At 38.1% G+C, this 57,671-nt stretch carries 51 protein-coding genes (2 of these 51 only partly in view); 33 read left to right on the top strand and 18 right to left on the bottom strand.

The window, feature by feature from the left end; genetic code table 11:
• A protein-coding gene (gene prfA / locus ABLC00_RS11825; protein WP_002049300.1) for a peptide chain release factor 1 crosses the window boundary here: on the top strand, nt 1-415 show its end. It extends 674 nt beyond the left edge of the window; 415 of the gene's 1,089 nt are visible here — the last part of the coding sequence; its start codon lies off the left edge, out of view; the stop codon is at nt 413-415.
• Nucleotides 415-1,230: a peptide chain release factor N(5)-glutamine methyltransferase gene (gene prmC, locus ABLC00_RS11820; protein WP_004886473.1), complete on the top strand. Its 816-nt coding sequence runs from the start codon at nt 415-417 to the stop codon at nt 1,228-1,230. Before prfA ends, prmC begins: the two co-directional genes overlap by 1 nt.
• A 2-nt stretch (nt 1,231-1,232) precedes the next feature.
• On the opposite strand, the gene ABLC00_RS11815 is transcribed toward prmC, so the two are convergent.
• The 3 genes from ABLC00_RS11815 to ABLC00_RS11805 form a co-directional block, all read right to left on the bottom strand.
• Nucleotides 1,233-2,072 carry an ABC transporter permease gene (locus tag ABLC00_RS11815; protein WP_033846030.1) on the bottom strand — a complete coding sequence of 280 codons (840 nt, stop codon included), beginning with the start codon at nt 2,070-2,072 and terminating at the stop codon, nt 1,233-1,235.
• Between the two features lie 3 nt (nt 2,073-2,075).
• On the bottom strand, nt 2,076-3,050 hold the full coding sequence (locus ABLC00_RS11810) for an aliphatic sulfonate ABC transporter substrate-binding protein (protein ID WP_049082645.1): 975 nt from the start codon (nt 3,048-3,050) through the stop codon (nt 2,076-2,078).
• A gap of 242 nt (nt 3,051-3,292) precedes the next feature.
• Nucleotides 3,293-4,318, bottom strand: coding sequence for an AraC family transcriptional regulator (locus tag ABLC00_RS11805; protein WP_002049325.1), 1,026 nt, complete (start codon nt 4,316-4,318; stop codon nt 3,293-3,295).
• 166 nt (nt 4,319-4,484) lie between these two features.
• Between ABLC00_RS11805 and ABLC00_RS11800 the strand changes: the two genes are divergently transcribed.
• From ABLC00_RS11800 to ABLC00_RS11790, 3 genes are all read left to right on the top strand, one after another.
• Nucleotides 4,485-5,255, top strand: coding sequence for a 3-hydroxyacyl-CoA dehydrogenase (locus ABLC00_RS11800; RefSeq protein ID WP_348941046.1), 771 nt, complete (start codon nt 4,485-4,487; stop codon nt 5,253-5,255).
• 18 nt (nt 5,256-5,273) lie between these two features.
• Nucleotides 5,274-6,410: an acyl-CoA dehydrogenase family protein gene (locus ABLC00_RS11795; RefSeq protein WP_004886485.1), complete on the top strand. Its 1,137-nt coding sequence runs from the start codon at nt 5,274-5,276 to the stop codon at nt 6,408-6,410.
• Between the two features lie 220 nt (nt 6,411-6,630).
• A complete protein-coding gene (locus ABLC00_RS11790; protein WP_348941048.1) occupies nt 6,631-8,274 on the top strand; it encodes an AMP-binding protein in 1,644 nt (547 codons plus the stop codon).
• A 44-nt stretch (nt 8,275-8,318) separates the two neighbouring features.
• Here ABLC00_RS11790 and ABLC00_RS11785 read toward each other — a convergent pair whose 3' ends face one another.
• Nucleotides 8,319-8,897: a flavin reductase family protein gene (locus tag ABLC00_RS11785; protein ID WP_004886491.1), complete on the bottom strand. Its 579-nt coding sequence runs from the start codon at nt 8,895-8,897 to the stop codon at nt 8,319-8,321.
• Between the two features lie 169 nt (nt 8,898-9,066).
• Here ABLC00_RS11785 and ABLC00_RS11780 point away from each other — a divergent pair, with 169 nt between their 5' ends.
• The 9 genes from ABLC00_RS11780 to ABLC00_RS11740 all read left to right on the top strand — a co-directional run bounded on the left by ABLC00_RS11780 (nt 9,067) and on the right by ABLC00_RS11740 (nt 20,046).
• Nucleotides 9,067-9,843 carry a HesA/MoeB/ThiF family protein gene (locus tag ABLC00_RS11780; protein ID WP_004886494.1) on the top strand — a complete coding sequence of 259 codons (777 nt, stop codon included), beginning with the start codon at nt 9,067-9,069 and terminating at the stop codon, nt 9,841-9,843.
• A gap of 58 nt (nt 9,844-9,901) precedes the next feature.
• Nucleotides 9,902-11,200: an AarF/ABC1/UbiB kinase family protein gene (locus ABLC00_RS11775; protein ID WP_033846027.1), complete on the top strand. Its 1,299-nt coding sequence runs from the start codon at nt 9,902-9,904 to the stop codon at nt 11,198-11,200.
• A 15-nt stretch (nt 11,201-11,215) separates the two neighbouring features.
• Entirely contained in the window at nt 11,216-11,596 is a 381-nt protein-coding gene (folB, locus tag ABLC00_RS11770; protein ID WP_004886499.1) for a dihydroneopterin aldolase, read from the top strand.
• Nucleotides 11,553-11,990, top strand: coding sequence for a 2-amino-4-hydroxy-6-hydroxymethyldihydropteridine diphosphokinase (locus tag ABLC00_RS11765; protein ID WP_004886502.1), 438 nt, complete (start codon nt 11,553-11,555; stop codon nt 11,988-11,990). The genes folB and ABLC00_RS11765 overlap by 44 nt, the downstream gene beginning before the upstream one ends.
• Nucleotides 11,991-12,248: 258 nt before the next feature.
• The gene (gene kdpA / locus ABLC00_RS11760) at nt 12,249-13,958 is read left to right on the top strand and encodes a potassium-transporting ATPase subunit KdpA (protein ID WP_004886505.1); all 1,710 of its coding nucleotides are present in this window, start codon (nt 12,249-12,251) and stop codon (nt 13,956-13,958) included.
• An 8-nt stretch (nt 13,959-13,966) separates the two neighbouring features.
• On the top strand, nt 13,967-16,006 hold the full coding sequence (gene kdpB, locus ABLC00_RS11755) for a potassium-transporting ATPase subunit KdpB (protein WP_006580564.1): 2,040 nt from the start codon (nt 13,967-13,969) through the stop codon (nt 16,004-16,006).
• A gap of 13 nt (nt 16,007-16,019) precedes the next feature.
• A complete protein-coding gene (gene kdpC / locus ABLC00_RS11750; RefSeq protein ID WP_004886514.1) occupies nt 16,020-16,625 on the top strand; it encodes a potassium-transporting ATPase subunit KdpC in 606 nt (201 codons plus the stop codon).
• Between the two features lie 38 nt (nt 16,626-16,663).
• The gene (locus ABLC00_RS11745; protein ID WP_033846024.1) at nt 16,664-19,318 is read left to right on the top strand and encodes a sensor histidine kinase KdpD; all 2,655 of its coding nucleotides are present in this window, start codon (nt 16,664-16,666) and stop codon (nt 19,316-19,318) included.
• Between the two features lie 11 nt (nt 19,319-19,329).
• Nucleotides 19,330-20,046: a response regulator gene (locus ABLC00_RS11740; protein ID WP_004886519.1), complete on the top strand. Its 717-nt coding sequence runs from the start codon at nt 19,330-19,332 to the stop codon at nt 20,044-20,046.
• A 76-nt stretch (nt 20,047-20,122) separates the two neighbouring features.
• Here the strand turns inward: ABLC00_RS11740 and ABLC00_RS11735 are convergent, their stop codons facing one another.
• Nucleotides 20,123-21,547, bottom strand: coding sequence for a glutamine synthetase family protein (locus tag ABLC00_RS11735; RefSeq protein ID WP_004886522.1), 1,425 nt, complete (start codon nt 21,545-21,547; stop codon nt 20,123-20,125).
• 397 nt (nt 21,548-21,944) lie between these two features.
• Between ABLC00_RS11735 and ABLC00_RS11730 the strand changes: the two genes are divergently transcribed.
• Nucleotides 21,945-22,493, top strand: a complete 549-nt coding sequence (locus ABLC00_RS11730) for a DUF2799 domain-containing protein (RefSeq protein ID WP_004886525.1) — start codon at nt 21,945-21,947, stop codon at nt 22,491-22,493.
• Between the two features lie 45 nt (nt 22,494-22,538).
• On the opposite strand, the gene coq7 is transcribed toward ABLC00_RS11730, so the two are convergent.
• Nucleotides 22,539-23,174, bottom strand: coding sequence for a 2-polyprenyl-3-methyl-6-methoxy-1,4-benzoquinone monooxygenase (gene coq7 / locus ABLC00_RS11725; RefSeq protein ID WP_004708107.1), 636 nt, complete (start codon nt 23,172-23,174; stop codon nt 22,539-22,541).
• A gap of 3 nt (nt 23,175-23,177) precedes the next feature.
• On the bottom strand, nt 23,178-24,500 hold the full coding sequence (locus ABLC00_RS11720) for an MFS transporter (protein WP_004886529.1): 1,323 nt from the start codon (nt 24,498-24,500) through the stop codon (nt 23,178-23,180).
• A 165-nt stretch (nt 24,501-24,665) separates the two neighbouring features.
• On the opposite strand from ABLC00_RS11720, the gene ABLC00_RS11715 reads away from it, so the two are divergent.
• The 7 genes from ABLC00_RS11715 (at nt 24,666) to ABLC00_RS11685 (ending at nt 38,595) form a co-directional block, all read left to right on the top strand.
• Complete coding sequence (locus ABLC00_RS11715; protein ID WP_004886534.1) at nt 24,666-27,392, top strand: autotransporter assembly complex family protein; 2,727 nt, start codon at nt 24,666-24,668, stop codon at nt 27,390-27,392.
• Between the two features lie 26 nt (nt 27,393-27,418).
• Entirely contained in the window at nt 27,419-31,924 is a 4,506-nt protein-coding gene (locus ABLC00_RS11710) for a translocation/assembly module TamB domain-containing protein (protein ID WP_033846023.1), read from the top strand.
• Nucleotides 31,925-32,180: 256 nt separating this feature from the next.
• Complete coding sequence (locus ABLC00_RS11705) at nt 32,181-33,416, top strand: lactonase family protein (protein ID WP_002049019.1); 1,236 nt, start codon at nt 32,181-32,183, stop codon at nt 33,414-33,416.
• A gap of 133 nt (nt 33,417-33,549) precedes the next feature.
• Entirely contained in the window at nt 33,550-33,912 is a 363-nt protein-coding gene (locus ABLC00_RS11700; RefSeq protein ID WP_002048992.1) for a hypothetical protein, read from the top strand.
• 257 nt (nt 33,913-34,169) lie between these two features.
• Nucleotides 34,170-36,809 (top strand): bifunctional aconitate hydratase 2/2-methylisocitrate dehydratase, encoded by a 2,640-nt coding sequence (locus ABLC00_RS11695; RefSeq protein ID WP_002049011.1) that lies wholly within the window; start codon nt 34,170-34,172, stop codon nt 36,807-36,809.
• Nucleotides 36,810-37,038: 229 nt separating this feature from the next.
• Nucleotides 37,039-37,473, top strand: a complete 435-nt coding sequence (locus tag ABLC00_RS11690; protein ID WP_002049000.1) for a hypothetical protein — start codon at nt 37,039-37,041, stop codon at nt 37,471-37,473.
• Between the two features lie 138 nt (nt 37,474-37,611).
• Complete coding sequence (locus ABLC00_RS11685; protein WP_033846022.1) at nt 37,612-38,595, top strand: ion transporter; 984 nt, start codon at nt 37,612-37,614, stop codon at nt 38,593-38,595.
• Between the two features lie 28 nt (nt 38,596-38,623).
• Here ABLC00_RS11685 and ABLC00_RS11680 read toward each other — a convergent pair whose 3' ends face one another.
• Nucleotides 38,624-39,823: an MFS transporter gene (locus ABLC00_RS11680; RefSeq protein WP_033846021.1), complete on the bottom strand. Its 1,200-nt coding sequence runs from the start codon at nt 39,821-39,823 to the stop codon at nt 38,624-38,626.
• A gap of 230 nt (nt 39,824-40,053) precedes the next feature.
• Here ABLC00_RS11680 and ABLC00_RS11675 point away from each other — a divergent pair, with 230 nt between their 5' ends.
• On the top strand, nt 40,054-40,482 hold the full coding sequence (locus ABLC00_RS11675) for a hypothetical protein (protein ID WP_004708124.1): 429 nt from the start codon (nt 40,054-40,056) through the stop codon (nt 40,480-40,482).
• A 271-nt stretch (nt 40,483-40,753) separates the two neighbouring features.
• The gene (locus ABLC00_RS11670) at nt 40,754-41,674 is read left to right on the top strand and encodes a LysR family transcriptional regulator (protein WP_002048985.1); all 921 of its coding nucleotides are present in this window, start codon (nt 40,754-40,756) and stop codon (nt 41,672-41,674) included.
• Between the two features lie 62 nt (nt 41,675-41,736).
• Here the strand turns inward: ABLC00_RS11670 and ABLC00_RS11665 are convergent, their stop codons facing one another.
• Nucleotides 41,737-42,189: a DUF441 domain-containing protein gene (locus ABLC00_RS11665; RefSeq protein ID WP_002049035.1), complete on the bottom strand. Its 453-nt coding sequence runs from the start codon at nt 42,187-42,189 to the stop codon at nt 41,737-41,739.
• A gap of 256 nt (nt 42,190-42,445) precedes the next feature.
• On the opposite strand from ABLC00_RS11665, the gene ABLC00_RS11660 reads away from it, so the two are divergent.
• Complete coding sequence (locus ABLC00_RS11660; RefSeq protein ID WP_002049030.1) at nt 42,446-42,664, top strand: hypothetical protein; 219 nt, start codon at nt 42,446-42,448, stop codon at nt 42,662-42,664.
• A gap of 102 nt (nt 42,665-42,766) precedes the next feature.
• Nucleotides 42,767-43,471 carry a pseudouridine synthase gene (locus ABLC00_RS11655; protein ID WP_033846020.1) on the top strand — a complete coding sequence of 235 codons (705 nt, stop codon included), beginning with the start codon at nt 42,767-42,769 and terminating at the stop codon, nt 43,469-43,471.
• Here ABLC00_RS11655 and ABLC00_RS11650 read toward each other — a convergent pair.
• The 3 genes from ABLC00_RS11650 to ABLC00_RS11640 form a co-directional block, all read right to left on the bottom strand.
• On the bottom strand, nt 43,464-43,907 hold the full coding sequence (locus tag ABLC00_RS11650) for a GNAT family N-acetyltransferase (RefSeq protein WP_002049009.1): 444 nt from the start codon (nt 43,905-43,907) through the stop codon (nt 43,464-43,466). The two genes, ABLC00_RS11655 and ABLC00_RS11650, sit on opposite strands and share 8 nt — an antisense overlap.
• A 97-nt stretch (nt 43,908-44,004) precedes the next feature.
• The gene (locus ABLC00_RS11645) at nt 44,005-44,313 is read right to left on the bottom strand and encodes a type II toxin-antitoxin system RelB/DinJ family antitoxin (protein WP_002049033.1); all 309 of its coding nucleotides are present in this window, start codon (nt 44,311-44,313) and stop codon (nt 44,005-44,007) included.
• Between the two features lie 111 nt (nt 44,314-44,424).
• Entirely contained in the window at nt 44,425-45,333 is a 909-nt protein-coding gene (locus ABLC00_RS11640) for a pseudouridine synthase (RefSeq protein WP_033846019.1), read from the bottom strand.
• Nucleotides 45,334-45,452: 119 nt separating this feature from the next.
• On the opposite strand from ABLC00_RS11640, the gene tsaE reads away from it, so the two are divergent.
• From tsaE to ABLC00_RS11615, 5 genes are all read left to right on the top strand, one after another.
• The gene (gene tsaE, locus ABLC00_RS11635) at nt 45,453-45,926 is read left to right on the top strand and encodes a tRNA (adenosine(37)-N6)-threonylcarbamoyltransferase complex ATPase subunit type 1 TsaE (RefSeq protein ID WP_002049012.1); all 474 of its coding nucleotides are present in this window, start codon (nt 45,453-45,455) and stop codon (nt 45,924-45,926) included.
• Complete coding sequence (gene mutL, locus ABLC00_RS11630; RefSeq protein ID WP_004886549.1) at nt 45,919-47,874, top strand: DNA mismatch repair endonuclease MutL; 1,956 nt, start codon at nt 45,919-45,921, stop codon at nt 47,872-47,874. Before tsaE ends, mutL begins: the two co-directional genes overlap by 8 nt.
• Nucleotides 47,875-47,880: 6 nt before the next feature.
• Nucleotides 47,881-48,825 carry a tRNA (adenosine(37)-N6)-dimethylallyltransferase MiaA gene (gene miaA / locus ABLC00_RS11625; RefSeq protein WP_004886550.1) on the top strand — a complete coding sequence of 315 codons (945 nt, stop codon included), beginning with the start codon at nt 47,881-47,883 and terminating at the stop codon, nt 48,823-48,825.
• A 93-nt stretch (nt 48,826-48,918) separates the two neighbouring features.
• Nucleotides 48,919-49,425, top strand: a complete 507-nt coding sequence (hfq, locus tag ABLC00_RS11620) for an RNA chaperone Hfq (RefSeq protein WP_000033651.1) — start codon at nt 48,919-48,921, stop codon at nt 49,423-49,425.
• A 129-nt stretch (nt 49,426-49,554) separates the two neighbouring features.
• Nucleotides 49,555-50,412, top strand: coding sequence for a DMT family transporter (locus tag ABLC00_RS11615; protein WP_004886552.1), 858 nt, complete (start codon nt 49,555-49,557; stop codon nt 50,410-50,412).
• Between the two features lie 36 nt (nt 50,413-50,448).
• Here ABLC00_RS11615 and nfsB read toward each other — a convergent pair whose 3' ends face one another.
• Nucleotides 50,449-51,102 (bottom strand): oxygen-insensitive NAD(P)H nitroreductase, encoded by a 654-nt coding sequence (gene nfsB / locus ABLC00_RS11610; RefSeq protein ID WP_002048986.1) that lies wholly within the window; start codon nt 51,100-51,102, stop codon nt 50,449-50,451.
• A 138-nt stretch (nt 51,103-51,240) separates the two neighbouring features.
• On the opposite strand from nfsB, the gene ABLC00_RS11605 reads away from it, so the two are divergent.
• Nucleotides 51,241-51,471 carry a hypothetical protein gene (locus ABLC00_RS11605; protein ID WP_002048982.1) on the top strand — a complete coding sequence of 77 codons (231 nt, stop codon included), beginning with the start codon at nt 51,241-51,243 and terminating at the stop codon, nt 51,469-51,471.
• Nucleotides 51,472-51,478: 7 nt separating this feature from the next.
• On the opposite strand, the gene ABLC00_RS11600 is transcribed toward ABLC00_RS11605, so the two are convergent.
• Together ABLC00_RS11600 and ABLC00_RS11595 are read right to left on the bottom strand one after the other, a co-directional pair.
• On the bottom strand, nt 51,479-52,198 hold the full coding sequence (locus ABLC00_RS11600; RefSeq protein WP_004886553.1) for a UDP-2,3-diacylglucosamine diphosphatase: 720 nt from the start codon (nt 52,196-52,198) through the stop codon (nt 51,479-51,481).
• A gap of 15 nt (nt 52,199-52,213) precedes the next feature.
• The gene (locus ABLC00_RS11595; RefSeq protein ID WP_002049022.1) at nt 52,214-52,723 is read right to left on the bottom strand and encodes a peptidylprolyl isomerase; all 510 of its coding nucleotides are present in this window, start codon (nt 52,721-52,723) and stop codon (nt 52,214-52,216) included.
• A gap of 167 nt (nt 52,724-52,890) precedes the next feature.
• Here ABLC00_RS11595 and ABLC00_RS11590 point away from each other — a divergent pair, with 167 nt between their 5' ends.
• Nucleotides 52,891-54,618 (top strand): glutamine--tRNA ligase/YqeY domain fusion protein, encoded by a 1,728-nt coding sequence (locus tag ABLC00_RS11590; RefSeq protein ID WP_004886556.1) that lies wholly within the window; start codon nt 52,891-52,893, stop codon nt 54,616-54,618.
• A 546-nt stretch (nt 54,619-55,164) separates the two neighbouring features.
• Here ABLC00_RS11590 and ABLC00_RS11585 read toward each other — a convergent pair.
• The 3 genes from ABLC00_RS11585 to ABLC00_RS11575 form a co-directional block, all read right to left on the bottom strand.
• The gene (locus ABLC00_RS11585; RefSeq protein ID WP_002048996.1) at nt 55,165-55,887 is read right to left on the bottom strand and encodes a glutamine amidotransferase; all 723 of its coding nucleotides are present in this window, start codon (nt 55,885-55,887) and stop codon (nt 55,165-55,167) included.
• 164 nt (nt 55,888-56,051) lie between these two features.
• Nucleotides 56,052-56,867 carry an ethanolamine ammonia-lyase subunit EutC gene (eutC, locus tag ABLC00_RS11580; RefSeq protein WP_002049027.1) on the bottom strand — a complete coding sequence of 272 codons (816 nt, stop codon included), beginning with the start codon at nt 56,865-56,867 and terminating at the stop codon, nt 56,052-56,054.
• Between the two features lie 10 nt (nt 56,868-56,877).
• Nucleotides 56,878-57,671: the 3' portion of an ethanolamine ammonia-lyase subunit EutB gene (locus tag ABLC00_RS11575; protein WP_004886560.1), read on the bottom strand. Its footprint extends 592 nt past the window's final position; only the last 794 of its 1,386 coding nucleotides appear in the window; its start codon lies off the right edge, out of view; it ends in the stop codon at nt 56,878-56,880.

Below are 57,671 nucleotides of genomic sequence, written 5' to 3'. Positions count from 1 at the left end.
TACTTACCGTGCGTCAGGTGCGGGTGGTCAGCACATTAACAAAACCGATTCGGCAGTACGTATTACTCACATTCCAACGGGTACAGTCGTTGAGTGTCAAGAAGAACGTTCACAGCATAAGAACAAAGCTAAAGCGATGGCATTGTTAGTATCACGTTTAGAAAATGCTAAACGTGCAGCGGCTGATGCAGCGACTTCTGAAATGCGCCGTGATTTGGTCGGTTCTGGTGACCGTTCTGAACGTATCCGTACTTATAACTACCCACAAGGGCGTATGACGGATCACCGTATTAACCTAACTTTATATAAGTTAGATGCCATTATGGAAGGTGATTTAACTGAATTGCTCGATAGCTTACATCGTGAATATCAGGCAGATCAGCTTGCGATGCTTGCACAGGAAAATGGCGGCTAATGAATATTGCTCAAGCGCTTGCAATTCGTGGTGAGCCTGACAGTTATGAACGACAAGAAAATGCTTGGTTGCTTGAGCATTTTCTAAAAATCAATTCACTCGAATTAAAGTTCAGACTTGAGCAAGAGTTAACGGCTCAGCAAGAGCAAGACTACTTGGCTGGTCTTGAGCGTATTCAAAATGGTGAACCTTTAGCCTATGTGACAGGTTCACAGCCATTTTGGACGCTTGATTTAAAAGTAACGTCAGATACTTTAGTACCACGACCTGATACTGAGGTTTTAGTTGAAACTGTTTTAAATCTAAATTTGCCAAACAAAGCAAACATTGTTGATTTGGGAACGGGAACAGGTGCAATTGCACTTGCGTTAGCGAGTGAACGTCCAGACTGGTTCGTCACAGCAACTGATATTTACGCACCTACTTTAAACATTGCAAAAGAAAATGCACAAACACACGGCTTATATCATGTGAAATTTGCTTGTGGTGCTTGGTTTGAAGCATTAGAGCCACAACAATTTGATTTAATTGTTTCTAATCCGCCCTACATTGACCCAGAAGACGAACACATGCAAGCTTTGGCAACAGAACCACGCCGTGCATTGGTTGCAGACCATCAGGGATTGGCTGATATTGAAATTATTATTGCTCAAGGGAAAAACTGGTTAAAACCTCAAGGGTGGATTGTACTTGAACATGGTTATGATCAGGGGCAAGCTGTTCGAGGCATTTTCACAGAGCATGGTTTTAGTGAGATAAAAACCATTCAAGATTATGGCCAAAATGATCGAGTCACTTTGGCACGCTGGATTTAAAGTTATTTTTGTAGCGTATCACGCCAACGTAATAACCAGTTTTCTATAAGTTTCATTAAGCTATCGGTTATTTTACCCAATAGTGCCAATAAAATAATTGCAATGATAACGATATCAGGCCGAGACGTTTCTCGGCCATCACTGAGTAAATAACCAATCCCTTGAGTGGCTGCAATCAGTTCAGCTGCAATCATAAACATCCACGATAAGCTTAAGCTGTTACGTAAACCCGTTAAAATGCCCGGAGATGCTGCTGGTAAAATAATAGATAAAACACGTTGAAAAGCATTGAGCCGATAAACTTTTCCAACTTCAATGAGCTTTTTATCTACATTATGAATTGCTGCAACGGTATTGGTATAGGTTGGAAAAAATGCTCCAATTGCAATAAGCGTAATTTTCGAACCTTCGTCAATTCCTAACCAAAGCAATAACAATGGAATCCAAGCAAGACTTGGGATCGATTTAATTGCTGAAAAAGTTGGTTCTAAATATGCTTCTGCCTCTTTACTTAATCCAACCCAAATCGCAAAAATTAAACCTAAACCACTTCCTATAATAAAGCCGAATAGAACACGCCATGTACTAATATAAATATGGGCAAATAGGTCGCTATGAGCTAAATCTAAAAAAGATTGCCATAAACTCGAAGGTGCAGGGAGCAGATAAGTATTGATATAGCCATTTCTGACTAAAAACTCACAACCCACTAAAAAAATGAGTGGAATGAGTAGCGCTTTAAACCACCGTGTAAATTTGTTGTTTAGATGCTTTTTCTGAGATTTTAAAGCCTGCTGAGCTATTAAATGATTTAGCTCAGCTTTGTTACGTGAATCACTCATATACTATTTCACGACTTTTTGAGCAAAACGTGGATCTAATAACTGATCAACCACTTGATTGACATTGGTGCTTTTTCTGACCAAGTCTTCTTCAGTCAAAATTTTCCCAGAACGTTTTAGTGCTTGTGCTTGAGTTGCTGATGGGATGCTTTGATCAAAGTTGGTCCGGCTCAGTTGTAGTTTAGCCACAGGTAGAGGGAGTTTGGATTCTTGTGCTAAAAGTGCTGCTACTTTATCTGGATTGGCTTTTGCCCATTTTCTAGCTTGTTCGTAGGCTTTAATCACAGCTTCTACCGCTTCAGGACTTTGCTTTGCAAAGTCTTCTTTAACGCTCAATACACTATAACTATTAAAAGCTACATTACGATAAAGTAATTTCGCGCCCGATTGAATTTGAGCTGAAGCCATTAATGGATCAAGTCCAGCCCAAGCATCTACTTGACCATGCTCTAATGCAGTTTTACCGTCTGGGTGTTGTAAATGAACCAATTGTACATCGCGTTTACTTAAGCCTACGGTTTCTAATGCTTGTAGTGTAAATAAGAAAGGATCTGTTCCTTTAGTAGCTGCAATTTTCTTACCTTTTAAATCTTTTAGGCTTTTAATTGGTGAGTTTTTTGCGATAACAAGGGCGGTCCATTCCGGTTGGCTTTGTACATAAACAGTTTTAATTGGACTACCATTCGCTCGGCTTAATACCGCAGCCAATCCAGCAGTAGAAGCAAAATCGATACTATTACTGTTGAGATATTCTAATGAACGATTACTACCTTGACTAAAAACCCATTTAATTTGGGTATTGGGTAGTGCTTTTTCGAGAAGTTTTTGATCTTTTACCACCAAACTGGTCGGTGCGTAGTAAGCGTAATCAAGTTTAAGTGTAGTCGGAATTGCTGCAAAAGTAGATGAAGCAAATACGAACCCCAATGTTGATGCTAATAAAGTCTTTGGTAGAGAAAATTTTGATTTTAAAGACATGATAAAAATAGAACCGAAATAAAATAATGGATCATCCTTTCACGTGTTGAGTGGTCTATAAACTTAGTTCTTTTGATTTGTAAATCAGTTTGAAAGATAAAAGTTTGAATAAAATTATAAATCTCTGTTTTTATGAATATTATTAAGCTTTGAATGATGCATTTATCTAAAATATTGAATTTAAAATACATAAATATCATAAGTTTAAGTCTAGAACTCAAGCTTCGTTAAGTCCATTTTTATTACTTGTGTGTGGTTAAATTATCTCGATAAGCACCGGGGCTAACACCTGTCCATTTTTTAAAAGCACGGTGAAAAGCACTTGGGTCGTGGAAATTTAGGTCTTCACTAATGTCTTGTATTGAATCATTACTTTTGCTTAAGCGTTCAATCGCAATATCACAACGAATTTCATTTTTAATTTGTTGATAACTCACCCCTTCATGTTTGAGGCGACGTTGAACAGTAGCTTCAGAAATATTGAGTTGCTGTGCCACATCTTTGAGTTCGGGCCATTGAGCAGGGTGAAGCTTTAATAAATGACGACGAATAAGAACGCTCAAGGCATTTTCATTTTTAAAGCGAACTAAAAGATTTTGCGGAGTTTGTTCTAAAAAATCATAAAGCGCTTTTTTATCTTTTTTAATTTTAATATCTAAATAGTGGGCATCAAATTCAATCTGATTTGTCTCGGCATTAAATTGTATATCTTCACAAAAGCGTACCAAATAATCTTGAATATCGTTCGGTTTTGGACAACGTACCGTAATACGGTTTAAGCCAATTCGTTGATCTACCAGCCAACACATAAGCCCATGTACTAACATTAAAAAGGTTGCGTAAGTAAACATACGTTTAGGTTGTTCACGATCACGAATGACCAAATAAGCTTTTTCTTGTTCTCGAATTAACTCTCCACGAATATCATCAAGCACAAAATTAAAAAAATTCAAAATATCGTAGAGAGCCTTTTCTAAAGTTTCAGCCGTACTGACGAGTTTTGTAAGTAATTTATAGCTGCCACGGCGCATAGGGTGGCTATCCATACCAAAAAACTCGTCGTTCATGGCATTGGCAAGTTCTATCCATAATTGTGCATACGTTGCTACTGGAACACGCGCTTTGGATGTCATGAGTAATTCAGTAGGAATACCAGCTTTATTCAAAATAATTTGAGTATTTAGCCCTTTGGCATAAGCCGCACTTAATGCTTCATGTACCAGTGCAATCGAAATTGTTCCTTTACTTAAAGAAGATTGGACAACCATGTCAAAGACTCATTTTTTTACGTATTTCAAGTGAAATATTTCATATTCAAAATTTGGATTGATCAAAAGCTGCAAGCATTTTGAGGTTTTTTGAAATTGTATCGGAAAAAAACAACTTTTACTCTCACTACTAAGGTTAAAGAACATTTCTATAGGACGTTACATAATGAAAATTCAAGGAAAACATTTTGTGATTACAGGTGGCGGCTCTGGTTTAGGCGCTGCAACTGCTGAGTATTTGGTAAAGCAAGGTGCCTCAGTCAAGTTGGTTGACATGAATGTAGAAGCAGGTGAGCAGCAGGCGAAACAATTAGGACCAGAAGCTGACTTTGTAAAACTTGATGTAACCGATGAAGTTGCTGCTGAACAGTTCTTTAAAGATGTATTGGTTAAACATGGTCATTTGCATGGTTTGGTGAACTGTGCAGGTATTGGCCCTTCTGCAAAAGTAGTTGGCCGTGAGGGTGTTCATGACTTGGGATTATTTGCAAAGACTTTAAATATTAATGTCACAGGTACATTTAACATGCTGCGTTTTGCAGCAGATGCAATGAGTAAAAACATGGTTGGAGAAGGTGAAGAGGACCGTGGTGTCATTGTTAACACTGCTTCTGTTGCGGCATTTGATGGTCAAATTGGACAAGCAGCTTATTCTGCATCAAAAGGCGCTATTGTGGCGATGACTTTGCCGATTGCTCGCGAGCTTGCGCGACATGCCATTCGTATTATGACCATTGCACCGGGAATTATGGAAACTCCAATGCTTAAGGGTATGCCACAAAATGTACAAGATGCTTTGGGGCAAATGGTTCCGTATCCATCTCGTTTAGGAAAACCAGAAGAGTTTGCTCGTTTGGTTGCCCATATTGCCGAAAACTCATATTTAAATGGTGAAGTCATTCGTTTAGATGGTGCAATTCGTATGGCAGCAAAATAATAAAATAAGGATGTTGAAATGATTCTAAATGCTGAACAAAGCATGGTTCAGGAGATGATGCGTAACTATGCGCAAAATCAGTTAAAACCAACTGCTGCACATCGTGATAAGACCCATGAATTTCCGGCTCAGGAATTAAAAGACTTAGGTGCGCTAGGCGCAATGGGGATGACTGTGCCCGATGAATGGGGCGGTGCTGGAATGGATTATGTATCTTTGGTGCTTGCAATTGAAGAAATTGCTGCAGGCGATGGTGCCATTTCGACAATCGTAAGTGTTCAAAATTCATTGGTTTGCGGTATTACACTGGCATACGGTTCAGAGCAGCAAAAACAAACCTATTTGCCAAAATTTGCCTCTGGTGAATGGCTAGGATGCTTTTGTTTAACTGAACCACATGTCGGTTCCGATGCGAGCGCGATTTTATGTAAAGCTGAGCGAGATGGCGACTATTGGGTGCTCAATGGTGTAAAGCAATTTATTACCAGTGGTAAAAATGCTCAAGTGGCTTTGGTGTTTGCGGTTACAGATAAACAGGCTGGCAAAAAAGGCATTTCGTGTTTTCTTGTACCTACGAATACACAAGGTTACTTGGTCACTCGTATTGAAGACAAAATGGGTCAACATGCTTCGGACACCGCAACCATTACGCTTGAAGACTGCCGGATTCCTTTAGAAAATTTGGTGGGACAAGAAGGTGAAGGTTATAAAATTGCGCTATCTAATTTAGCGGCTGGTCGTATTGGTATTGCGGCTCAATCTGTTGGTATGGCAAGAGCTGCTTTTGATGCTGCTGTCCAATACGCAAATGAACGTAAGGCCTTCGGTGTAGAGCTGGTTCAGCATCAGGCGGTTGGTTTTCGTTTAGCCGATATGGCAACCCAAATTGAAGCGGCACATCAGCTAGTTTTACACGCGGCAACTTTAAAAGATGCGGGGCTACCTTGTTTAAAAGAAGCCTCAATGGCGAAACTCTTTGCATCAACTATGGCTGAGCGAGTATGTTCGGATGCAATCCAGATCCATGGCGGTTATGGCTACGTCAGTGATTTCCCTGTGGAGAGAATTTATCGTGATGTTCGTGTAAGCCAGATTTATGAAGGTGCTTCAGATATTCAACGTTTGGTGATTGCTCGTGAAGTGGCTCAAGTTTAGATCATAACGCATTGAGTTTTTAAACTTAAAACTGCAAGAAGCCGCACATGATGTGCGGCTTCTTGCAATTGAAATGATGCATTTTTGCTATTAGTTTTATTTGAAATAGATGGAAAAGTTGAAGAAATATTCTTCGAGCTTTAGCTAAAACAATAACAGTCAGGACAGATTTTGTGGTCTTACACAAAATCAATCATCCAACGGAATGAAGGTGAGCATCATGAAAACTTTGGCAGAAGCTTATCAGCAATTTGATCTTGCAAAACTCATTGAAGAGCAACTTGTTGGGCATCCCCAAGCAATAAATGCTTATGTTGAGTGCTGTGAGCCTTATGTAGGAAAAAATAAAACAGCGCTTATTTGGGAAGGAAAAAACGGACAGACAGAGCACTATACGTTCGAACAACTTGCTGAGCTTTCTGGAAAACTTGCTAACTTCTTTAAAGCACAAGGAATTCAAGCTGGAGATTGTATTGCAGGACTTCTACCAAGAACGCCTGAGTTATTAATTACAATTTTGGCAACGTGGCGCATAGGCGCTATTTATCAGCCTTTATTTACTGCCTTTGAAGCAAAATCGATTGATCACCGTATTACGACTGCTCAAACTAAATTGATTGTGACCAATGATGAACAGCGCCCTAAACTGAATACCTTGAATGTTCCGGTTATTGTCACTGTTCATCAGACTGGTCCTTTGTCTGAGTATGACTTCGATTTTTGGCAATCTTTACAGCGCTATTCTGAGCAATGTGAGCCAGTAAATCGTAGCTTTGAAGATGACTTTTTAATGATGTTTACCTCAGGCACAACTGGACTTGCTAAGTCTGTACCCGTTCCACTAAAAGCAATTTTGGCATTTAAAGGTTATATGACTCATGCTGTCGATTTGCGTGAAGAGGATATGTTCTGGAATTTGGCAGATCCGGGCTGGGCGTATGGTTTGTATTATGGCATTACAGGCCCTTTAAGCTTGGGGCATAGCATTATTATGGATGAGCGTTCGTTTAATGTAGATCAGGCAATTAAGCTAATTAAAAAGTATAAAGTAAGTAATTTAACCGGTTCGCCAACAGCATTTCGTATGTTTTTTGGATTTAAGGAAAAATTTGATCCTTCAATTAAACAACATTTACGCGTAGTCAGCAGTGCAGGTGAGCCATTAACTCCTGAGGTTGTGAACTGGTTTAAGCAAGATTTAGAGGTTAATATTTTTGATCAATATGGCCAAACTGAGCTAGGGATGGTGATTGCGAACCATCATGCGCTTGAGCACCCATTAAAAGTAGGTTCAGCTGGTTTTGCAATTCCTGGGCATCGTTTTGCGGTGTTAGACCAAAATTATCAAGAATTACCAACAGGTGGTGTTGGTATTTTGGCGATGGACTCGGAGCAATCGCCATTAATGTGGTTTAAAGGTTATGGTGGCAATAATCGCAAAGCCTTTGTTGGTAAGTATTATTTAACTGGTGACACGGTCACTTTAAATGAACATGGCGGTATTGATTTTGTTGGGCGTGCTGACGATGTCATTACAACATCGGGCTATAGAGTTGGACCATTCGATGTTGAAAGTACTTTATTAGATTGTGAGGCGGTATTAGAGTCAGCAGTAATTGGTAAGCCAGATCTGGAACGAACCGAAATAGTCAAAGCTTTTGTGGTACTTAAGCCTGCTTATCAAGCGTGTGAAACATTAAAAGATAAGTTACAGCAATATGTTCGTAACCGTTTATCTCGTCATGCTTATCCAAAAGAGATTGAGTTTGTGGATAGCCTACCTAAAACCACGAGCGGAAAAATTCAAAGAGGATTATTGAAGCAGCAAGAAATTGCAAAAATGCAGCAAGCTTATGCGAGTTAATGGAATAAAGGGAAATATTTAAATATTTCCCTTTATTTTTTATATTAGAGGTCGGCTTTCACTTCTTCACCAATTAAATAAAACGTTCCACCAGCAATATAGTGCAGGCTACGAAGTTCTTTTGGTGCATCCTGAAAATGCCAGTGCCCATCTCTAAAAACGCGACTATCTACCCACGCACCTACAACAGAGCCAATAAATAAATCATGAGCTGACTGATTATGCGGTTCAGGAATAAGTTTACAAACCAGCCATGCGATACAACCTGATACAAGCGGACTGGTCAGATCTTTTTGATAAAATAGTTCAACTCCGCAGTGCTCAAGTTTTTGTGGGTCATCCAACTTACTAATGGTACCAAGTTGTTTGGTCATATTGAGCTGTGCATAGCAAGGAACTTGTAGTGTGAAATAACCACTTTGCTCGACAAGCTGTCGGGTTTTAGTGCTTTTATCTAAAACTACAGACACTTTGGCAGGTTTAAACTCTAATGCACATGCCCATGCGGCAGCCATTACATTGCGGTCGTCACCATGTTGTGCAGAAACCAGCACAGTTGGACCATGATTTAATAAACGATAAGCTTTTTCTAACTCTACTGGTGCAATATATGATTGGGACATATTTAGCCTAAGTAATACAGAAAATGGATTGTTCTATTGTTGCAGAAAGCGTGTGAGAAGTAATGTAATGGGGAGTTAACTGAATAAAAAAGTTGTTTCCATTTTATAGCTTTCCTAATGACGAACTTAGTCATAAAATCACTTGGCTTCTAAGTGAAAGGATTAACGTGTGACCGAGCTTCAAGATATCGATTTTGTAGAGTTAAGTGATGAAGAAATGCATCTCTATAGCCGTCAGATTTTACTTGATGGATGGGATATTGAAGCTCAGGAAAAACTCAAACTTGCCAATGTGCTGATTGTGGGTGCTGGTGGCATAGGCTGTAGCAGTGCAGAACTACTTGCACGAGCAGGAGTTGGAAAAATTACACTCATTGATGTAGATACCATTGAGATAAGTAATTTACAACGACAAATTGCGTTTGGTCATGAAGATATTGGTCATTATAAAGCTGAAGTTCTAGCAAAACGGTTACAGAAAATTAACCCTTATATCTGTGTTGAATACTTTAATGAACGTTTAGACGAACATAACATTGATAGACTTGTTGAACACCAAGACGTCGTTTTAGATGGTTGTGATAACTTTACAACTCGCTATTTAGTGAATAGTGCTTGTAAAAAGCATCAGGTCGCATTAATTAGTGCTTCTGCAATTGGCTTTCAGGCGCAAATGTTTATGGTTGAAGGTGATTCAGCTTGTTATGAATGTTTATTTCCAAAAGAACAGCATGACAATGAAGGCCTTCGCTGTGCAGAGTCAGGAGTGCTTGCAACGACTCCTGTAATGATAGCGTCATTACAAGCACATCACACTTTACTTTATTTAGGGCTTAATCGCACTCCTCTGAAACAGAAACTGTTACTTTGGGACGGATTAAATATGTCACAACGTATTGTTAATTTTGATAAAGATATAAATTGTCCACTTTGTCAGGCAAGCTAATCAGCAAATAAAGCAAAATTTGCTAAACTTGAGACGAATATTCTGGTTCTAAAGAAATATGAAAAAAAATATTTTATTTGATGGATTGCGCTCAGTTGCCCGTATCGGTGAAACCGCAGTAGTTGCGGCTAAAGCTGGTATTAAGTACGCAACTGATAAGCCAAGTAATGCCAAACTCATGCGTGAGACTTTTGAGTCGCTTGGCTCAACATATATTAAGCTTGGTCAGTTTATCGCGAGTACACCATCGCTATTTCCGCGTGAATATGTAGAAGAATTTCAAGGTTGTTTGGATCAGACTCCAACTCTGCCATTTAGCTATATTCAAGGCGTACTTGCCTCTGAATTTGAAGGGCGTGATTTAAGCGAGATTTTTAGTTATATCGATGAAAAACCTTTAGCTTCTGCTTCAATTGCTCAGGTTCACGCAGCTAAACTAACGACAGGTGAAGATGTCGTTATCAAAGTACAAAAACCTGGCGTAGAAACTATTTTATACACTGACTTAAATGTGGTGCATTGGGCTGCAAAGCTGCTTGAACGTGCAGTCCCTAAAATCAAGTTTGCTGCTCTTTCTGACATTGTTGATGAAATTAAAACTCGTATGGTGCGTGAAGTCGATTTCATTGAAGAAGCCCAGAACTTAGATGACTTTGTGGAATATTTAAATATTTCACAAAACCAAGCTGCGACAGCCCCTAAAGTTTATCATCAGTTTTCTACACGCCGTGTTTTGACCATGCAGCGTTTATATGGTGTGTCTTTGACAGATTTTAGTGTCGTGAAACAATATGCTAAAGATCCGTCACAAGTACTCATTACTGCCATGAATACATGGTTTGGTAGTCTTATGCTCTGTAAGAGTTTCCACGCTGACTTACATGCTGGAAATCTAATGTTGCTTGAAGATGGCCGAATTGGTTTTATCGATTTCGGTATTGTGGGTCAGTTAAAACCAGAAGTCTGGACAGCATGTATCGCGTTTATGGATGCTTTGCAAAAGACTGATTATCAGGCTATGGCTGAAAATATGCTCAAAATGGGTATGACCCATAACAAGGTCGATGTTCAGGTTTTAGCTCAAGATTTAGAGCGTTTGTTTAATGGCGTATTAATGGCCGATCCACAGCAGATTCTGTCTACTAATCCTGCCGATTTAAACGACATTATGATGGATATGGTGAGTGTAGGTGAGCGCCACGGTATTAAATTCCCTCGAGATTTTGCCTTATTATTTAAGCAAATGCTTTATTTCGATCGTTTTATGCGCGTACTCGCACCATATACTGATATTTATGCAGACCAACGTTTGAAAATGGTTCAAAATATGGAACCTGCTTCGTTGTTAAAGCACTAAGGTCAGTTTAAATTTATGGATGCCATTATTATTGAAGGCTTGAAGGTTGATACAGTGATTGGCTGTTTCAACTGGGAAAGACAAATCATTCAACCTTTAATGTTGGATTTAACCATCCATAATGATTTGAGCCGAGCTGCAGCGTCTGACAAGCTTGAGGATACACTCAACTATGCGCAGATTTGTGAGTTATCGGCTCAAACCATTCAACAAGCTAAACCTGAATTAATCGAGCACGCAGCTCATCTGGTTTTGCAATGTTTATTTGAAACCTTTCCAACAATTGAAAAAATTACCATAACCATCCGTAAGCCAGCCATCATTGCAGAAGCAAACGCTGTAGGAATTCGTCTTGAACGCACCCGAAACAATTTTTGCGCTCGCCCTAGCGAGTAATTTAGACGCAGATCAGCACTTTACTTTTGCGTATACGCAATTAGCAACTTTGGGGAAAGTGCAGTTTTCATCTGTTTATCAAATTCCATGCCGAGATGGTATTGGAGATGATTACTGGAATTCAGCATGTCTGTTAAGAAGTACTTTATCGTCTGAACAAATTGAATCTTTTTTAAAGAAACTTGAGTCAGATTCTGGACGTGTTCGACCATCGCATCATATTTCTTTAGATGTAGATTTGATTGCATGGGGAAATGATCTGGATAATATGCAATTTAATTCTAAAAAATTGCCGTTAGCACTCGATGTAAAAATTCCTTTATATGAACTTTGGCATTGTGAGACCTTAAAGGCTGATAGAACACTTTATCCAGTCGTTAATTTTAAAGTTTAATGCCTTTCAAACTAAATTTTACGCAAACTTTACGCGGGTTTTGACTTCTTCAATAGAGAATTTACGAGCATTTTACCGATACTGAAATCCACTAAATTAGTGTTACTTCAGGACAATAAAGATGCTTATAAATTCTCAAATGCGCATCTTGCATCAGTCTGGCATAGTCTTATGCGGACTAAAAACAAATGATATCTGCTCATCTCTCCTTATTTCCAATTTGGCAAATCAAGCCAAGGGGTATAGAGGAGAATAGCCATGTTAGAACTTATTCTTGTTTTATTTATTGCTATTTTTCTAGCATGGTGCCTCAGTAAATATCTATCCAAAGTGATGGCAAATCAGCCGATGGTGGGCGATGGATTATTTCGTTGGATTGAAAATCCTGTCTATCGCTTGTTAGGTATATCTCCGCAACAACAAATGAACTGGAAACAATATTCTTTAGCATTTGTTGTTAGCTGTATTTTTTTAGCTGTAGCCGTTTTTGCTATTTTTATGACGCAAGCATGGCTGCCATTAAACCCAAATCATGCACCAAATATGAGCTGGGATTTAGCATTACACACGGTTATTTCATTTTTAACCAACACCAACCAACAGCATTATTCTGGTCAAGCTCAATTATCTTATTTGTCGCAAATGACAGGTATTGTAGGTTTGCAAGTCATCACACCAATGATGGGACTAGCTTTAGTTGTTGCGACCTTAAGAGCTTTCTTTTATCAACGTCCTAGCCATATTGCGGCCGATGTTGCCGAACAGCCAGATCAAATTTTAATTGGTAACTATTGGGCAGATGTAATACGCCCTACAGTCCGGTTCTTGCTTCCACTCTGTTTTGTTTGGTCATTGTTGCTTAACAGCCAAGGCGTGCCAGCAACTTTTCAGGGTGGACCGGAAGTACAGCTTATTGATAAAGCGAATACAGTACAAACCCAAAAAATTCCATTAGGTCCAGTTGCACCGATGGTTGCTGTTAAGCAATTGGGTAGTAACGGTGGCGGCTGGTATGGTCCAAATAGTTCTGTGCCTTTAGAAAATCCAACGCCACTATCTAATTTATTAGAAATGATAGCGATTTTACTCATTCCAATTACAGTCGTTTTTATGGTGGGACATTTTACTCGACGCAAAAAATTTGCCTATTTTGTGTTTGGTAGCATGCTTTTAATGTCGGTTATTTCAGGTGCAGCAGCTGTCTGGTCTGAAAGTATGTCATCGACCGCATCTCAAATTGCAGTAATGGAAGGTAAAGAGCAACGATTTGGACCAGCAGCATCAGCAGTTTGGGCTGCGCTGACCACACAAGTGAATAATGGTTCGGTCAATATGATGCACGATTCTTCTGCGCCACTTACTGGGCTGGTTGAACTCATTAATATGTTGATTAATGCCATTTGGGGTGGTGTGGGCTGTGGTCTGCAACAGTTTATGATTTATCTGTTACTCGCTGTATTTATTGCAGGCTTAATGACAGGCCGTACACCTGAATTGTTTGGGCGCAAAATTGAAGCAGCAGAGATCAAGTTACTTGCGATTATTATCTTAATTCAGCCTCTTATTATTCTGGCTTTTACAGCCTTGAGTCTTAGTATTCCGGGATTATCAGGTATCACAAACCCTGGACCACACGGTATTAGCCAAGTGTTCTATGAATATGTTTCTGCGTTTGCTAATAACGGTTCAGGTTTTGAAGGCCTTGGAGACAACACCGTATGGTGGAATGTCACTTGTAGTCTTGCTCTTCTTTTAGGACGCTTCCCGACATTAATTTTGCCATTAATGATTGCGACACGTTTAGCAGCAAAAAGAAAAGCACCCGAAACAACAGGTAGCCTTCAGGTTGAAACGCCAACCTTTGCCTTAACGCTGATTACGATTGTTGTATTGCTTACCTTATTACAATTTATGCCAGTTCTTGTCCTTGGGCCAATTGCCGATCAACTGTTGTTGGTTAAAGGCTAAGGAGGCGAGTGAAAATGAATACACAAACTCATGTAAATAGCCATAAAACAACTGTGGCAGTACCAAGTTTTGAAGTTTGGAAAAATGCTTTTATAAAATTGCTACCCCAGCATGCAATTAAAAATCCAGTCATGGCAATTGTATGGCTTGGAACAGTAATCACTGCTCTAAGTACCTTAATGGGATATGCCACACTGGTATTCGGTTTGGTCGTCACAGCAATTTTGTTCATTACGATTTTATTTGCTAACTATGCTGAAGCAGTTGCAGAGGCTAGAGGTCGTGGACAGGCATCTTCATTACGTGCTGCGAGAGAAAACTTGACTGCTCGAAGACTCAATTCTTTGACAGACCGTCAAACCACTCAGGTTGCAGCGACCGAACTTCATTTAAATGATTATATTGAAGTTCATGCAGGTGAGCTTGTTCCAGCCGACGGTGAAATTGTAGAAGGCTTTGCGACCATTAATGAATCGGCTGTTACAGGTGAGTCTGCACCTGTGCTACGTGAAGCTGGAACTGACCGTTCAGGTGTTATTGGTGGGACTAAAGTTCTTACAGATCGTATTGTTGTGCAAGTGACTGCTGAATCTGGTCAAAGCTTCTTAGACCGTATGATTGCTTTGGTTGAAGGTTCAAATCGTCAAAAAACACCAAATGAGATTGCACTTGGCTTCTTATTAATGGTGATGACAATTACCTTCTTAATTGTTGTGATTAGCTTGCCGTTTATTGCTCATTATTTGCATATTAAACTTGATCCAGTCGTGCTCGTTGCGCTGTTGGTCTGCTTAATTCCAACAACCATTGGTGGCTTGTTACCTGCGATTGGTATTGCGGGTATGAACCGCGCGCTCAAAGCCAATGTTTTGGCGAAATCAGGTAAAGCAGTAGAAGTTGCGGGTGATATTGATGTGCTTTTACTCGATAAAACAGGAACCATTACTTATGGTGACCGTCAAGCGACTTCTTTTTATCCTTTAACTTCTGTAAGTGAGTTGGAGTTGAGAGCTGCTGCTTGGGTAAGTTCACTTGCCGACCCAACACCAGAAGGAAAATCGATTGTTAAGTTAGCAAAAGAACAAGGTTTAAAACAGCAAGAACCTGAGCAAGCCGAATTTATCTCTTTTAGTGCATCGACTCGAATTTCTGGTGTGAATTTACCGAATGGTGAGCAAATTCGTAAAGGTGCTTTAGATGCAATCTTGAAATTTGTAGATGAAGATTATTCTCAAGATCTAGAGTTAAAAGCACGTGTTGAACAAGTTGCTAAAAAAGGGGCAACACCGTTGGTTGTTGCAAATCAACATCATGTATTGGGTGTGATTGAACTCTCTGATGTAATTAAACACGGTATTAAAGAACGTTTTGCTCGTTTAAGAGAAATGGGTATTAAAACTGTAATGGTCACAGGTGATAACCCATTAACCGCTGCTGCGATTGCTGCTGAAGCGGGTGTAGATGACTATATTGCCGAAGCAAAACCAGAAGATAAACTCGCTTGTATTCGCACCGAACAACAACAAGGTCGTTTAGTTGCGATGGTTGGTGATGGAACCAACGATGCCCCAGCACTAGCACAAGCCGATATTGGCTTAGCCATGAACTCGGGTACACAAGCTGCAAAAGAAGCCGGCAACATGGTTGATTTAGACTCAGATCCAACCAAACTTCTTGCTGTGGTTGAGATTGGGAAACAGCAACTGATTACCCGCGGTGCTTTGACAACATTTTCGTTAGCAAATGACGTCTCTAAATACTTTGCCATTTTGCCTGCATTGTTCGCTGCTGCGATTCCACAAATGCAAGTATTGAATGTGATGCATTTGGCGAGTCCAAATAGCGCGATTTTATCTGCATTAATTTTTAACGCGATTATTATCCCGCTATTAATTCCAATCGCACTCCGAGGCGTGAAATTTAAACCTTCAACTGCAACTCAGTTACTACGTCGAAATATGTTGATTTATGGGGTGGGCGGTGTGGTTCTACCATTCATTGCCATTAAAGCGATTGATGTTGTGATTGTTCAATTATTTGGTTTGTAATCTGGAGTTTGAAATGAAAACTTATGCACAAAATTCAGAAGCAAATTTGGGTCAGACCTTAAGAGCATCTTTCGGACTTCTAATTTTTACTCTTGTCAGTTGTGGCGCTGTTTATAGTGCGATCGCTACAGGCGCGGGACAGGTTTTATTTCACAATCAAGCGAATGGTAGTTTGATTGAAATAAACCATAAAGTTCTAGGGTCAAAATTAGTCGCTCAGCCATTTGTTGGAGAAACTTATTTTCATCCACGTCCTTCAGCGGTTGCTTATGACCCAATGTCTATGGGGGCCACAAACTTAGCGCTTACTAATCCAGAGCTGCAAAAACAAATTGATGCACAGATTCTTGCGGTGAAAAAACAAGACCATACAGGTAATAACCCTATTCCAAGTGATTTAGTGACTAAATCGGGTAGTGGTATCGATCCGCATATTAGTCCTGAATCTGCTCAAATACAGGTTGCCAGAGTAGCTCAAGCGCGTCATTTAGACCCTAAAGTTGTAGAAGAGTTACTTCAAAAGCATATTGAACCAGTTCAGTTTGGTGTACTAGGGCAAGCTCGTGTTAATGTATTAGAGCTAAATATCGCTTTAGATCAATTACAATCTACACATTAACTTGAAAATAAAATTGTTAGTTTACCGGATGATATCAAGTGCAAAGCAATCGCGAAAATCAGGCTGAGGCCTTATTAAATCATGTAAATAGATATCAAGCCGGTCGACTAACAGTCTTTCTCGGTGCAGCGCCTGGTGTCGGCAAAACCTATGCTATGCTTGCCCGCGCTAAAGAGTTATTTCAACAAGGTACAGATGTTGTTGTTGGTATTGTTGAAACCCACGGAAGAATAGAAACTCTAAAAATTTTGGAAGGCTTGCCTCAAATTGCTAGAAAGGAAATGCAATATCAGGGGCATACTTTAGAAGAAATGGATTTGGATGCTATTTTACTCAGGCATCCGGAAATTGTTTTAGTTGATGAGTTGGCTCATCGCAATATACCCAATAGTCGCCATGAACGACGGTGGCAAGATGTCAATGAATTACTAGATGCGGGTATTGATGTATTTACCACCATGAATATTCAGCATTTAGAAAGCTTAAATGATGTGGTACATCAGATTACGGGCATTCGAGTAAATGAAACTGTGCCAGATCGGGTGTTTGACCGTATTCGAGATATTCGTTTAATTGATTTACCTGTTAGTGAACTCATTGAAAGGCTCCATCAAGGAAAAGTCTATGTGCCAGAGCAAGCGAATCTGGCATTACAAGGCTTTTTTAGCATTTCAAATTTAACTGCATTACGTGAACTGGCAATGCAATGCGTTGCTGAGCATGTCGATTTAGATTTAAAACAGAGTTATACCTCTAAAGGCTTGAAGTCTATCTCGCTACAAAATGAATTAATGATTGCGATAGATGGGCAAGGCTCTTCTGAATATTTAGTACGGGCAGGTTGTCGATTAGCTGAACGCAATGGAGCAACATGGACTGTAGTGAATGTTGCTAAAAGTTTGGATTCTGGGCAGAGTTCAGCAAATTCATATAAAAAAGAATATATTGAAATTGACCGTGCATTTGAATTGGCTCGACAACTTGGTGGTCGAACCGAAGTTTTATATGGGCCACGAGTTGCTTCGGTGTTAATGGATGCTGCGCTTGATCGAGGTATTTCCAATGTGGTCATTGGCAAAAGTATTTCACCGTGGTGGTTAAAGTTATTTAAGAAAAATTTAGCTCAGCAATTATTAAATCAAGAAAACTCGATTGCTTTGACGATTTTACACCCAGAACAGGGCACTAAAAAGACAGCTCAACTTGAGAAGCCATCATTTTTATCATTAAAAGAAAGTGTTTTTGTTTTAGCGGTAACATGCGCAAGTATTTTTATAGCTCACTTTGCCGAAGTTCTATTGGGTATTGAAGACTTCTCTGTCATTTTTATTATTTCAGTTTTAATTGTAGCAACTAAAACCCGAATGCTCGCTGCAGTAGTCGCCGCTCTTATTTGTTTCTTAGCCTATAACTTTTTCTTTATAGCACCACGTTTTACATTTCAAATTTCAGCACACCAAGGTGTGGTTACCGTTGTTGCTTTTTTTGCAGCAGCTTTAATTGCTGGGCGTTTGGCTTCTCAATTACGTCAGCAGGTTTTATCTTTAAAAGCTGCCAATGCCTACACCACAGTAATGCAAGACTTGGCACGTAAGCTTTCTAGTGCAGTAAACCTTGAAGAAGTCATGCAAACCGGTCGTATGACTTTAGAAACCCAGCTGCAAACTAAAGTGTGGATTTCTATCCAAGATAGAGTTATTTCATCTGACATAGAACTAAATGATAAAGAAAAAGTAGCTGCAGAATGGTGTTTGAAACACCAACAGCCGTGTGGACGTTTTACCGATACCCTTAGTCAATCAAACTGGTGGTTTTTACCACTTTTAGAGCAGAAAAATAGCCTAGGTATAGTGGGAATTTACTTTAAAGATGAAGTGGTTTCTCTAAATTTTGAGCAGAAAAAACTAACTGAAAGTGTAATTGAGTATATTGCACAGGCAGCACTTCGAACCCAATTGGTCAATGAACTTGAACAAGCAAAAGTTACCAGTGAAACAGAGCGCTTACGTTCAGCTTTATTATCTTCGGTATCGCATGATTTACGTTCACCACTTGCTTCTATTATTGGAGCCGCAGATACGCTTGCCAATTTTAAAGCTGATATGTCAGAACAAGACCAGCAAGATTTACTTGAAACAATTCATTTAGAAGGTGAGCGTCTAGACCGTTATATTCAAAACTTGCTTGATATGACACGCTTAGGCCACGAAGGCTTAACTTTAAAAAGAGACTGGATTGGGGTAGATGAATTAATTGGTTCGGCAACCCGCCGTTTAAAACGCTATAAACCAGATACGCAAGTGGTCGTTCAGTTACCTGAGCAACAAATTAGTTTATATGTTCACCCTGCACTGGTAGAGCAAGCTATTTTTAATGTTTTAGAAAATGCCGCAAACTTTTCACCTCCAGATGAACCAGTCATGATTCGTGCTCAACTTTCATCAGAAGATGAAGTAAAAATTGAAATTGAAGATAGAGGTGCGGGAATTCCTGAAGATGAAAGACATCGTATTTTTGATATGTTTTATACGATGGAGCGTGGAGACCGTGGAAAATTTGGTACAGGTTTAGGGCTTACAATCGTAAAAGCGATTATTGGTGCTCATATGGGTACAATAGAAGCATTTTCAGGGCGCCAAAATAAAGGTACTTTAATTCAAATCAGATTACCCATTCACCCAGTAAAAGAATAAGTTGTAAATTCATGATAAGTTCAGAAACGTCACCTGTAGAAACACGCATTGTGATTATTGATGATGAGCCTCAAATTCGTAAATTTCTAGACATTGCTTTAAGAACTCAAAAATATAAAACCACGCTCTGCGAAACGGGTTACAAAGGCCTAGAAGCTTTAGCAACGCAAGGTGCCGACTTAGTTATTCTAGATCTGGGCTTACCCGATTTAGATGGAAAAGAAGTGCTTCAAGAATTACGTAGCTGGTCGAATGTACCAGTTATTGTGCTATCTGTACGGGCTGACGAATACGAAAAAGTTGCTTTGCTAGATGCTGGCGCAAACGATTACATGACCAAGCCTTTTAGTGTGCAAGAGCTTTTGGCGCGCATACGTGTCATTTTAAGAAACCAACCGATTCAGCAAGAAGCTCATATCTATGACGATGGTTATCTTAAAGTTGATGTTACGCAACGTTTGGTTTGGGTCGAGCAACAACCAATTACGTTAACTCGAAAAGAATTTCAACTTTTAACGCTATTAATGCGCTATCAAGGACAGCTTTTAACCCAGCCACAGCTCTTAAAAGAACTATGGGGCCCAACTCATCAGGAAGATACGCACTATTTACGTATTTTAGTGGGCAAGTTACGCAGTAAACTGGGGGATAACGCAATTCAGCCACGCTATATTGCAACTGAACCTGGTGTTGGATTGCGTTTTTTAGCTAAACAGAAAAATCATTAATTAGATATAAAAAAACCTTAGGGTATTTCTCCCTAAGGGTTTGCAAAGTAGTTTATAGTTTTTTTGCTTTTTTTATTTATATATCCCAATGTTGTTCTGCTTCAGTCATTTGACTATAAATGTTTTGATATTCAGCCTGCTTAACCGTGTACCAATGTTCGACAAAGTCAGTGCCTAAATATCCTTTTAAAATAAGACTTCCTTTAAATATTTTTAAGGCTTCTGGTTGATTGTTAGCTAATAAAATATGCTCGTCTGGAAATTTTAAAAGATGAGCAGGTTTTGGTAGTGGTAATTTATGAGATAAGCCGTAAGATACACCTGCTAAAATAGTTGCTGTAACCAGATAGGGATTACAGTCAGCGCCAGCAACACGATATTCTAAGCGTTGATTTTGTACATCTGAGCACGGAATACGAATTGCGACATTACGATTATTAGTATCCCAATTGGCTTCTAATGGCACATGATGCCCAATTTTAAAACGTCTATAAGAATTAATATTAGGCGCTAAAATCGCCATAGATGCAGGCATTAGCTCAATAAGTCCGCTAATTGCACTGAGTAAGTTGGTAGAAAGTTCATCTTTCTCTTCAACTGAACTAAATATATTCTCATGGTATTGATTAAGCATACTCATATGAAAATGCATGCCGCTTCCAGCCTTTGCCAAGTTGGGTTTCGCCATGAAACAAGCAGTTAAGTCATGCTTTCTTGCGACTTGCTTTACAATTCTTTTTAAAGCATTAATTTGATCGCATAGCTTCAAAATGTCATGGCTGTGTTGAAGATTTAGTTCATATTGTCCAGGAGATGATTCCGCAACAATCGCGGTAATTTCAATAGATTGTAGTAGAGCAGCTTTTTCAACCTCATCTAGGACTTGTTGATAGTTATTGGGTGCATCTATATCAAAACATTGGTTTTCTATACAGGTTTCAGCCTGATGCTGAGGTGAGAAAAGATAAAATTCTAATTCGGCAGCCATGACAGGAAAGTAATTATTGGCATGTAACTGATTTAATATTTTTTTTAATATATTGCGTGGTTCATAGCGGCAGTCTGTACCATCTTCTTCTTGCATTGATAGGTAAAGCTGAGCATTTAATTCTGAGGATAAGGCACTTGGTTGCAAGCTGCCTAAAATGGGCAGGCAAAGTCTATCTGGTTCACCAATATATTTTCCTAATCCTGTCTCTTCAATTACTTTTCCATCAAGGCTCATGGCGTAAACAGAAAGTGGAAAATAACATCCATGAGAGAGATTTTTGAGGCTTTTAACGTCAATTCGTTTACCACGAATATGCCCGTTTAAGTCATGTAGACAAATATCAATGTGCTGAGTCTGAGGATATAAATTTAAATATTCATCAACTTCTTTTAAAAAAAGCTCTGAGTTGAACGTATGTACGTGCGTTTGTGGAATAAAATCATCTGATATTTTAAATGCCTTAAAGTGAGAATCTTTTAAGTTTAAATTTGGGTAAATAAGCGTACTCATTATAAAAAACCTTGGTGGTTATTTAGCTAAAATCCTACCTTAGCCCTTGAAGTAAATCGCGTAAAAAAAGAGTAAAATGATTAAAGAGAGTTTTATAAATAATTTTTATTTTTTATATTCATAATCAGTGGCTTGAGTTTTGTTTTGATAATAAATTTTTAAAGTAAAATTAACGTATAAGAGCCATTTGATAGTTCATGATTTCGCTTTTAAAAATTAAACATAATTAGAATTTGTGATCCTTAAATTTGGTGAGATGGTCAAACTGCTTTAAACTTAAACGCTTATCCAGTTAAACATTTATGTATAAGTCTTGAATAAAGCAGGACTTACATAGTGTATGTACTGGAATTTTATTTTTTGCGTTTTTTTAATTTTATTTTTGAGTTCTCTTAATATGAAAAATATCGGTTTAGCCATTTTAGCAATCAGCCTTTCAGGTTGTGCTGCAATGAGCGTAGAAGAATGTAAGACTGCGAATTGGTCATTAGTGGGTGAGAAAGACGGTTCAAAAGGTTCTTCGCCGCGTTTAGATCAATATTATAAAGCGTGTGGGAAAGCTAATATTGTTCCAGATCAAAAGTCATATGAACGTGGATATAAAGAGGGCTTAGGATATTATTGCCAGCCATCAAATATTTTTTATAACGCCTTAGAAGGGAGCGGGAATATTAATGTCTGTCCAATCGAGCAGCGTGATCGGTTAAGACCTTATTATCGTGCAGCTTCCGATTACTACAATGCAAAAAATGAATACGATCGTTATGACGAGAAGTTTAAGCAATATTCTGATAGCGCTTATAACGAAAAATTAAAGCCAGAAGAGCGTGAACGTTATCGTAAGCTTTTAAGAGAATTACAAATTGATCGTGACCGTATTAATAGAAACTATTGGAATTCAATTCGAGATATCGAACGTTTCAAATATGATCATGGTTTAAAATAATATGTGAAAAAGGATTGATCTGAATGAGATCAATCCTTTGTTTTTTTAAAGGTAATAACTCGTTTTAGTCATTAACTTTGAAATAGCGGTCATACTGATTTTTACTGCATAAGGTAATTCAACACCACCTGCTTCAAGCGCAGTATGACGATGATGTAATTCATCTTCATTCATTTGCTCTAGAATTTTACGAGAGCGTTCATCTTGAGCAGGTAACTGGTTTAAGTGATCTTGCAAATGTAGACTAACTTGACGTTCAGTTTCAGCAACAAAACCTAAACTATATTTATCACCTGCAATACCGGCAAGAGCACCCATACCATATGAAAGGCCATACCAAATCGGGTTCAATAAACTTGTATGGCTGTTTAGCTCTTTTAAACGGTCTTCGCACCAAGCTAGATGGTCTTGTTCTTCAATTGCTGCCTGTTGCATTTCGCGGCGTACATTTGGTAATTTCGCCGTTAATGCTTGCCCATGATAAAGCGCTTGAGCACATACTTCACCACTATGGTTAACACGCATTAAGCCTGCAACATGGCGAGCATCTTCAACTCCAAGTTTTGTTTCAGCCGTTTCAGCCGGATTTTGTCGCTGTGCTGCTGTTGCACCTGGAACAAGACTACGTAATGCCTGATCAAAGGAGTTAATAAGTTGATCAATTCCCGTATAGTGGCGCATAAATTAGTCCTCCAAAGAAAGATGTGCTGTGGCAAGCATTGGTTTTAGTCGGGCAAGAAGCCAGATACTAAAGATTGCACTAAGTACAGCTGTAATAATAAATAGTATTTTAATATCAATTTTTAAAACACTTAAGATTAAGATTGAGAAAATTGCTGACGAAACCATGAATACAGCATTTAAAATGTTATTTGCTGCAACCACTCGGGCACGATGTGAGCGCGGTGAGTAAGCCTGCATCATGGCATACAAAGGAACAATATAAAAACCGCCACTAATACCCAATAAAGTCACGGCAATCATGACATGGTAGTAAACCCAACCTTGAGTGAAAATATCTTTTAAGGTTAGTAATGCTCCAGTTTTCTCCGGTACAAAGGCTAGACTCGCTGCAAGGTAAAGCGCAAAAACAGTAAGGCCAATTGCACCAATCGGCACCATTTTAATATTAATTTCCGAACCACCAATTTTACGGCAAAGAAGAGAACCTACCCCAATTCCGACAGAGAAGAAGGTGAGTAATAGGCTAACTACATTTTCTGATGAATGGAGATTTTGCTGAGTCAACTGCGGAATTTGCGTTAAATAAGTCGCCCCATAAAACCAGTACCACGAATTACCTAATAAAATGGTGAACACTAACGGTAAACTTTTGGCATATGTAATAGTTTGGAAGCTTGTACGAATAAAGTTCCAATCAATATCTAAATCGGGTGCAGCAACTTTTTGTGGTAAAATGAAGCGGCTAAATAAATAGCCTATGCAAGCAATAGCGACTACAGTCAGACTAATCCATAGTAAATTACCTTCGGATGATGCAATTACGGCACCACCTAAGATCATGCCGAATAAAATTGCCATCGATGTACCGGATTGAAATAAGGCATTGCCCGACATAAGTTCGTTTGGTTTTAAAATTTCAGGCAAAATTGCATATTTAATAGGTCCGAAAAAAGTGGAATGTGTTCCCATTAAGAATAAAGCCAGAAGCAGTAGCCATAAATGCCCCAATAAGAAACCGGCAGACCCAATAAGCATGATTATGATTTCTAATATTTTTATGCCACGCACAAGTTGTGAGCGCTCGTATTTGTCAGCAATTTGTCCTGCTGTTGCTGAAAAAAAGAAATATGGCAAAATAAACAATAATGCTGCTAAATTATTGAGTGTACTTACAGGGGCAGATTGTTGTTGAATCCAACCATATGTAATGACTAACAATAAAGCTTGCTTAAAAACATTGTCATTTAATGCGCCAAAAAACTGTGTAAAAAACATCGGTACAAACCGACGTGATGTCATCAGGGATTCATCTTGTTTCATCATATACAAGCTTCATTGAGTTTTATTAAAAAATGTGACGGAGTGTTAATTTGCATCGAAAACCATGTATGATATTTTTAACGCTTGATTAAATGAAAAATCAATGGTTTCGAGTGAGTTTTATCCTCATATTGGTGCGTTTATTAAAAAATAAGTTTAGAGTTTTCCATGCCTTCTAAAATTAAGTTTAAACAGTCAACTCTTTCTCACTCTATGCATTTAATCCTAAAAATGCAGAGTATACCTAAACTTATTTGTAGCAGCCTATTGTTAAGTTTATGTGTTAATCCTTGTTATGCTCAAAGTTCAGCTGAGACCGTAACGCCGGTAGCAAACCAGTCAGTAACTGATCCATCATTGCAACAAACAAATACAAATAACCAAAATGATGTTCCGATTACTGATGTCGCTACTCTGGTAACTCAAGCACAGCAGCAACAAGATAGCTTGGCTATATTGCAACAACAAGAACAATTTCCAAATCAGATTGAAGAATTTAAGCCAATTACGCTCGATAACCTCGAAGATTTACCCGTGATGCCTGTTGACCAGAATATGGCAAATGAGATTTATCGGGTAGCAGAAGAGGCAAAAACTGAAGCTCAGAACTTCCAAAATGGCACACAAAAACATCCAGAAATGGTAGTGAATGATGCATCACAAGCAGAATTACATGAAATTAATCAGGCGCCTGTAAATATTGACCAACTCATGCATGAGATTCAATCTGATAGTAAGATTGTAGTCGAAGCTAATGAAACTGGAAAAACTTTACCTGAGCTTACAGCTGCTACTGAAGAGCCGCCGGAAGAAAAAGGTTTCTTTAAACGGATATTTAATAAAATTCGTCCACCGCGTGTGATTCCGATGGAGCAAATACCTCGTATTACTGCTGAGGTTACGGGTGCTCCAGACGATTTGGCTAAAAATATCAAAGGTAAATTATCTACATTTACTCAAGAATCATTTGAAGATTTTAATTCAGCATTGCCTCAACTTAGGAGCCTAAGCAATCAGGCCGCTCAAGCGGTGGGGTATTACAATGCTGAGTTTCGTTTTGAAAAATTAAGTGCAAGCCGTGTTCGAGTTAAAGTTACTCCAAATGAGCCGGTACGAATTAATGAACAAAATATTGAATTCAGTGGAGCGGGTGCAAAACAACCACAGTTTCAAGTTATTCGTTTAGTTCCAGACCAAGATGTTGGTGATATCTTTAATCATGGTCTGTATGAAACAACTAAAAGTCGAATTGTCGATGCCGCAACAAATAATGGATATTTTGATGCCTACTGGCGTTTACACGATGTAAAAGTAAGCCAACCTGAAAACAAAGCAGATATTAACCTCAAATATGAAACGGGTGAGCGATATAAGCTAGGTAAGGTTGAGTTTCGTATGAGTGATCCTTCAAAACCCTTGCCAATCAAATTAAATATTCTTGAGAGTATGGCACCTTGGAAAGAGGGCGATGACTACACATTCTGGCGTGTAAATGCTTTAGCCAACAACCTGACGAACTCTCGCTATTTTAACTACACGCTGGTCGATTCAATTAAACCTGATCCAATTGAGAAGCCGCTTGAATTACCCCCAGATTTACAAGCATTAGTCGATCAGCAAAATGTCACCATTGATGAATCAAAATTGCTTTCTCCAGAGCAACAACAGCTTGCTAAAGCACGACAATTAGCCTCATCTAGTAAAGAGGTTAGTCAAAATGTGGTAGACGAAAAACAATTTGCCGGAACTGAAAATGTACAATTAGCTGCAGCTCCAGCTTCTTTGAAAACCGCAGCAGCAGATTATGCAGAGCAAGAGTCGGAACAAGACCGTTTACAAGCCCAAGCACGTGAAGAAAAACGGATTCCGGTTATTGTGACTTTAAATGCGGACAAATTGAATAGTCTGGAAACTGGTGTGGGTTATGGTACTGATACGGGAGCTCGTTTACGTAGTCAATATCGTCGTTCGATTGTGAACGAATATGGCCACTCCTTTGATGCCAACTTTGAACTTTCACAAATTCGTCAGTCTATAGATGGCCGTTATAGTATTCCTTATAAGCATCCATTAAATGATTACTTTAACATTGTAGGTGGTTATGAGCGCGAGACTAGAGATAATATCGGTCCTGATGTGAGTTTATTAACTGAATCTGCCGTATTGGGTGGTGAGCGAGTTATTAAAAAACCTTTAGGCAATTGGCAACATACTATTGGGGTTCGTTACCGTCTGGACCGATTGACTCAAAAGGGAAATGTCGATATTTCTGAATTGCCAGATGCATTTAAAACAGCTGCATCAGAGCAAGAAGCGTTATTATTTGGTTATGAAACCTCTAAAACATCAAGTAATACAAGGTTAAATCCAACGAAAGCATTTAAACAAAGCTATAAGTTAGAACTGGGAAGTAGCAGTTTACTTTCCGATGCCAATATGGCGATTGCAACTGCGGGTTGGAGATTTATTTATTCTTTAGGTGAAAATGATAACCATCAGTTTGTGGGACGATCTGATCTTAGTTATATTTTTACCGATGAATTTGATAAAGTTCCCTATAATTTAAGATTCTTTACTGGTGGTGACCAGACAATTCGCGGTTTTGATTATAAAAGTCTTTCACCCGAAGAAAATGGATATAAGATTGGTGGACAGGCTCTAGCAGTAGGCTCTTTAGAATATAACTATCAATTCAAAGAGGGTTGGCGAGCAGCTGTTTTTTCTGATTTTGGTAATGCTTACGATAAGAATTTTAGTAACCCGACTGCCTACAGTGTTGGTGTCGGTATTCGTTGGAAGTCCCCAATTGGACCAATTCGTTTAGATGTGGCTTCAGGTATTTCTGATGATAATCATCCGATTCGTTTGCATTTCTTTATTGGTCCACAACTTTAAAAATAAAATTTTATTAGGTTTATTTTATGGCGGAAGTAGAACAGCAGCCCACTTCGGCACCTAGCTCTCCTAAGAAGCGACGCATTTTGCGTAGCTTTTTGCTGACAATATTAATCATACTTTTATTACTTGTTGCTTCCATCATTATTATGATGTCGACTGACCGTGGAAGCCGTTTTTTATTAGACCGTGTTTTACAAGCTCAGCAAGTCATTAAATATGAATATGAAGGGGGTAATTTACTTCGGGGAATTATTCTTAAAAATATTATTGTTCAGTTAAAAGAAGTTGACGTTACTTTAGATAGAGCGGATGTACGGTTAGGGTGGCGTTCTTTAATATTAGAAAAAGAAGTGCATTTGAGCAATGCAGATGTCCGTAACCTAGTTATTATTAACAAAGCTCCGCCATCGGATAAACCATTTGAGTTTAAACCCATTAAATTACCATTTGTACTTCGTGTAGATGTGGGAGATGTCGATCATTTAGAAATTAAAAATTCAGGTTCTGTCGTAAATTTCCATGATGTTCATCTAAATGATGCTTTGTGGTCAGAGACAAAACTGAAATTTGAAAATTCAAGTATGGATATGGGGTATCTTTCTGTTCATAACGCAACAGGAAATATGGACTTTAGTGGCAAATATCCACTGAATGCGACAGCAGATTTAAGAATTCCTTCTTTAAAAAGTTTAAACATCCAAAATATTAAAGTGGCAGCTCGCGGAAGTTTAGATACATTGCAAGCCGGTGTAGCAACGACAACACCAGATTTATTAACAGGTTGGGTCGTTTTACATCCTGTTCGCCATGAAGTACCAATGAAAGGTGCATTGTTACTTAAAAATTATCACTTGCCTTTACTGGTTGAACAAAAATTATTTGCTAAAAATGGTGTGATCAAGTTTCAGGGGGATGTTAAGCAACTTAACTTGGCACTTGATACAGATCTAAAAGGTGAAAATTTACCAGAAGGCCAATACAACGCCTTAATGAATACTGATTTGGTTCATCAGCTGAATATTACAGACTTTAATGGTCAGGTCATGAAAGGTGCAGTTAACCTTAAAGGCTTGGTGAACTGGAAAGATCATGTCACTTGGGATGTAAAAGGTCGTTTAGATCATGTTAATCCTAAAGATAAAGCTATCCCTCAAGTCGTTCAGGACTTCTTACCGCCAAGTTTAGATGCTGCAGTTGCTTCAACTGGCTCTTTAGAAAAAGGCATGGAAGTATTTGCTAATGTCGACTTTGACCGCTATGAGTCTTGGAAACTTAAATTAAATCAAGCACCTGAAAAGAATAAAAAACCACAGCCAATGTTTATGAATGTGGCTTGGTCCAAAATAGATCGTGCTATGCCATATATAGGTTGGTTAAGCAGTGATAGTGGTCAAGTAGATTTGACTTTGCGGGATGGTCAGCAAGATATTAAAGTGGCAACTAAAGTATATCAGCATGAACAAACCTTATTGCCAGCTGGACAATATTTAGCAACATTGAATGTTAAAGATAATATTCTTAATGTTCCTAGTTTTAATTTTGCGGCTCAAAAAGGGAGCCTCACAGGTCAGGCTAAAGTTTTATTACCTACCGAAAAACGTCAGTTGGCATGGAATGCGTTATTAAATGCTAAAGACTTTAATCCACAAAGTATTCATGCAGCTGCACCGGTAAACTTACTTAATGGATCAATCAAAGCAAGTGGTTTTGCCAAGCCAAATCAACAAATCATTCAACTTGAAAAAATTGATTTAAAAGGCCAGTTGGCTCAAGCAAACCAAGAAACGGTTGCGTTAGCTGGGAAAAGTACGGCAGCTTTATTATTTAATGATGTTAAAGCCGGTGGTGGTTTTAAAGGTTTTGCAGTGAATTATGATGGATCTTTAAAAGCACTTAATCAGGCTAATGGGTTATTAAAGTTCTCTCTTGCGGGTACTCCAGAGTTTATTCGAATTAGTCAGTTACAACATGATGGTGTGGCTGGAAAAATCTACGCGACTGGCTCATTAAACTTAAAAGATCGTATTGCTTGGGATATCAATAGTTCGCTTGTGCGTTTTAAACCTCAATATTTTGTTTCTAGTGTAAAAGGCGAAATTTCAGGAAATGTAAAAACGCAAGGTGTTTGGTCTGATAAGTTAAAGCGTATTGATATTCAGCAATTGAACCTTGCAGGATTTTTGAATAATAAGCCAGTGAGAGGTAAAGGTAACTTATCTGTACTTATGGATTCGAACCAAAAGGGCTTTTTACCTCAGCAATTTGAAGCGAATAATCTATTTTTAGTGTATGCACAAAACCAGTTACAGGCGACTGGTAATGCACAGAATTTAAAAATCAAGCTCAATGCGCCTGCGCTTTATGAGTTGTATCCGGGTCTAAGTGGTCGTGCTTATGGAGATTTGAGTGTTCAATCTCAGCCGCGTTTGAAGGCTACAGCTAATATTGCAGTTGATAACTTTGCTTTCAATAATTTAGTGAGCGTTAAAAAACTGCGTGTACAGGGTGAACTACCAACTTCCGAAACAACTCCAACTCAGCTCACCGCAAAGCTTGATAATTTACGTAGTGGTAGCCGTCTAATCCAGTCTGCTGAAGTCAATTTAACTGGAACACGAAAAGCACACTTATTAAAAGTTCAGGCAAATAATAATATTTCTAAATTTTATGTGCAGTTAGCAGGCGGTTTTAACCAAAATAATGATTGGTTGGGCCAAATTCAAAAAGGTAGTTTTGATTCGCGTCGAATTCGTTTAGCGCAAAATCAAAATGCGCCTGTTGTGTTTTCATCAGCACGTTCTGAGCTATATGTTGGACAGCATTGTTGGCAAAGTAGAAATAGTCAGTTATGCCTTGACCAACCTGTACGTGTGAGTAAAGCACAAGGCAATATTTCATTTATTACCCAAAATCTGGATTTAGGAGATTTTGCCGCATTTATGCCGGAAGGTTTGGCTATGACGGGTCAACTCAATGGTTATGCTAAAGCGTCTTGGGTAAATGGTGGACATCCTAAACTTGATGCACGCTTAGTAACCAGAAAAGGTGAACTAGGTTTAGCAGCAGAAGACCCTCAAGATCCGCCAACCACGTTGACTTATGATGAGCTGAGTGTAATTGCGAAAAGCATTTCAGATGGTCTATTGTTCCGTGTTGATGTAAAAACACCAGATATTGGTACTGGATACGCGAATGTCATTATTAATCCATACCAACCATCTATGCCAATGCATGGTGAGGTCGCCTTTAATGATGTACAGTTAAAAGTTTTAAAACCATTTATTCAAGATGTGCGTTCAATGAGTGGTACTTTAGCCTTGGCAGGTAAAGTAAATGGTACATTAACCCAACCGCAATTTACGGGTGAGATGCGTTTGAAAAATGGGGCAATCAGTATGATTTCCCTGCCAGTGAACTTAACCAATGTACAAGTGTATTCATCTATTCGTCAGGATATGGCAACAATTGATGGCGCATTTAACAGTGGACAAGGGGTAGGTTTACTTAAAGGTAGTTTCGATTGGAAAGATTCTCCACGTCTACAGTTGAACTTAAAAGGTGATAACTTACTCGTACGTCAAGCCCCATTAATTACAGCTATTGCAAATCCGAATTTGACACTCGATATGTATCCTTTCGACAAACGTTTAAGTTTGAAAGGGTCGGTAGATGTTCCTCGTGCACGTATTTCAATGCCTGAAACAACAGCACCTGTCATTAATACATCTTCAGATGTTCGTATTGTCCGTCAAGGCCAAGATCCACTTGCAATTTTACGTGCAGCAAAACCTTGGGATATCCGTGCTGATATTTCGGTAAATATTGGTAATCAAGTTATCTTCCAAGGCTTTAACAGTAATATTCCTTTAGTAGGTCGTTTGAACTTAACTCAGCGTGGTTATGAAACGGCAATGCGCGCGATGGGTGCTATTGGTGTAAGTCAAAAGGTGAAAATTGAAGCTTATGGTCAAAGCTTAGATTTAAACCGTGCTATTGCCCGTTTCAATGGCCCATTGGCAAACCCAACTTTAGATATAGATGCAAATAAAAATGTTCAGGGTAGTATGGTTGGCGTTCGTGTTACAGGTACTGCATCATCACCAAACATTCAAGTTTATAACGATGCGGGCTTATCTGAACAAGAAGCATTAAATGCATTAGTGACAGGTCGTATTAATGAAGGCTCAAGCGGTTTAAGTAATGCGGAAGGTTTTAAATCTGATGTAAACAATACAATCGCTGCTGCTGGTATTAGTATGGGCTTGGGCGGTACACGCGCTTTCACGAATCAAATTGGACGTACTTTCGGCTTAAGTGGTCTTGCATTAGATGCACAAGGTACGGGTGATGATACTCAGGTAAGCTTAACTGGATATATTACGCCTGATTTGTTTATTCGTTATGGTGTCGGGGTATTTACGCCAGTCAATAAACTTACGCTGCGTTATCAAATGAATCGCCGTTTATATTTAGAAGCAAGTCAGTCTTTAGAACGAGCGATCGATTTATTCTACAACTGGCGTTTCTAGATGTATAAATTAAGAGCTCACTTTAAGTGGGCTCTTATTTTATTAACGCTATACTATTTTAAAAAATTAAATATTAATCATGTAGATCATCAATTCTTTTGGCAGGAATCCCACTTTAAAAAGGATTTTGATTAAAGAAAATTCACTTGAAAATTGCGGTTTTATAAATTAATTTTCAGAATCATTAAATGAAATTAGATTGATAATGCCTTGTTGTTAATTGCAAATAAGGTAAATTTTTCAAGGAAAAATGCCAGTGGAAAAAGATACTTGTGTTGAAATTAGAGATAGCAAGGTTAACGATACAAATATTAAATATCGTGGACTCATTCAGAAATTAACAGCAACATTATCATTGTCCTTTTTGTCACTTGGGTGGGGCTCCACAGTGAATGCAGCAGAACAGCAAATCGCTTTAGTCGGAACTTGGACATCGATTCCTGATGCACCACTTGTTCAAAAACCGGAAAAGGCCAGTGAAGGTTTATATCAATTGCAAGTTAATGCTGACGGGACTCTAACTCCGGTTAAAGTGTTAAAAATGAAAAGTCCATCTTGGATTGTGAAATCTAAAGATGGTCGTTTTGCATATACAACAAATGAAGAAAATTTAGGAGAAGTCACTGCACTATCGGTTCAAAACGGAAAGGTAGAGGTTTTGAACACGGTGAATAGTCATGGTGGACATCCAACTCATGCCTCAATTAGTTTAGATGGTAAATTCCTGTTTGTGTCGAATTATTCGGCATTTGATAAAGGTCGTGGTGGTGTGGCTGTTTTTCCAATTTTGCCGAATGGGCATTTGGGTGAAATGGTACAAAATATTGTTTTTTCGGAAGGTTCTGGTCATGTTAAGGGGCGTCAAGAAAGTGGACATGCTCATTCGACAACTTTTAGTCCGGATGGTAAGTATTTATATGCAAGTGATCTTGGAAATGACAAAGTCTATGTCTTTCGTTATAACCCAAACAAAACGCAACCACTCGAAGCGGATAACGGTCGAGATGTGACGTTTAACCATGGCTCTGGTCCGCGTCATATGGTCTTTTCATCAGATGGTAAGCATGCATATGTTACCGCCGAAATGCGAAGTGAAATTGTGACCTTTAATGTGCAAGATGGCTATTTGAAGAAAACTGCTGAGTTAAAGCTAGTTCATGAAGACAAAACGCCCGAATTTAAGAGTGCAAGCGGAATTATTCTTAGTCCAGATGGCAAATATGTGATCGCTGCTAATCGTGGCTCAGACAACAAACTCCTCGTATTTAAAATTCAAGAGGATGGATTGCTGGCTCAACCGACTGTTTATAAAGCTAATGGCATTGAACCACGTGCTTTCTCATTCGATGCAACTGGTAAATATCTGTATGTAACAAATGTTTTTACTAATAATATTAGTTTGTTCCGCTTTGATGCCAAAAACGGTACCTTAAAATCAGTTGGAGATGCTGCAAAAATATCAACACCTACTGATATTAAGTTTTTTAATTAATTTAAATTAAGAAATGTGTATTTCTCACACTACATATAAAGGACCGAGAGTTTATATCTCGGTTTTTTTATAGCAGTTTTTGCAAACTCTGTCAGATTCAGTATGATGTTGGCAGCATAGTCTGTGTAGAGTAATGATGAAAAAAGTTTTATTTGTTTTGATGGGAATGTTGTTAGTCGGCTGTACAGAGAAAAAACCTTTAACACCTGAAGAACAATGGCATGGCTTCTGTACCAGTGTTGGGAATGCGGCTAGAAGTATTGTATTTGATCGTCAGCAAGCAATTGAAAAGTCTCAAGCGATTGAACATGCAAATAAAATCGAAGATGAGATCACCAAAAAATTCATCTTGAATATTATTGAAAAAGTTTATGCTATTCCACAAGATGAATTAAAAACTAATCCAGAAGCCCTGCAAGAAAAAATTAGAAAACAAATGGCAGATGAGTGCTTGGTTACACCACACGACAAAATGCCAAACTATAAAAAGTTCTAAGTGTTTAATACATCGTCAACACTCCACTAAGGTGGAGTGTTCTTTAAATTCAAAATACCGCATCATAAACCAGTCATTAAGATCATTATTTATACAGGGGTATTTAGTTACAAAATAATGGGCATCACGGAGAAACACCCCGCGCTCATTAACTTTTGGCTTGAACTCTAGTAAAATTTTGTAGTCCATATTACTTGTGAAGCTTTGTGAAAGCTGGAATTTACAAGTAATTTTTTAAAAAAAGAGGAATGAACACCGTGCTAGAAGCTTACCGCCAACACGTTGCTGAACGTGCCGCACTCGGAGTCCCACCGAAGCCACTTGATGATGCTCAAACTGCTCAACTTGTTGAGTTATTAAAAAACCCACCGGCAGGTGAAGAAGCATTCTTGGTTGATTTGCTTGAAAACCGTGTTCCTGCAGGTGTTGACCAAGCAGCTTACGTAAAAGCAGCTTTCTTGGCAGCGATTGCAAAAGGCGAAGCGACATCTCCGCTAGTTTCTAAAGAACGTGCAGTTTATTTACTAGGTACGATGCTTGGTGGCTATAACGTAGCGCCTTTAGTTGAGCTTCTAGATGATGCTGAATTAGCAAGCTTAGCTGCTGAAGCATTGAAAAAAACATTACTTGTATTTGATGCGTTCCATGACGTAGCTGATAAAGCTAAAGCTGGCAATGCTAATGCAAAAGCTGTTTTACAGTCTTGGGCTGATGCTGAATGGTTCACTAGTCGTAAAGATGTACCAGAAGAAATCAAAATCACTGTGTTCAAAGTAACAGGTGAAACAAACACTGATGACTTGTCTCCAGCTCAAGACGCATGGAGCCGTCCAGACATTCCATTACACGCAAACGCAATGTTGAAAAACGAGCGTGATGGTATTAACCCTGAAAAACCAGGTGAAGTTGGTCCATTAAGCCAAATTAAAGAACTCATTGCTAAAGGCAACCAAGTTGCTTATGTAGGTGACGTTGTTGGTACAGGTTCATCTCGTAAATCTGCAACAAACTCTGTTCTTTGGTTCTTTGGTGATGAAATCGCTCACATTCCAAACAAAAAAGACGGTGGTGTATGTTTAGGCGGTAAAATTGCTCCGATCTTCTTTAACACAATGGAAGATGCTGGTGCATTACCAGTAGAGATCGATGTTTCTAACATGAACATGGGTGACGAAGTTACTCTTAAAATCGATCATGCTGCTGCAAAAGTTACTGCGTTCAAAAATGGCGAACAAATCGCTGAGTCTGAACTTAAAACTCCAGTACTTTTAGACGAAGTACGTGCTGGTGGTCGTATTAACTTGATCATTGGTCGTGGCTTAACTGCTAAAGCACGTGAAGCTTTAGGTTTAGCTCCATCTACATTATTCCGTACTCCAGTACAACCAGCTGACACTGGCAAAGGTTTCACTTTAGCTCAGAAAATGGTTGGTCGCGCATGTGGTCTCCCAGAAGGTCAAGGTATCCGTCCAGGTACTTACTGTGAACCTAAGATGACTACAGTTGGTTCTCAAGATACAACTGGTCCTATGACTCGTGACGAGTTAAAAGACTTAGCTTGCTTGGGCTTCTCTGCTGACTTGGTAATGCAATCTTTCTGTCACACTGCTGCTTATCCAAAGCCAGTTGACGTACAAATGCAACATACACTTCCAGACTTCATCATGAACCGCGGTGGTGTATCTTTACGTCCAGGTGACGGTATTATCCACTCTTGGTTAAACCGTATGCTTCTTCCAGATACAGTAGGTACTGGTGGTGACTCACATACTCGTTTCCCAATTGGTATTTCGTTCCCAGCAGGTTCAGGTCTTGTAGCTTTCGCTGCTGCAACTGGTGTAATGCCACTTGATATGCCTGAATCAGTCCTTGTTAAGTTCAAAGGTAAAATGCAGCCTGGTATCACTTTACGTGACCTTGTACATGCGATTCCTTACTATGCAATCAAAGAAGGCGATCTTACTGTTGAGAAAAAAGGTAAGAAGAACATCTTCTCTGGTCGTATCTTAGAAATCGACTTAACAGAAATGGAAACTGACTTAACAGTTGAGCAAGCATTCGAACTTTCTGATGCTTCTGCTGAACGTTCAGCTGCTGGTTGTGCAATCACACTTTCTGAAGAGAAAGTTGCTGAGTACTTACGTTCTAACATCACAATGCTTAAGTGGATGATTTCACAAGGCTATGGTGATGCACGTACTATGGCTCGCCGTGTTGAAAACATGGAAAAATGGTTAGCAAACCCAAGCTTACTTAAAGCTGATGCTGATGCTGAATACACTAAAGTGTATGAAATTGACTTGTCAGAAATCAAAGAACCTATCCTTTGTTGCCCGAACGATCCAGATGATGCAAAACTTCTTTCTGACGTTCAAGGCGACAAAATTGATGAAGTATTCATTGGTTCTTGTATGACTAACATTGGTCACTTCCGTGCTGCTGGTCAGTTACTTGAGAAAGTACCAAGCGGTTCATTAACAACTCGTTTATGGTTGGCTCCACCAACACGTATGGACGAACATCAGTTAATGGAAGAAGGCTTCTATAACACTTATGGCCGTGCTGGTGCGCGTACAGAAATGCCTGGTTGTTCATTATGTATGGGTAACCAAGCACGTGTTGCGCCGAACACAACTGTTGTTTCGACTTCTACACGTAACTTCCCTAACCGTTTAGGTCAAGGTTCTAACGTTTACTTAGCATCTGCTGAGCTTGCATCTGTTGCTGCTGTACTTGGTAAGTTACCAACTCCAGAAGAATACCAACAATATGCAGCTCAAATTGACAGTATGTCTGCTGACATCTACAAATATTTGAATTTCGACCAAATGGGCGAATATACAAATGCTGCTGATAAAGTAGATACTAAGAAAATTGCTGCTGCTCAATTGACTTAATAAGTCGATTTAGTACAAAAAAGGAGCTGATTATTCAGCTCCTTTTTTATTTTAATGAGAATTAGTGCATATTTTAAATATTAAAGTAATGAATTAATCAAGTTTTATTCCTATAAAATGTAAAAATAAATATAACGCTAGATATTAAAGAAGATTTTGCTTTAAAATAATTGGATGAACTTAAAAATAATTAAAAAGAACATGGGTATTTTATATATGGAACTTAAAAATGCTAAAGACAATTGTTGAATTTAAATTTGATGATTATCAGCTATATGATCAAAATTTATCAGCAGAAGACGGAAATACGTTAGTACAGAAAACGGAAGATATTGCACAGTATATTTATAGTATATTGAAAAATAGATATCACTTAAGTATTGAATTAAATGCTGAACGCTGGGGGTGGGAAATAGAAGTACCATTACCTGAGATCACGATGTATATCGGTATTAGTGTTTATGAAGAATATAGTAATGGCTTTGCGATATTCATTTCACCGAATACGCCAATTTTGAGAAGATTTCTTTTTAGAAAATTAGATATTACTCACCATATTATGCTGCTTCAAAATTATATTAACGTCATTTTGAAGTCACATGCGGGTATTTATGATGTGCAATGGTGGGAAGAAAATGAGTTTAGATATGTTGCTGCTCATTAAAATATAATTAGAAAATATGAAATATTATTTATGATTGTTTAGTTAATACAATTAATAAAATATTTTATTGGTCCTTATAGTGGTGAATTTAAGTATGTGAGCTTAATATATGTTCAATATCATGTGGCTCAGATCTGTATGCGAATTTTAGCTTGGAAGAGATTACGTAAATTCTTCTATAACAACCTTCATGATCATGATTACGAAACAATAGTGAGTAGGTGTATTAACTACTTCTTGGTTTTCTTAATTATTGGGAATGTCATTGCGGTATTGCTAGAAACAGTAAATGATCTGTATTACAGCTATCGTATATGGTTTGACTACTTTGAAAATATTTCAATTGCAATTTTTAGTGTTGAATACCTCTTACGCCTCTGGAGTGTAGTAGAGCGTGATCCGACACAAGCTGCATGGAAGCAGCGTTTAGCATGGATGAAAAGCGGAGAGGCACTGATTGACCTCATGGCAATTTTGCCTGCGTATCTAAATTTCTTTGTACGAATAGACCTTCGTATGCTTAGAATTTTACGATTACTTCGACTATTAAAATTAACTCGCTATTTTATTTCTTTGCAAATATTGCTATGTGTTATTAAGCGAGAAAAAGGTTCTTTTCAGGCAGTGATTTTTATTTTAATCATTATGATTATTATGACTGCCTCTGGTATTTATGTGGTTGAGAATAAAGCGCAACCAGAAGCGTTTAGCTCTATTCCTAAAGCAATGTGGTGGGCGGTCGTTACCTTAACCACAGTTGGATACGGCGATGTCACACCTGTGACCAGCTTAGGAAAACTACTAGGAGCTTTAATTACAATTTTAGGGGTAGGGATTGCTGCTTTACCGGCTGGTATTTTAGCTTCCGGTTTAGCCAATGAACTTAACCAACGGAATCAGCGCCTTGAACAAGAGTTTCGTGAGTTACTTCAAGTGCGTGGTATTGACATCATGCATGATGAAGCTGAAATAGAACGTATTCGACAAAAAGTGGGACTACCGAAAGAACAAGCGCATAATCTGATTATCCAAATCATGCGCGAAAAGGTATTAGAAGAAAAAGAATCTGTGAGAGAGAAGAAATGCTATTGTCCATACTGTGGTGAAAAGTTAACAGATTAGTATTTTTATTAAAAAAGCCTAATGAGAATCAGGCTTTTTGAGTTGCTTTTTCTACAGCAAATGCGATGAGCAAGATAATAAGACCACCAAGGCTTAGTACGAAACCTACCCAGATCGGTGCAATCCAGCCCATCTGATGGCTCAGTACCCAACCACCTAAAAATGCTCCTAATGCATTGGCTATATTAAAGGCGGAGTGGTTAAGTGAAGCTGCTAGGGTTTGGGCATCGCCTGCAACGTCCATGAGGCGTGTCTGTAAAGCTCCACCCAAACCCATCACGGTAAGTCCGATTAGGAATAAAGAAGCAATAGCACTATATATATTACTCATCATAAAGCTTGCAATTACGAATGCAATCGCTGAGCTAATAAGTACACCCACAATAGTTTTATTGAGATTTTTATCTGCAAGCCAGCCCGCGGCTAACCCACCAATCACCATCCCGATGCCCCACAGCGCTAATGCAATAGGAACAATCTGGATATTAACTTTAGTGTATTCAGTGAGAATTGGTGAGACATAGCTATATACCGAGAACATACCCCCAAAGCCAATTGCGCCGACTGCAAGGGTTAACCACATATTTATATTTTTAAGCCCAGCTAATTCTGTTTTTATGCTGGCAGTAGCTTGAACTGGAATATTCGGTACAAAGCAAGCGACGGCAATTAAAGTAAAAAATGCAATTGTTGCTGAAAATTCAAAACCTGCTCTCCAACCAAAATGTTGGCCTAACCATGTAGCTAAAGGTACTCCAATAACAGTAGCAACTGTTAAACCCATCATCATTTGTGCAACTGCTGAAGCTCTTCGTGAAGGGCCTGCGAGTTCAGCAGCTACAAGGGCACCGACTCCAAAATATGCACCATGAGGTAATCCCGCAATAAAACGAGAAATTAAAACTGTTTCTGGCGTATGTGCTAAAGCTGTACAGGCATTAGCAATCCCATAAAACAGCATGAGACAAAGCAATAGAGTCTTTCTAGGAACTTTAGCGCCCAAAATAGCAATAATCGGGGCGCCAATCACAACACCTAATGCATAAGCGCTAATAAAATGCCCGGCTTCAGGTACTGTAATCTTTAAATTGTGTGCAATTTCTTGAATAAGCCCCATTGCGACAAATTCTGTAGTGCCGATACAGAAACCGCCTATTGCGAGTGAAAAAATTGCCAAGAAGAGCGAGTAGTTTTGAGGAGAAGATGAAGGGGATTGGGGTGACGCCATAATAAATTAATAAAAGGAAACTCAAAAAAGAAAGTATAAGGGAAAAAAGAGATCAAAATAATAAAAAACTAGAATCTCGAGAGGAAGTTTGCATATTTAAACTAATAACATTTTATCTTTATATTGAATAATTTATCGAAAGTTTTTATTAAATTATATATGATAAGCACGTAATACTTTAGGCATTACAATAAGTTGTATAAATATTTAAGAAATAGAGAATCTAAATCGTGAGAAAATTAAGTATTGCCTGCCTTATGGGCTTGGTTATGTTATCTATGTCTGGTTGCTCAGTCTTTATGGCGGGTAATCAACCAAGTAAAAAAAATTTAAATGTTTTAAATCCGGGTAGTTCTCGCAATTATGTTATTGCCGAGTTTGGAGCACCTGTACTTTCCGAATATCGTGATGGTACAAGAGTCGAAATTTATACTTTCCAGCAAGGTTATCCAAAATGGGCTAAAGTAAGCCGAGCATTTGGCCATGGCATAGCAGATGTTGCCTCATTTGGGCTATGGGAAGTATTTGGAACACCAACTGAAGCATATTTTAGTGGGAAAGAAACCTCTTATGAAGTAACGTATGGGCAAGATGACTTGGTAAAAAGCTTTAAGCTCATCGATTTTGAGCAGGCATTTCCTAAAGCAAAAGCACAATGATGAAATGAAAAGGGCCATAAGGCCTTTTTCTTTGTCTATATAAAAGGTTCACTAATTTCTATTTAATAAAAATATTTACCTTTATATTTATGAAAATTCACTTCTTCTAAAAAGAATTAAGAAAAGTTCAAGTTGAGACAAATTAATTAATATTGTGATAAGATGAATACTGTTCATTAATAGTGATTTATCTAAACTAACTCTAATTGCTGTCAAACAACAGATAAGTTGAAAAATGTTTAGATAAATCTATTTGTTCAGGCTTTTGCCCATGTTAGAAATTCGTCATCTTAAAACTTTGGTTGCCTTACGTGAACATGGTTCACTTGTTGCGGCTGCTAATGATCTGTGTTTAACACCATCTGCTATTTCTCACCAATTAAAAGAATTAGATCATTGGTATGGTGTAGAAGTGGTGAATCGTCGAAGTAGACCTGTTAGTTTTTCAAATGTTGGACAGCGTTTACTCAAATTGGCTGATGATGTATTACCACAAATTCAGATCACACAAAGCGATATTACGCGAATTGTTCATGGGCAAACAGGCAGAATTATTTTTTCCTCAGAATGTCATAGCTGTTTTGACTGGTTAATGCCTTTATTAAATCAATATCGACAGCAGTATCCAGACGTAGACTTAGACTTTGCTTCGGGCTTTGAAGCAAATCCACATGAGCTTTTACAAAATGGTGAGTTTGATTTACTTATTACAGCCGATCCGATCGCATTAAAAGGAATCGAGTATTTTCCAATTTTTGAATATGAGTCGCGTTTGGTTTTATCAAATACTCATCGATTGGTTCGTGCTGAACATATTACAGTTCAAGACTTAGCTGAAGAGGTTCTCATTACTTATCCGGTAGATAAGCACCGTTTAGATATTATGTCGAAACTATTTATACCGGCAAATATTCAACCAAAACAGATTCGAACTACAGATTTAACGCAAATGTTGATTCAACTTGTAGCGAGTGGTCGAGGCATTGCTGCTTTACCAGACTGGGTCGTGAATGAATATGAACAAAAGGGTTGGGTAACTAGCCGCCGTTTAGACTGTGTTTCTGCAACGGGTTTAAGACGTACATTATATGCAGGCTACCGAACTGAAGAAAAAGAGAAGAGCTATTTTGAAGGATTTTTAAAGCAGTTAGAAAAGTTCTCTTTAAAACGTAATGCTTATTATTCTGGATAAAAAATTAATTGAGCTTAAGTGTTAAAAAGGTGCGATTAAGCACCTTTTTAATATCTGTAATTTTATTTACCAATGAATAAGGACAGCAAGCCTGCAGCAATCAGGGGACCAACAGGGACGCCTCGGAGTAAAGCAACGCCCGCAACTGTACCAATAAGTAAGCCTGCCACAACATCAGGTTGGCTTGACATAAGTTTCACACCACGTCCACCTAGCCAAGCCACAAGTAGACCAATAGCAATAGCCAGCAAAGATTTAAAACTTATAAAGGATTTTAAAATACTCTCTCCGCTAAGCTTACCACTGGCAATTGGAGTCAGTACGCCAATGGTTAAAATGAGAATTCCTAGGTTAAGACCATGAGCTTGAATATAAGGAAAAAATTGATTTAACGGTGTGATTTTAATGACGATTAAGATGCCTGCGGCAATCGTTACAGCTGCATTTTGACTTAGTAAACCGCAGATAAGTAGAACTAATAAGACAACTAAATTAACATCAAATTGGGCGAGCATGAGAAGCGGCAAGAAAAGCAAATAATTTGAATTGTATAATAATTAAGAGCCAAAATGTGAGGGCTTTTTAAACGTGGAATAGTGTAAAGGAAGCGTTTTCAAGAAAAAAATTAATGTATATGACTCAATGATAAGGAGTTTTATTTTTAGTTACGCTTGGTCACAATGTTATATAAATTAACAACTTAAAAGACCATTCGTTTGAGAGATTATGATATAAAAAATAATCAATACTTATAACTACAGGGTCAGCCATATGGATATTATAGATATCAAGATTAAAGATCAGTTCGACAAAATTTATGATGCGAAAGCACAATTGAAGAAAAATTTAGTTGAACATGAAAATGAGCCTTTAAAGTTAAGTCAGCGTATCGAACATATTATTGTGGATAATGAGATCATTTTGCCTACAACAGAATTATTATTTGAAAGTGAGCAAAACGAAAAAATTTATCGAGTCATTGAAGAATAATTTGAAGATGATGGAAGTTAAGAACAAAGTTGATAAAGCAAAAACGTAATAAAGCTCTGAAACTGAGTTAAAATAATGGTTTAGTTCTAAAGAGAAAGCTTTATGCTGCTGGAAAAAATTTTGCAATCACAAGGGTTTGGTTCACGTAAATATTGCCAGCAGTTAATAAAAAATGGTTCTGTAAGTATTGAGGGAGAGATTGTCACTGATCTCAAAAAACAGTTTTCTCCTGAAAATTTAGAATTTTCTTTGTTTGGGGAAACTTATCAATATCGGGAAAAAGTTTACCTCGCTTTAAAAAAGCCGCAAGGTTTTGAGTGCTCACACAATCCTCAGCATCATCAAAGTGTTTTTAGTTTATTGCCTGAAATCATGATTCAACGGGGTGTGCAAGCAATTGGCCGCTTAGATCAAGATACAACGGGCTTACTCTTACTCACTGATGATGGTAAATATTTACAAGCTTTAACTCATCCTCGTAAACATGTCCCAAAGGTTTATCATGTGACGACTATTGATTCAGTCACACCTGAGCAAATTGAAATGCTTACTCAGGGGGTTAATTTAAATCAAGAAAAAGGTGTGTTTGCTGCGACAGATGTAGCACTGCTAGGGTCTCATCAATTAACAATGACCATTCATCAAGGCGTTTATCATCAAGTAAAAAGAATGATTGCAGCTGTTGGCAATAAAGTCGAAAAATTACATCGACATCAAATCGGTCAATTGGTTTTACCAGAGATTGAGGAAGGGGATTGGGTATATTTGTCGGAGGAGGAAAAGCAACTCGCTCAAAATATTATTTAAGAAAGCAATGGAATGTCTGAAATTCACTGTCTCGAATAAATCCCATTTTTTCATAGAGACGGTGAGATTCATGATTATTCGTTTGAGTCTCTAAACTAATACGTAAAGCATTTTCTTGTTTTGCAAATAAAATAGCTGTATCAATGAGCTGTTTTGCTGAACCCTGACGTCGGAACATAGGGGTAACATAGACATCATCTAAGATATAGTAAGTAGAGCAAGCAACTGAAGAAAAACCTAAATAAAGCAAAACGAAACCTGTGATTTTTTCATCCTTAATGTGGATAAAAAACACACTTTCTTTATTCTCAAAACGTTGTTTTAAAAAATGATGTGATTCATCAAGATTAGAAGATGCACCATAAAATTGACGGTATTCATCAAATAGAACAGCAAGTTGACTTAGATCTTCATAGGTCGCTCGTCTTACAATCATTAGGCGCTCCTTGTATTTATGTTTATATTTTTACAAAGAGAGCATAACTAAAAAAGACGCCAATAGACGTTAAAAGTTGTTTAAAAATGCAACACCGTTAAGTTTTGTCACTTTCACCTAATAGAGCATTTAGCTCTTCAAATAAATCTTCATGGTCATCATCTTCATTTAAATTTGAAGGGTTCTGATTTAATGAAGTTGCTTTTGCTTTTCTCAGTTTTAATAATTGTTCCATATTAATGTTCTGATTTTCGATAGCAAAAGGAATAGATTTAGTTAAGACGACTTGTTTAAAGAACAGTCGTACCGCTTGGGCAGGGGTAATTCCCAATTGTTTAAAAACAGCAAAAGCTTGTTTTTTCTCTTGGGAGTCAAGTCGAACCTGATAAACTTCTGTTTTTCGCATGAATAACAAAACCAAATGATTTTTAATTTTTAGGGATTTATTTTAAACCATCGGAATGTAATTTCAATGTCTTTCAGCATAAAAAATAATCTTTTTGTCATTACGATGAGATTACAGTGTCAATTCAAGTTGTGAATTGAAAACCATTTCCTGTTTTGTTAGCGGGTCTATAAAAGAAATTTGCTTAGCTAGAAGCTGTAAGGGCTGATAAAAATCATCATCGGCTTTATGTTGAACTATAGGATAAAACGGATCATTTTTAATCGGTATACCTAAATGATTTAAATGAACGCGGAGTTGATGTTGTTTGCCGGTGGTTGGCGTTAAACAATATTTAGCCCATGAGTGATTATGTTCAAGCAGCTCAATTTTAGTTTCGGTATTGGTTTTTGTGTGTGCAATCACCTGCATTGTATAAAAGGGAGTGCCTTTATCTAAATACAATTTTAATATCTGAGGGAATTTTAATTCAGCTTTATAGGCAGCGATTGCATGGTAAATTTTATGAACTTCTCGATCTGCAAATAACTGTTGGTAAATTCCACGTGACTGCGGTCGTTTGCAAAATAAAACGACACCAGCAGTTTCACGGTCTAGTCGGTGGATTGGTGTTAAAAACTCATTGCCCGTTTGTTTTTTTAAACGCACCAATAACGTTTCTTGGACATATTGCCCTGTTGGGCTAATGGTTAAAAAGTGTGGTTTATCTACAACCAGCAAGTCATCATTTTCAAATAAAATTTGATGCTCAAAGGGAACATGTACTTCGTTAGCAAGGAATCGGTAATAAAAAATATGCGTGTTTGCTATATAAGGGCTGTCTAATGTTAATTTTTCGCCATTTTCTGCATAAATAAGTCCATCTTGGAAACGTTGCTGCCACTCTATTGCTTTTATATGAGGAAAGTTTTCACAAAGAAATTGATAGATGGTTTGTGCAGTGGTTTGTGGAGGAAGATAGACTTGGCTTGCGCTTACGCCATCAATCATAGGTGGGAAAAATTCAATCGGGCTAGACATAAAAATGTGTCAATATTTAATAAATGTGATGTAAAAAAAGCCAACTTTAAGCACTTAAGTAGGCTTTAAAGCAGGGCAATGGTATCATATCGATTATTTTGAATCATGTTATGTGTGTTATGTCGTATTCATTGAAAATGGTCTTAAATCATGAAGAAGATACCCAGCGTTTAGCTCAGGCATTGGCGCAGCATGTTCAAGCTGGCGTGATTTATCTGATTGGAGATTTGGGCGCCGGTAAAACGACATTGACCCGTTATTTTTTGCAAGCTCTAGGGCATAAAGGCTCGGTTAAAAGTCCGACATATACGTTGGTTGAACCATATAAAATCAATAATAAAGAAATTTTTCATTTTGACTTATATCGTCTTAATGATCCTTATGAACTTGAATTAATGGGAATCCGTGATTATTTAGATATTCAGGATGCACTATTTTTATTTGAGTGGCCTTCGAAAGGTGGAGACGAAATCCCTGAGGCAGATATCGTCATTGATATTCAAAAATCAGATGATGAACTCAATCGTTTCGTCACCTTAACTTTACCAACAGAGCATTTGTACCAGACTTTGCAGGAACAGCTTCATGACTGATGAAAAGCTAACACAACGTCGTATTCATACATTAGACGCCGCGTTAGCCAACCAGATTGCTGCTGGTGAGGTGATTGAACGTCCCTCATCGGTCGTAAAAGAATTATTAGAAAACTCAATTGATGCAGGTGCAACTGAGTTAATTGTGCGGATTGCACAAGGCGGCTCAACATTAATCGAAATTATTGACAATGGACATGGAATTCATCCTGATGATTTACCATTGGCAGTGATGCGCCATGCAACCAGTAAAATTAAAACAGCAGAAGATTTACACGCGATTGTAAGCTTAGGTTTCCGTGGTGAAGCACTTGCTTCTATTGCTGCAGTTTCACGATTGACTTTAACCAGTAGCCAAGATGAAAGCGGAATTGGTCATCAGGTTGAGGTGAATGGTACCGCCTTTGATCATCAACAAGTCCAAGCTGTTGCTGCACAAAAGGGCACCCATATTCGAGTTCAGGACTTGTTTTTTAATGTACCTGCTCGTCGTAAATTTTTAAAAAAGCCAACCACTGAATTTGGGCATATTGAAGAAATTGTACGTCGTTTGGCTTTAACACATTTTGATATACGTTTTGTACTTGAGCACAATGACAATATTCGAATTAATTTACCAATAGCAGATAGCGGTGAATTAAGATTTCAGCGTGTACAGCAATTATTGGGTCAACAGTTTGTTCAAAATGCTTACTGGATCGACGCAGAAAGTATTAACATGCGTTTGTCAGGTTGGCTAGGGCATCCTTCTGATGCACGTGCTCAAGCAGACTTACAATATGTGTATGTAAATGGCCGAATTGTGAAAGATAAAACTATTTCACATGCTTTAAGAATGGCATACGACGGTATTTTACATGGTCATCAGCATTCATCTTATTTGCTTTTCTTAGAAGTCGACCCTGAAAATATTGATGTTAACGTTCATCCGACGAAACATGAGATTCGTTTTCTAAATCAACGAGAAGTACATGAGTTTGTCAGACATTATGCTAAAGAAACGTTAGCACAATTTCAGACCGCTAGTGCTGATTTGGCACAAGCCATGAAAGTAGATGATACTCAAAATCTTTCGGTACAACCTCAGCCTAAATATCAAGAACAATTCACATTACATCGTACAGAGCAAGCTGTTGATACAACTCTAGATAAGCCGAATAGTTCTCAACCTTCGACTGAGCTTTTAACTGATTTTAATAATAGTCGTCCCCAAGCTGTTCACTATGCAGAACAAACTCCAAAATATAATGGTTCTGCGCAGTTAAATAATGCATTAAAGACTTATTTGGCGCCATTACGAGATCAACCTGCTACCAATTTTTCTGTTGATGAAAATGTTGAACCAGTTGCTAAGATAGATGAATTTCCATTAGGTATCGCAATTGCTCAGCTTCATGGAATTTATATTCTGGCGCAAAATACTGAAGGTTTGATTATTGTTGATATGCATGCAGCGCATGAACGTATTTTGCTGCAACAAATGAAAAATGCTTGGGATAAACCTGAGTTTTGGACATCTCAACAGTTACTTATACCTAAAGTCATTTCAATTAGTCGTATGCAAGCGGTACGGGTCGAAGACTTAAAGTCTCAGCTTGAGCGTTTGGGGCTAGAAATTGATTTATATGGCGATGAGCAAGTCATTGTGCGTGGTGTGCCGGCTATTTTGCAAAAAGCAGATTTTGAAAATCTTATTCCTGAACTTCTTAATGATTTAGATCCAAATGATGAAGCTCAGGGATTATTGCAAAAGCGTGATGAACTGTTAGCTGGTATGGCATGCCATGGGGCAGTGCGAGCACATCGACAACTTAGCCTCTCAGAAATGAACGCTTTACTTCGCCAAATGGAACAAACTGAATTTGCCAGTCAATGTAACCATGGTCGTCCAACTTGGCGTGCATTTCCATTATCTCAACTAGATAAATTATTTGCTCGAGGAGAGTAGTTTTACATGTCAAATCAATTGCCCGTCATCAATTTAATGGGACCAACTGCAAGCGGAAAAACCGCTTTGGCATGTGAACTTTATGAGCGTGGAGGTTTTGAATTAATTTCAGTTGATTCGGCTCTTGTATATAAAGACATGGATATTGGTACGGCTAAACCAACACGTGAAGAGCAGGAGCTATATCCACATCATTTAATAGATATTATTACTCCACTTGAGGTCTATTCGGCTGCCCAGTTTGTTGAAGATGCTTGTGTTTTAATTGACGAGATGCATTCACGCGGCAAAACTCCTATTTTGGTAGGAGGAACCATGCTTTATTTCAAGGCGCTCCTAGAAGGATTATCAAGTAACTTGCCAAGCGCAGATGCAAATGTTCGTGCAGCAATTGAAGAAAAAGCAGCGAATGAAGGGTGGCAAGCTGTTTATGATGAACTGGTGGCAGTAGATCCGGCAGCTGGTGTGAAATTCAAGGTTTCTGATAAACAAAGAATTATTCGCGCGTTAGAAGTTTATCGTATTACAGGTCAACCAATTACCAAATTGCAGGCAGAACAACCAAAAAACGTACCATATCGATACATATTTCATAACTATGCTTTGCTTCCAGATCGGTTAGAATTACATCAACGCATTGAGCAAAGATTAAGCAAAATGTGGGATATCGGTTTTTTGAGTGAAGTTGAATCTCTAATTGAAAAATACGATTTAGATGAAAATTTACCCTCTATGCGTTCTGTTGGTTATCGACAAGCTCTAGAATTTCTATTAAAAAGTGATATGAGTCTCAAAAAAAAGCAAGAAATGGAGGATAAAGCCTTATTTGCAACACGACAACTTGCCAAACGTCAATATACGTGGTTACGTTCTTTGCAAGAAATACACGATTTTAAAACTTACTTGACGATAAAGCAGGCGAAAGAAGACTTGCGAAACTCTTATGGATAAAGCAAAATTTGCACACTGTCTTTTTATAATTTTTAGTTGAAAAATAAAGATAGTTTTTTTGCGCTGATTTAAAAATTTTTTTTGGAGTTAAAAATGTCTAAAGGTCAAACTTTACAAGATCCGTTCTTAAATTCTCTCCGTAAAGAACGTATCCCAGTTTCTATTTTCCTTGTTAACGGTATTAAATTACAAGGTCATATTGAATCTTTTGACCAATATGTTGTTTTATTAAAAAATACTGTAAGTCAAATGGTTTACAAACACGCAATTTCTACAGTTGTTCCAGCTCGTAACCCACGTCCAGCAGGTGCACAAGGTGCAGGTTTCCCAGCTCAGGGTGGTAGTCAAGGTGGCTTCGGTGGTCAAGGCGCTGGCTTTGGTGGTGCTCAAGGCGCTGGCTTCGGTGGTCAAGGTGGCTTCGGTGGTCAAGGTGGCTTCGGTGGTCAAGGTGGCTTCGGCGGTCAAGGCGGCTTCGGTGGTCAAGGTGGCTTCGGTGGTCAAGGTGGCTTCGGTGGTCAAGGCGGCTTCGGTGGTCATCAAGGCGGTTTCGACAACGATTCTAAATTTGAAGATGGTCAAGACGACGAAAATAATCGTTAATTGATTAGCTTAGAAAAACCAGTCAGTGATGGCTGGTTTTTTTATGGCTTTAAAAATATAAAAAGTATAATCAGATATTTGTAGTGCATCTCGCTTTCTTGAAAATTCAGTTTAATAGGTTATTCGCAAATGATATTAATATTTGCTGCGGCGCTGTGCAGTGTTCTGGTGTCTGTATTACTAAAAAATTTAAAGAAAAAGGGCTATCAACCCATGCAAATGATTGCATGGAATTATGCAAGTGCCAGCTTGTTATGTTATTGGTGGTTTAAGCCAGATATTCAGCATATTTCTATACAACACATGCCTTGGTGGCTAATCGTTGCTTTAGGCATCATTTTACCGAGTATTTTTTTATGTCTTGCGAAATCCTTAGAGCATGCCGGTATCGTCAAAACAGAAATTGCTCAGCGATTGTCAGTGGTACTTTCTTTATTAGCAGCTTATTTCTTTTTTCAGGAACGGTTTAATTCTCTTAAATTATTAGGTATTGGTTTAGGAATTTTTGCTGTTATTTTAATCGTATTTGGACAGATAAATGGCACTTCAGGCCATCAATCGAAAAAAGCAATTCTTGCTTTAATGAGTGTCTGGTTTGGTTATGCTGCTGTAGATGTCTTGTTAAAATACACGAGTAGTTTGGGGCTACAATTTACGTTAACTTTGAATCTAATTTTTATTACAGCCTTTATATTATCAATAGTTTATTTATTATTCCAAAAAAAGTCAGCATGGAATTTTAAAAATACTGTGGCTGGATTAATACTAGGTGTACTTAATTTTTCAAACATTGCCTTGTATGTTAAAGCACATATTTTACTTAAAGATTCACCAGCGATTGTCTTTGCAAGCATGAATATTCTAGTGGTATTACTTGGGATAGTTTGTGGTGTAGTTTTATATAAAGAAAAATTAAAACTCCCAACGATTTTAGGAACGATTTTGGGAATAAGTGGATTGGTTTGTTTAGCCTTAGCTATGAAATAGGAGTTCAAAAGACTGTTCTTTTGAACTCTGCTAATCTTATAAATGTGTAAAAATAACTTCATCTGGCAGACGAGATTTTGGCAACTTCGCATTGAAATCATTTTCACTTCTATAGCCAAGTGAGACAATGACAGAGCTACGTAAGCCTTTTTCTTTTAAGCCAAATTCTTCATTTAAAACATCTTCGTCGAAGCCACCCATTGGGGTTGCATCTATGCCTTCAAGACCAGCTGCAAAAAGTAGTTGTCCTAAAGCGATAAAAGTTTGGTTTTCCATCCAGCCAAATAAATTTTTTTGTTCATTGCGATAAAACTCAACGTAGCCATGACGTGTATCTTTTTGACCAAGTTTTGCTTTTTCATCTTTAAATCGACCGCTTAAATCATCTTGCTCAAGTAATTGATTTAAATATTCGGGTGAAATATCTGTTCTTGTACAAAATACAAGCGTATGTGATGACTCAAGAACTTTAGGAGCATTATAGGCATATCGCCCTGTTAAGGCTTTAGCAATGCGTTCTTTAGCAGCAAGATTGTCAGCCACCAAGAAATGCCAAGGTTGAATATTCACTGAAGAAGGGGTGAAGCGTAAAATTTCTAATAATTTATTAAATTTTTCTTTGGGAATTTTTTTCTCAGGATCATACGCTTTTGTGGTGTAGCGACTTTTAACCGTATTTAGTAAATCCATACTTACTCCATATCAATCTTATTACAATCGAAGTGTTCTAATCTTTGGCATGATACGCGATTTTGTAGGAAAACATCTGCATTTTAATGTGATAAAGAAATATAATACTTATATAAATTTTTTAATAATTTATTGAAAATGTTTGATTTAATGCCCAAAGATGCAAAGAGTAAGCTGCGAGAAATTAGAGTTGTTAAAGCCTTTATTATTCTTATATTTGTATTGAGTCTTCTTATTTTATATATTGATTATCACAATCATGCATATATAAGTTGGAAATTTATATTTATTGCTAGTATGTGTGTGATTTACGATTCTGATTTAAATAAAAAAATTAAAGAATTAAAAGTTCAAATAAAAAGTGACTAATTTCTAACTAATAATTCCAGACAATCAATTCGAGCTGTTGCGTATTTGAAGAGGGATCAATTTCTAAAATTTGTGCGTGATCTTCTTTCCAGTCACCGAGTACAATCCGTTGTTTATGCTGTACTTCATGAATAGCTGGACGATGAGTGTGTCCATGAATAAGTATGTCTATATCTTTTAGGGCGGAGAGCACGGCTTGTTCATTCACATCCATAATCTCATAACTTTTTTGCTGTTTGTCCGAATGGCTTCTTTTACGAAAACCATTGACAAGTTTCGTGCGGAAACTTAGAGGTGTTCGACGTAAAAAAGCGACTAAAAGGGGATTTCGAATAATTTTTTTAAATCTTTGATAAGAAATATCATCCGTACATAACGCATCGCCATGTTCTAGACGGTATTGGTGACCTGCAATATTAAGATAATAAATATCGGGGAGTAATACACCATTAAACTTATTGAGGAAAACCTGATTTAGAGCAAAGTCGCGGTTACCGACTTGAAAGTAAACACGATTACCTTTTTCATTAAAAGCTTTTAAAGCTTCAACAATTTCGTCGAGCCAAGGAGCTGAATAATCGTCACCAATCCAAGCATTAAACCAGTCACCTAAAATATAAAGCTGTGTTTGTTTATTTTGATAATGTACCAACAAATCTAAAAACCCTCGAACGAGTCGAGGGTGTTCAGGTGACAAATGTAAATCTGAAATAAACAGATAGGTCACAGCTTTATCCTAAAATTATTCAGAAATAATTTTAGCAGATTCGATAACAACGTTTTCTAAAGGAACGTCAGCGTGATAACCACGGTTACCTGTACGTACACTTTTGATCGCGTCTACAACGTCCATACCTTCAACAACTTTACCGAATACAGCATAACCCCAACCTTGTGCAGTTTTTGAAGTATGGTTCAAGAAAGAGTTGTTTTTTACATTGATGAAGAATTGTGCAGAAGCAGAGTGTGGCGCTTGAGTACGTGCCATAGCAATTGTACCAACATCGTTACTTAAACCATTGTCAGCTTCGTTTTCAATTGCATCACGAGTTGCTTTTTCTTTGAAGTTTTCATCCATCCCGCCGCCTTGGATCATGAAACCATCAATGACACGGTGGAAAATAACGCCGTCATAAAAACCGTCACGTACGTATTCTAAAAAGTTTGCTACTGTTTTTGGTGCTTTTTCAGTATTTAGTTCAAGAACAATACGACCTTTATTGGTGTTTAATTCGACTTGAGGAAAACTCATTACATTAATCTCCTAAACATGGGCTTATGACCATGGGTTTTTGGTTGAGAGAAGCATAAGCAAACTGTAAACTACAAGGCAAGTAAAAAACGTTAAAATCTTTGTGAAAAATGAAGATAGCGTTTATTTTTTCGAAATTTTATCTACAAAGAAGTGATTGATACACTATGAAGCCTAATGATGTTGTCTCGAACCTGCCAAACAACCCGACACCGAATACTCATGCCTCTGTCGATTCTGCGCAGCAAGAACAACAGGCTGGATTAGATTTTGTTCGCCAAGTCATTACTGATGATTTAGCTGCCGGACGTACCAAACAAATCGTAACTCGTTTTCCGCCAGAACCAAATGGTTATTTACATATTGGTCACGTAAAAGCAATTTGTCTAAACTTTGGTGTTGCAGAAGAGTTTGATGGACTCTGTAATTTACGTTTTGACGATACGAATCCAGATGCAGAAGAACAAGAATATGTTGATGGTATCGCCAATGATGTGAAATGGCTTGGTTTTAACTGGAATGGTGAACCTCGCTATGCTTCTGGTTATTTTGATCAGCTTTATGCATGGGCAATTCAATTGATTGAGCAAGGTGATGCATATGTTGATTTGCAGTCTCCAGAAGAAATTAAATTAAACCGTGGTAGTTTTGTTGAACCAGGAAAAAACTCGCCATATCGTGATGCATCTGTTGAAGAAAACCTTGCTCGCTTTGAACAAATGCGCAGTGGTGAACTAAAAGAAGGTGAAGCTGTTTTACGCGCTAAAATTGATATGGCAAGCCCGAACGTGCATATGCGTGATCCAATTTTGTATCGTGTCTTGCATTCAGAGCATCATCAAACTGGCGACAAATGGAAAATCTACCCAATGTATGATTATGCTCATCCATTGTCTGATGCAATTGAAGGAATCACGCATTCACTTTGTACATTGGAGTTCCAAGATCACCGTCCATTCTATGACTGGATTGTTGAAAAGGTTAAGTCTAAAGCTGTTCCGCACCAATACGAATCATCTCGTTTGAATGTAGATTACACCATTACTTCTAAACGTAAATTACGTAAGTTGGTTGAAGGTGGTTATGTAAATGGTTGGGATGACCCACGTATGCCAACAGTTGTTGGTATGCGTCGTCGTGGTTTTACACCAGAAGGCTTACGTGATTTCTGTAAACGTGTAGGTGTGTCTAAAACTGACGGTATTGTTGATGTTGCAATGCTTGAGTTCTGTATTCGTCAATCTTTGGAGAATACAGCAGCGCGTGGTATGGCTGTGTTAGATCCTTTAAAAGTGACACTTACAAACTTACCAGAAGATTTAGACCTTACACATGCGCGTCATCCAAATGTCGATATGGGTGAGCGTGTCATTCCATTAACTAAAGAAATCTATATTGACCGTAAAGATTTTGAAGAAGTACCGCCAAAAGGCTTTAAGCGTTTAATTCCGGATGGTGAAGTTCGTTTACGCCATGCATATGTAATTAAGTGTAATGAAGTCATTAAAGATGCAAATGGTGAAGTTGTTGAGCTGAAGTGTTCAATCGATCCAGACACTTTAGGCAAGAATCCTGAAGGGCGTAAAGTAAAAGGCGTGATTCACTGGGTATCTGCAAGCAAGGGTATTCCTGCTGAAGTACGTATTTATGATCGTTTATTTACAGAGGCTGACCCTGAAACTGGTGATGATTTCTTAGCGAATTTAAATCCAGATTCTTTGAAAGTCGTTCAGGCTGTGATTGAACCTGCTTTAGCTCAAGCGAAACCAGAAGACCGTTTCCAATTTGAACGTGAAGGTTATTTCGTTGCGGACCAACATGATCATACTACTGAAAAACCTGTCTTCAACCGCGTTCTTGATTTGAAAGACAGCTTCAAACCTGAGAAAAAGTAAGAGATTGCTTATCTCTTACTTTTTCGCAAGACGAACAACATGTTGTGAGTAGATAGTTGAGATTGCTTATCTCTTACTTTTTCGCAAGACGAACAACATGTTGTGAGTAGATAGTTGAGATTGCTTATCTCTTACTTTTTCGCAAGACGAACAACATATTGTGAGTCAACAACAGATATTAAAAAAGCCCAACTGTAAGGTTGGGCTTTTTTCGGAGGTCTTCTCATCATAATATTCTTTTTCTTTATGATTTCGCTTCCTTGGCAAAAGAGCTTAGGTAGGATTAATCACATAAAAGTAAAGAACTAATAGTATGAGAAGCATTGTTGAAAGCATTAAGTAAGTATTGACCGTATTAAAGCTTTTAAGAAACTTCCAGATATCCATAGTAAATCAGCGTATATTTTATGTTACAAATTAATAATACACTGAAACTTTTCTGAAATGTTTCTAAAAATAAAATATAAAGTTTCTTTGTTTAAAAAATAGTCATAAAATACCAAGTGGTAAAAAATAATATTCATTAAACATTAGAAATTACTTCACTTATGCACTATAACCAATTCTTTTCAAGAATTTTTGAATTAATTCAAATGCAGCGTGTTCAAGTGCAGGGGCATATTCGATATTTTGCTCACGCAATTTAGGAATGGAAATTCCAGCATTACGAAGTTCACATGTGTGACCAATAAGCCATTTTTCAAAGTTTTCTTGAGTCGTCTCAATGTGGAACTGTAAAGCAAGAATATTATTACCCACTTCAAAGGCTTGGTTAGTATAAATATCTGAACTCGCCAAAAGGGCTGCATTTTCAGGAAGGTCGAAAGTATCACCATGCCAATGTAAAACATGGATATTATTAAGCAAAGGCGATAATACCTGATTAGGGCGTAAACTTAAGCTTAAAGCTCCCCAGCCAATTTCTTTTTGATGGCCTGCATATACTTTGGCACCAAGTGCATGAGCTATAAGCTGTGCACCTAAGCAAATGCCAAGTGTTGGTTTATCTGCTGCCAAACGTTGTTTGAGTAAAGCGATTTCATCTTTTAAAAATGGATAATCTTCAGTTTCATAAACTCCAATTGGACCACCTAAAATAATAGTTAAACCGTCATGGGCGAAAGCAGGAGTTAAATCATCTACACCAGCTTCAAAATAACGGACGCGAAAACCAAGTTGATAAAAGACATCTTCTAATGAACCTAAGTCTTCGAAAGCAAGATGCTGAATGGCATAAATAGTTTTAGGAAAGGCGTTTGTAGTACTCATACAAATGATTCATAGAAGATCAATAGGTGGAGTATAGCGATAAATATAAAGAAGAAAATATCCATATAAATCGTCAATACCTGAAAATTGCTATTTTTCGTTAAGATAATCTTGTTACGCAGAAATATTTTGTAGGTAAGAAATATCTATGCGTAACCTACTATTTAAAATAAAAGCTTTGAGTTTTCATTATGGTCGATATTTGAAAGTTGATGTTCATCTTTTAAATTTACTCCTGAAAAGCCAAGCTGCTTCGATTTTTTCATGAGTGCCATTAAACGTTGTACCGCAACTGGAATACTTAAGCCTGCTGAACGGACGTTGGAAATACAGTTGCGTTTGGAGTCAAGGCAACCTGAATATGCATTCCATGTGTAGTAAACTCCCATACTGTCAGGAGAACTTAAACCTGGGCGCTCTCCAATAAGCATAACCAGCATGGAGGCTTTAAAAATTTCTGCAACTTCATCGCCTAAAGCAACTCGGCTTCCTGTTGCAAATATAATTGGCGCAAGGCTCCAGTTTTCTTGTTGAATATGTTCGCTTAGCACTGCAATAAATGCGATAGCATTTGCTTCAATCGCTCTTGCAGAGAGGCCGTCACCTACCACAATACAAACATCATACTGCTGTGGTTTTTTTGCATACTCTTTAATTAAGGCTTCTTTTGATAGATTTGAAAGTTGGCGTCCCAAATCTGGGCGTTTGAGATAAATTTCTTTATTAGCGGCATTACTTTGAACATGAAGAGTTTGAAGTTGCTTTTGCTGTAACTGTTCAGACAAGTAGGGAACATCCATATGTTGATAAACAGCATCTTTTGCTTGCGCATGAGACAACTGGAACTCAAGTAAGGCCCGTGTTGGGATACTGCAACCAGCACGACCTAAAGCAATACGGGCATCAGTAAACTCTTTAAGTTTTTCCCACTGATCCTGATGGGTAGAGGACGGATATTGAATATCACGGTTCAGTTTCATGGTGTTCCCCCTAGTTCATGAGCAGACGAGAGAATTGGTCAGGCATGTGGTCTGCCCAACAAATTTGAGAGTTTTGCTGTTTAAAAATCCCTTGTTGTTCAAGCCAAGCGGAGAACTCAGGAGCGGGTTTTAAACCGAGGAGTTGTCTTAAATAGAGAGCATCATGGAATGAAGTGGTTTGATAGTTGAGCATGACATCGTCCGAACCTGGAATTCCCATAATGAAGTTAATGCCTGCGGCGCCAAATAGAGTAAGAAGTACATCCATATCATTTTGGTCGGCATCGGCATGGTTGGTGTAACAAATGTCGCAGCCCATCGGTACTCCAAGCAACTTACCGCAGAAGTGATCTTCTAAACCTGCACGTATAATTTGTTTACCGTTAAATAGGTACTCGGGGCCAATAAAGCCGACGACTGTATTTACCAAAAGCGGGTTATATTTACGAGCCACTGCGTAGGCCCGAGTTTCTAATGTTTGCTGGTCAACGCCGTGATGTGCATTGCTTGATAGGGCACTCCCTTGACCCGTTTCAAAATACATAACATTTTGTCCAATGGTTCCGCGCTTGAGTGCGAGTGTGGCTTCATATCCTTCTTGTAGTAAATCGAGTGAAATTCCAAATCCTTCGTTTGCCAGTTGGGTGCCGGCAATTGATTGGAACATTAAATCAATCGGTACATTTTTTTCAGCCAGTTGAATGCCTGAGCTGATATGCGTAAGTACACAAGATTGCGTTGGAATTTGATATTCCTGAATGACATGATCAAGCAATTTCAGTAGCTCTGACAAATTATGCAGGT

The organism is Acinetobacter nosocomialis (assembly GCF_041021905.1).
Taxonomy (GTDB): domain Bacteria; phylum Pseudomonadota; class Gammaproteobacteria; order Pseudomonadales; family Moraxellaceae; genus Acinetobacter; species Acinetobacter nosocomialis.
The sequence above is the reverse complement of the archived record's forward strand: the minus strand, read 5'-3'. Positions and strand labels throughout refer to the sequence as shown.

What these genes read in the sequence shown, in the direction of transcription:
- mutL (WP_004886549.1), top strand. Translation starts at nt 45,919, where the DNA reads ATGACTGATGAAAAGCTAACACAACGTCGTATTCATACATTAGACGCC.
- ABLC00_RS11730 (WP_004886525.1), top strand. Translation starts at nt 21,945, where the DNA reads ATGAAAAATATCGGTTTAGCCATTTTAGCAATCAGCCTTTCAGGTTGT.
- ABLC00_RS11700 (WP_002048992.1), top strand. Translation starts at nt 33,550, where the DNA reads ATGATGAAAAAAGTTTTATTTGTTTTGATGGGAATGTTGTTAGTCGGC.
- miaA (WP_004886550.1), top strand. Translation starts at nt 47,881, where the DNA reads ATGTCAAATCAATTGCCCGTCATCAATTTAATGGGACCAACTGCAAGC.
- ABLC00_RS11785 (WP_004886491.1), bottom strand. Translation starts at nt 8,897, where the DNA reads ATGTCCCAATCATATATTGCACCAGTAGAGTTAGAAAAAGCTTATCGT.
- prmC (WP_004886473.1), top strand. Translation starts at nt 415, where the DNA reads ATGAATATTGCTCAAGCGCTTGCAATTCGTGGTGAGCCTGACAGTTAT.
- ABLC00_RS11815 (WP_033846030.1), bottom strand. Translation starts at nt 2,072, where the DNA reads ATGAGTGATTCACGTAACAAAGCTGAGCTAAATCATTTAATAGCTCAG.
- ABLC00_RS11585 (WP_002048996.1), bottom strand. Translation starts at nt 55,887, where the DNA reads ATGAGTACTACAAACGCCTTTCCTAAAACTATTTATGCCATTCAGCAT.
- ABLC00_RS11650 (WP_002049009.1), bottom strand. Translation starts at nt 43,907, where the DNA reads ATGATTGTAAGACGAGCGACCTATGAAGATCTAAGTCAACTTGCTGTT.
- ABLC00_RS11615 (WP_004886552.1), top strand. Translation starts at nt 49,555, where the DNA reads ATGATATTAATATTTGCTGCGGCGCTGTGCAGTGTTCTGGTGTCTGTA.
- ABLC00_RS11680 (WP_033846021.1), bottom strand. Translation starts at nt 39,823, where the DNA reads ATGGCGTCACCCCAATCCCCTTCATCTTCTCCTCAAAACTACTCGCTC.
- ABLC00_RS11655 (WP_033846020.1), top strand. Translation starts at nt 42,767, where the DNA reads ATGCTGCTGGAAAAAATTTTGCAATCACAAGGGTTTGGTTCACGTAAA.
- ABLC00_RS11665 (WP_002049035.1), bottom strand. Translation starts at nt 42,189, where the DNA reads ATGCTCGCCCAATTTGATGTTAATTTAGTTGTCTTATTAGTTCTACTT.
- ABLC00_RS11605 (WP_002048982.1), top strand. Translation starts at nt 51,241, where the DNA reads ATGTTTGATTTAATGCCCAAAGATGCAAAGAGTAAGCTGCGAGAAATT.
- tsaE (WP_002049012.1), top strand. Translation starts at nt 45,453, where the DNA reads ATGTCGTATTCATTGAAAATGGTCTTAAATCATGAAGAAGATACCCAG.
- ABLC00_RS11790 (WP_348941048.1), top strand. Translation starts at nt 6,631, where the DNA reads ATGAAAACTTTGGCAGAAGCTTATCAGCAATTTGATCTTGCAAAACTC.
- kdpA (WP_004886505.1), top strand. Translation starts at nt 12,249, where the DNA reads ATGTTAGAACTTATTCTTGTTTTATTTATTGCTATTTTTCTAGCATGG.
- nfsB (WP_002048986.1), bottom strand. Translation starts at nt 51,102, where the DNA reads ATGGATTTACTAAATACGGTTAAAAGTCGCTACACCACAAAAGCGTAT.
- ABLC00_RS11720 (WP_004886529.1), bottom strand. Translation starts at nt 24,500, where the DNA reads ATGATGAAACAAGATGAATCCCTGATGACATCACGTCGGTTTGTACCG.
- ABLC00_RS11685 (WP_033846022.1), top strand. Translation starts at nt 37,612, where the DNA reads ATGCGAATTTTAGCTTGGAAGAGATTACGTAAATTCTTCTATAACAAC.
- folB (WP_004886499.1), top strand. Translation starts at nt 11,216, where the DNA reads ATGGATGCCATTATTATTGAAGGCTTGAAGGTTGATACAGTGATTGGC.
- ABLC00_RS11775 (WP_033846027.1), top strand. Translation starts at nt 9,902, where the DNA reads ATGAAAAAAAATATTTTATTTGATGGATTGCGCTCAGTTGCCCGTATC.
- ABLC00_RS11660 (WP_002049030.1), top strand. Translation starts at nt 42,446, where the DNA reads ATGGATATTATAGATATCAAGATTAAAGATCAGTTCGACAAAATTTAT.
- ABLC00_RS11670 (WP_002048985.1), top strand. Translation starts at nt 40,754, where the DNA reads ATGTTAGAAATTCGTCATCTTAAAACTTTGGTTGCCTTACGTGAACAT.
- hfq (WP_000033651.1), top strand. Translation starts at nt 48,919, where the DNA reads ATGTCTAAAGGTCAAACTTTACAAGATCCGTTCTTAAATTCTCTCCGT.
- ABLC00_RS11735 (WP_004886522.1), bottom strand. Translation starts at nt 21,547, where the DNA reads ATGAGTACGCTTATTTACCCAAATTTAAACTTAAAAGATTCTCACTTT.
- ABLC00_RS11690 (WP_002049000.1), top strand. Translation starts at nt 37,039, where the DNA reads ATGCTAAAGACAATTGTTGAATTTAAATTTGATGATTATCAGCTATAT.
- ABLC00_RS11740 (WP_004886519.1), top strand. Translation starts at nt 19,330, where the DNA reads ATGATAAGTTCAGAAACGTCACCTGTAGAAACACGCATTGTGATTATT.
- kdpC (WP_004886514.1), top strand. Translation starts at nt 16,020, where the DNA reads ATGAAAACTTATGCACAAAATTCAGAAGCAAATTTGGGTCAGACCTTA.
- ABLC00_RS11645 (WP_002049033.1), bottom strand. Translation starts at nt 44,313, where the DNA reads ATGCGAAAAACAGAAGTTTATCAGGTTCGACTTGACTCCCAAGAGAAA.
- ABLC00_RS11800 (WP_348941046.1), top strand. Translation starts at nt 4,485, where the DNA reads ATGAAAATTCAAGGAAAACATTTTGTGATTACAGGTGGCGGCTCTGGT.
- ABLC00_RS11710 (WP_033846023.1), top strand. Translation starts at nt 27,419, where the DNA reads ATGGCGGAAGTAGAACAGCAGCCCACTTCGGCACCTAGCTCTCCTAAG.
- ABLC00_RS11810 (WP_049082645.1), bottom strand. Translation starts at nt 3,050, where the DNA reads ATGTCTTTAAAATCAAAATTTTCTCTACCAAAGACTTTATTAGCATCA.
- coq7 (WP_004708107.1), bottom strand. Translation starts at nt 23,174, where the DNA reads ATGCGCCACTATACGGGAATTGATCAACTTATTAACTCCTTTGATCAG.
- ABLC00_RS11715 (WP_004886534.1), top strand. Translation starts at nt 24,666, where the DNA reads ATGCCTTCTAAAATTAAGTTTAAACAGTCAACTCTTTCTCACTCTATG.
- ABLC00_RS11805 (WP_002049325.1), bottom strand. Translation starts at nt 4,318, where the DNA reads ATGGTTGTCCAATCTTCTTTAAGTAAAGGAACAATTTCGATTGCACTG.
- eutC (WP_002049027.1), bottom strand. Translation starts at nt 56,867, where the DNA reads ATGAAACTGAACCGTGATATTCAATATCCGTCCTCTACCCATCAGGAT.
- ABLC00_RS11795 (WP_004886485.1), top strand. Translation starts at nt 5,274, where the DNA reads ATGATTCTAAATGCTGAACAAAGCATGGTTCAGGAGATGATGCGTAAC.
- ABLC00_RS11595 (WP_002049022.1), bottom strand. Translation starts at nt 52,723, where the DNA reads ATGAGTTTTCCTCAAGTCGAATTAAACACCAATAAAGGTCGTATTGTT.
- ABLC00_RS11640 (WP_033846019.1), bottom strand. Translation starts at nt 45,333, where the DNA reads ATGTCTAGCCCGATTGAATTTTTCCCACCTATGATTGATGGCGTAAGC.
- ABLC00_RS11590 (WP_004886556.1), top strand. Translation starts at nt 52,891, where the DNA reads ATGAAGCCTAATGATGTTGTCTCGAACCTGCCAAACAACCCGACACCG.